Here is a 57,423-nt window from a genome sequence, read left to right on the forward strand (position 1 = left end):
GGATGACTCGAAGACTTTAGGATATAGGACTTTGTACTTTAGACTTTGTACTTTAAACTTTAAACTCGAAGACTTTAGGATATAGGACTTTGTACTTTAGACTTTGTACTTTAAACTTTAAACTCGAAGACTTTAGGATATAAGACTTTGTACTTTAGACTTTGTACTTTAAACTCGAAGACTTTAGGATATAGTACTTTGTACTTTAAACTTTAGATTTTAAGCTATAAAAAGATTCAGGATGTGAGCTTTGGTTACAAAGTTTTAATCTTGAATCTTTTTTTTATGCAGATATTGAAAAAATACGAATTATTAATTTCAGTGAATGAATAGAAAAATCAGTGAAGAATATTGTTGAAAATGTGCAAAAAATAGTTAGTTTAAAGATAAATTTAAAGTAAATAACACTTAGATTTAACTTTGTAAAATTGTGGAATCTCTTGAATTTACAATAATGCTTTCGATGAATGAATTTGAAAAACCTTTTAACATTATTGACGCTTTAAGTACCATTTTGGATAATGTTCCAGATAGTATAATATTATTGTCACCACAACATAAAATATTAGCTTTTAACAAAGGAATGAAAGAGCTTTTGATGCTGTACTTTAAAAGTGAAGTAAAAGTTGGTGACGATTATAGGATATTTGTACTTGATAGTATCATGGATTTATATGTCGATACTTTTGAGAAAGCTATCAACGGTGAAACGGTAGTCGTACAAAAAGAAACAGTATCCCAAGATGCTTCTATATGGTTTGAATATACGATGAAACCTGTTTATGATGTTGCTAATAGTTTTCTAGGTATTGTACTCATTGCTAAAAATATAGATAAACAAAAAAGAATTGAATTAGAACTTGAAAATATGGCAGAAACCTTTCAGGCCATTATCGAGAACAATACAGAATCTGTCTTACTATTGGGGCTTGATTATAAAATAATCCAGTTCAACAAGCCTGCCAGAGAAAGGATGTTAATGAATATGGACAAAGAGTTGAAGATAGGAGAAGATTTTAGAGACTTTCTTTATCCAGACCAAGAGCAAATATTTTTTAACTCCTTTGAAAGTGCTATTAAAGGTAAAAGTTATGAAATAGAAGTAGTTATCACAAATTACAACAACGAGAAATATTGGTTTCAATCTAGGATGTTTCCAGTTTATAAGCGCAATGGTGAATTACTAGGAGTGTCGCTATTTGCCTTGAATATCACAGATAGAAAAAAGGCAGAAGTCTCGTTAAAAGACAGTGAAGCAAAATTTAGAAGTATTGTTGAAGCAGCACCTACTTCCATGTTGATAGTGGATGAAAACATGAATATTATTCTTTCAAATCCTGAGGTAGAGAAAGTTTTTGGCTACACCTTTGATGAGTTGAAAAAGCAAAATATTCAGATGTTGATACCCGAAATCTTTGGGAAAGATGATACCCAGAAAGATTATTCAAAAATAGTAGCCAATAAATTTACTCCTGCAATTAAGAAAGATGGAAGTGAAATTATTGTAGATACTAGCTTGAACAGTTTTGAATTGGATGATAAAAAGCATGTACTGATTATTATTCAAGACGTAACCCAAAGAGTGAATAACGAAAAGCAAATTCTGGATCAATTAAGTCGCTTAAAAGCCATCGCTTGGCAACAGTCGCACGGTGTGAGAAGGCCAGTGGCTAATATTTTAGGAATATGCCATTTACTTAAGACAGATAAAGATATTACTCCAGAAGAAAAAGAACAATACATAGATTTACTTTTTCAATCTACGGAAGAATTAGACCAAGTGATACATAGAATAGTAAATTACACTTGTGAAAGTAATCTATTTAAACAAGAGTAAATGAGATGATAAGTACTTGGGTTTATTAAAAAGATGTATTTTGTTTTAACGTATTATATATCAGTGTTCTTAACTCACAACTATTGCGTAAGTAATATACTATGAAACTTTTGAAAATTATCGGTATTCTTCTTTTTCAATTATCAGTTTATGGACAAAAACCAAGGGCGAGAGACCTTGGGATTCCTTTTGAGGGTACTACTGGTAAGTTTAATGCTATCACAGATGTAAAGGGTGTTGAGGTTGGTTATAGTACTATCATTTCTGGGCAAGGGAAAAATATTTTAGGAAAAGGCCCTGTACGGACTGGCGTTACGGCAGTGTTGCCAAGAGGTAAAACTAATAATCCCGTTTTTGCCAATTGGTATTCATTAAACGGAAATGGTGAAATGACGGGGACTACTTGGATTACTGAATCAGGCTTTTTAGAAACACCCATTATGATAACCAATACTAATAGTGTTGGTGTGGTAAGAGATGCTGTATTAAAATGGTTTGTTGAAAAACATTGGTATAAAGAAGATTTTTGGTACACTTATCCTGTAGTAGCAGAAACGTATGATGGATTTTTGAATGATATTTATGGTTTTCATGTAAAAGAAAGTAATGCTTATGAAGCCTTGAATACTGCAAAATCTGGATTTATTAAGGAGGGAAACGTAGGGGGCGGAACAGGGATGATGTGCTTGGGTTTTAAAGGTGGCACTGGAAGTTCATCTAGAATATTTAAAATCAAGGATTCTACCTACACGCTAGGCGTATTAGTACAATCTAATTTTGGGGCAAAACGCAATCTAACTATCGCAGGGGTACCTATTGGTAAAGAACTTAAAGATACTTTAAATTATGAATTAAAATCTCCGCCGACTTCTTACAGACAAGAAGGAGATGGGTCTATCATTGTTGTGATTGCTACAGATGCTCCTTTGCTACCTCATCAATTAAAACGAATAGCGGCTAGAGTACCAATTGGTGTTGGCAAAGTTGGGGGACGCGGGGAAAATGGCTCTGGAGATATTTTTATTGCCTTTTCCACAGCGAATCAATCTGCTTTCCAGCGAGAGAACTTCACAAAGTTAGATGAATTGCCTAATGATTTAATCAATCCATTATTTGAGGCTACCGTTCAAGGTGTAGAAGAAGCCATTATTAACGCGATGATAGCCGCAGAAACCACCGAAGGAATAAATGGTAATAAAGCCTATGCTTTGCCGCATAAGTCAGTTATTGAATTGCTTAAAAAATATAATAGAATAAAGTAAAGTCTTTAAAAGTACTAACAAAGAGGCATTTTTCAAGGTTATTTTTGTTGATGGGTCTGTCCAAAATTAGCGGTTCTCTCGTAAAGCTCGCTCGGTGCTTTGCCAAATAATTTTTTGAAGGCAAATGAAAAATGAGAGAGGTCTTCAAAACCTAATTCAAGGTAAATATCAGAAGGTTTTTTGTTTTTCTTTTCAATCAAAAAGTAAGCTTCTTTAAGTCTCTTTTGTATAAGCCAACGGCTGGGTGTTTCTCTAAATATTTTTTCAAAATCACGTTTGAAGCCCGACAAGCTACGACCAGTCAGGAAAGCAAACCTATTCAAAGCGACATTGAACTTAAAATTCTTATTCATAAATGCTTCTAAATCTACTTTGCCTGGACTACGGAAATCAAACAAAATATTGGACAATTCTGGATTAATTTTAAGCAGAATCAGTAATAACTCTTCTCGTTTAATATCTTCAAAAGTTTTATCTATTTTTCCATCATGGTCATAATAAGCAGAAATAGACCGCAGGAAACTTGGAACGAGGTCATTTTTTTTAATCGTAAAAAATACATCGTCTGAATTAAAGTCTACGGTAGGAAAAGGATATTTTTGATAAAAGCTTCTTAGAAAAACTTCATCAAAGGCAAACACTACCTTTTCAAACTGATTATCCTCTTTTTGTTTATTATACCTTGCTAAGTTATTTTTTCTGACTAAACAATATTCTCCTGCTTTCAAGGTATAATGTTTGTAACCATCATAACCCTCAATTTTTCCTTTAATGAGATATAAAAAGAAATGTTCTGAAATAAATTGTTCAGGAGATATTTCAGGACCTACATAACAAGTAATAATTGAATTTACTTCCACGGCTATAATTTCGCTAATTTCTTGATGTCTGATATTTCTAAGATTGATTTTTCATAACCTTTTGTTACCGTTTTAATCATGGCTTCACCAAGTTCTTGAAGTGTTATGATCTGTTTAGGTATAAACCAATCTAGGATAGTTACAATATATTTATAAATAGCTTTCCCATTTTTTTGTCCCACCATTTCTTTCATTCCACCTGGGCGGAAATTGTACACTGCCTTAAAAGGTAGTTGTATCAAGGCATTTTCAGTTTTGCCTTTTACCCTTGCCCACATTACCTTTCCTTTTTCAGAGCTATCGGTATGGCTACCCGACACAAAATTAAAAACCATTTGAGGGTTTTGTGTAAGCAATGCTTTGGCAAAATACAAAGTAGTGTCGTAGGTAATGACGGTGTACTTTTCTTCGCTCATTCCTACAGAACTGATTCCTGCACAATAAAAACAGGCATCATAACCTTTCAACTCGTCAGTAAAGTCATCTAGTTTTAAAAAATCAGGAACGATTAATTCTGTAAGTTTAGGGTGACTCAATTCATAGTGCTTACGATTGACGATTAGCACTTTTTCTACAAGAGAGTTTTGCAGACATTCTAGTAATACACCTTCGCCTACCATGCCTGTGGCACCTGTTATGATAATTTTCATATTATATGATATTAAATTTTATTAGACTTTCTGCTGCCGATAATACAGCTTCTTCGTTGCTTCTAGGTTTCCAGTTTAACATGGCTATTGCCTTTTGGTTACTGGCATTTTTTCTTCTGCCCAACTGAGGTAATATATTTTTTGCTAAAGGGTTAAATAGTGCAAGGACTCTAATCAACCAATTCGGAGCAACTTTAGTAGTTACATTTTTGTGAGAAGTACTCAATTGTTGTTTGAGCAATTGGGCAACTTCTGGAAAAGTAAGCACACCGCCAGATAATGCTAAAAAGCGTTGTCCTTTGGCTTCTGGGCTTGTCATCGCTCGTAAATGTAAGTCGGCTACATCTCTTACATCTACAATCCCCAATGTAATTTGAGGAATTGCTTTCATTGAACCATCAAATAATTTTCTTAATAATTCATGTCCGCTAGATAATTTATTGCTTAACAATGGCCCAAAAATAGCCATTGGGTTTATCACTGCTAGTTCTAAGCCCTTTCCTTCATTATTGATGTAATCCCACGCCGCTTTTTCTGCCAATACTTTTGATTTTAAATAGGCTGAAAGGTGCTTGTCCTTAGGATTAGTCCAATCTTCTTCGGTAATCATTTTGCTATCGTCATTGTGACTATAGCCTACTGCTCCAAAAGATGAAGTAAGCACCACTCTTTTTACATGGGCATTTTTAGCTGCTTTTAATACTCGTAGTGTTCCTTCTACAGCAGGTTTTATGGTTTCGTCTTCGGTTGTAGTAATGCTTAAAGAAATAGGAGAGGCTACATGCAATACATAATCGCAATCCTTTACTGCTTTATCCCAATTTTTGTCATCTGATAATTCTGCTTCAATAAAAGTTAAATGCTCAAATGAATTAAGTCCTGCATTTTTAAGCATTTCGATTACCTCATTTTGGCGATTGATTGAACGAAGGGTAGTTCTAACTTGATAGCCTTGTGCTAAAAGCTGATGGATACAGTGTATTCCTACAAAACCTGTTCCACCCGTTACTAATACTAATTTATTATTGTGTTGATTTGTCATGGTATTTAAAATTTCTAATGCAAATTTCTCAATAAAATACCATGATTGTTTTGTTGAAAAGTCCAAAGTTACTTTGCTGAAAAGTTCAACAATTGCCTACTTGCAGTTGTATAAAAATTAAATTGATTTAAAAGTTCAATAGGCTAGATAATCAGAATAAAGCATGGACAACTAATCATCTGGGTACTATAATATGTCCCTATAATACTGAATTGGTTATGAAAAAACAACGATATAATTATTGTGCTAAACAAAAATAGTATATTCGTCATAAATCTAATGTATGTTCAATATTGTATCATCGCACTATGAAAATTGTTTTGTTCGTTATAATATGTTTTTTTTCCAATGTAGTATTGGCACAAAATCAACCCAATGTAATATTTATTATTTCAGATGACCATACATCTCAGGCAATCAGTGCGTATGGGAGTAAATTAGCCAAAACACCCAATATCGACCGCATTGCTCGCGAAGGGGCAATTTTGTACAATAATGTGGTATCAAATTCAATCTGTGGGCCTAGTAGAGCTACTTTGTTGACAGGTAAATATAGCCATATTAACGGCTATAAGTTCAATGAAAAACAATTTGATATTAGTCAGCATGTTTTTCCAGAAGAACTACAGAAAAATGGCTATCAGACTGCTTGGATTGGTAAAATGCACCTTGGAACACTTCCGCATGGATTTGATTATCTGAATATTTTACCGGGGCATGGCAGTTATTACAATTCAGATTTTGTTAATTCAAAAAACGAAACACATAGACATGAGGGTTATGTGACGGATGTAATAACCCAACTTTCAAAACAATGGCTTGAGGGTAGAGATAAGAATAAACCATTTTTATGGTAGTGGGGCATAAAGCTACGCATCGTTCGTGGTTACCTTCTTTACAAGATTTAGGAGCTTTTGATAACGTGACTTTCCCAGTGCCAAGTACTTTTTATGATACATATAAAGGACGTATTGCTGCACAAGACCAAGATATGAGTATCGAGAAAACAATGTTGCTTAAAGAAGATTTAAAAGTAGATGCTGATTATGATAGTAAGGGTGCGTGGTCGTCGTACAATCGTTTTACACCTGAACAAAAAAGTCAGTTCAAGGCATACTATGATAAAATTGGAGCTGAATTTGCAGCCAAAAAATTGACAGGCAAGGCGTTGACCGAATGGAAGTACCAACGTTATATGCGTGATTATCTTTCAACTGGCAAATCACTAGACCGTAATATTGGTGAATTACTCGATTACCTTGATAAAACTGGGTTATCTAAAAATACAGTAGTGATTTATACGTCAGACCAAGGTTTTTATTTAGGCGAACATGGCTGGTTTGATAAACGTTTTATTTATGAAGAATCCCTCAAGACGCCTTTTGTCATACGCTATCCTGGGGTAGTGAAAGCAGGAACGAAAGTAAATCAAGTGGTTTCAAATGTAGATTGGGCACCAACTTTGTTGAATATTATGAAGACGAAGATTCCTGATGAATTTCAAGGGCATTCGTTTTTACCACTTCTTACAGGTAAAACCAGTGGTTGGAAAAGCGAGTCTTATTACCATTATTATGAATATCCACAGCCACATCATGTGTATCCCCATTTTGGTCTCCGTACAGAACGCTATACATTGGCTAGATTCTATGGCGAGAAAAACTTCTGGGAACTATATGACATCAAAAATGACCCTAAGAATCTAAAAAATCTGTATAACGATAAGCAATATGCTAAAGTAATAATAGATTTAAAGAAAAATCTGAAAGACCAGATTGTCCAATTGAAAGATGATGAGGCACTTAAGATTTTCGCTGAATGAGATAGGATTGTTAAATACTATTTTTTTCTATTAGCCAGTGACTTAAGTCACTGGCTAATAGAAATTTTAGAATCTTATTTTTAATCCTCCATTGATTACAAATCCATCTACAGGTGCATAAATATCTCTAAACGTAGGATTGCTAATGGAACCTGTATAAATAGTATCAAACTTCGTTTGGCGAGTATCTAAAAAGTTTTCAAAATTCACGAAAACAGAGAAATTTTCCCAAAGCTTTTCAACCATTAAGCCAGTAATCCAATAGGCTTTCCCAGTCGTTCCATCATTCAGTTTTTGGGGACTAAAATAATATCCTTCCAACCCGATTTTCAATTTATCTTCTATCTCATACATCAATACATTGTTTAAACGATGTTGAGCCACCAATGGAAATTGAGTAGTATTCCCGTTGTAATGTTGTTTTACATCTGCTAACGTATAGCCTATAAAAAGCTTAAAATCATTATACGTCAATTTTACATTTGTTTCTATCCCTTTCGTATCGATAAAACCATTGGGCTGTTGAAATTCATAAAAGCCAGTAGCAGTTGATTCAAGTACTAACGGATTTTTTACTTGTGTGTAAAAAAACAACGTATTGATTGATAAGGACAGGTCTTCTGTAAGTGGAGTTTTGTAATTAAAATCAAAATTACCTCCGATAGATTCCTCTGCTTTTGTTTTAGAAATATCAATCGGCAACACATTTTTAAATTGTATCCGTTCAGCATCTTCTGTAAAAACAGTAGGCGTTTTATAACCCATTCCTCCGCCTAAGCGCATAGTAAACGTTGGATTGACTTTTAAAAGTGCTGAAATTCTTGGTAACAGGAAAAAGCCATATTCAGTTTGATAATCACCTCTTAGACCAGTTTCTAGGGTCAATTTTTCAGTAGTATTCCAAGTATTTTGCACAAATGCTCCTAAGGTTGTGTGCTGATAATCAACTAATTGTTGGGTGTCAAATTTATGTTGATTAAACTTGTCCGTCCAAAGGTTTAGCCCCGTAATCCATTCTTGTTTTTCTTCTCTATGACTATACGTTAGTTCACTAAATGAAGCAACCTGCACACCTGAAAATTTAAACGTTGGAATTTCTATACTTCTATCGTAGTAGCTTATGCTATTTTTGAATGAAATTTTTGATTTTTCATTTAATTGATGGTCAACTCCAAGTTGAGTACTATAACGATTGGTTTTATTGATTTCAAAAAAGCTGTTTGCTTTATTGCTGTTGTTCTTGATATAGACTATATCTCCACCGATACGGTCTTCAATGGTAGTATTTACGCCAATGTTTAAGGTTGTTTTATCGTTAAAATACACAAACAGTTTAGGGTTCACAGTATATCTTTTAAACTTTGGAATCGCTGTTAATCCAATATTGGCAGGGTCGTAAGGTGTTCCTGCATTGTAGGAAATAAACACCGTTGTTCCTACTTTTTTAAACTTTTGACTATAAAATCCACTTGCATCAAGTCCTAATGCTGATGTTCCATTTAGCAAAAAGCTCAATTCTCTTTTCTCTTGTGGTTTTTTAGCAATCAAATTTACTAAGCCTGCAATTGCTCCGCCACCATAAAGTGTTGAGGAGGCCCCTTTGATAACCTCCACTTGCGATAAGTCGAGTGGGGCTATCTGTAATAAGCCCAATCCTCCAGAAAAACCTGCGTACAAAGGGAAGCCATCTCTTAAAATCTGTGTGTATTTTCCGTCAAGTCCTTGAATCCTGATACTAGAATTATAAGAAGTAGCGGAGGTCTGTTGTGTTTGGATACCTGTCGTTTCATTGAGCATCATCCTAATGTCACCAGGCTTCATATTGCCTTTTTCCTCCAATTCTTCTCCCGAAATAGTCTCTATTCTAGTGGGAATATCTTCAATATTTTTATTAGAACGTGTTGAAGTAACGATTACTTCTTCCATTTCTTCATTTTCTGTCATTAACAAGATTTCTAAAGGCTCGGTCAGAGAATAAGGAAAATTTAACGTGTCTATTCTTTCCTGATAACCTACAAAGTAAAACCTAACTACTTGCTTGCCGTTGGGGATATTTTTGATGGTAATAAGCCCGTTTTCGTCTGAACGTGCACCGTTTGTAGTGCCTTGCAATGTGGCTGTTGCTCCAAATAAAGGTTCTTTGGTGTCAGCATCTTTTATCGTGGCTTTGAAAGTATTTTGACTAAAGGCTATATAGGGGCATAAGATTGCCAAGAAAGGCAAAATTAATTTTTGCATTTTGATGAATTTTAAGTGAATGAATGGTAAAAGAAGGATTGATTCCTTGTTTTAGTAAGGAATTCGTCTTAACGATACATTAACTTATTTTTGGCGGTTGCCAAATGGTAGAGAAGAAATAGTCTACAAAAAGGACTTTGAAAGAAGGAGTTAAGTTATTGTTTTCTATAAATTTTGTAGTAGGTTCGAAACTAAAAACCTGCGTGGAAAAAGTAAATCCAACACAAGCGCCACAAGTAAGAAAAGGAGAACAACAATTATCACAATCATCCTGATTATCCTGAGAATTGTTAGCCACTTGCTCTGATGTTACCTCGTCAACACAATTATCATCCGTACAACACGGCATGGCCGACAGTACAAGAATATAGATAGATAATATAAAACAAAGTATTTTCATCAGGACAAAGTTACTTAATGTCACTAACTTATCAAGCAGCTTAAGAATTAACTCTTTCAAACTCTCCTCAGATATGTTTGATAATAACATCTAAGGAAAGTTTGAAAGACTATTTATTCTTTTACTGGAGGAGTATCAGGTTTACTTTCAACCACTATTTTTGTTGCTCCCGCTCTTTGAATCATTACTTGCTTGCCAAGTTCTTGTAAAGACTTGCTCTCGTAAATTTTCATGGCTGTTGATACGTCGATGGCTTGGCGTGTCTGCTCGTCCAAATCAAATGTCAATGTGATAAAATTCAAATGAACGCCTAAAGGTTCTAGTACTTTATTACTCGCAATCAATAGTTGATTTTCTATTTCAGCTTGGTCAAGCTCTACAATATCTTGGTCTAAAAAAATATCCTTTGCTACATCCTTTATTCTCTTGTCAATGACCATATTTTCGGCACCTTCAAATGCTGAATTATTCAAGGCTTCATCGTCGTCAGCATCCGAATTGGCTTTCCCTAAGTATTTTGCTTGTTTGATAAATGCAAGCGGGTTAATAATAGAGTAATCATAATCAATGTGGATAGAAGCACGCACCCTGTCTTTTAAATTACTGATGAATTTGCTCTCGCCCTGCATGGGATAATTCGGAATAACTACTTTCATGTAACAAGCATTCAATCCGCCTTTTGGCACAGCGTCGCCTGCTTTAATGAGTTTCCAATTCATACCGCAGTCATCAGAAACTACTACTTGTTGGTTAGATTTCGCATAATTACAACTTTGTAAGGTAAATAATGCGCCAGTGAGAATAGTAGCAATTGGTACTATTTTTTTGAATCTTTTCATTGCTTCTCGGTTAAAGGTTTACTCTACCCCAATTTTATTGTATTTATTCTTGTATTCAACAGGACTAAGACCCGTTATTTTTTTAAAGGTAGTTCTAAAAGCTTTTGTATCAGTATAGCCAACGTCAAACATTACTTCATTAATATTCTTACGGCTACTTTCTATGCTTCTTTTGGCCGCCTCAATCTTAACCCGTTGGATGTATTCCAGTACAGAATTATTAGTAGCCAATTTAAATCTCCGTTCAAAGCTCCTTCGTCCCATGGATACTTTCTCGGCTAATTCTTCTACCGTAAGTTTTTCTTCGATATTCTGTTCGATATACTCTTGTACCGTTCTGATGGCATCATCGTTATGTCCTTTTTGTCCTTTGAACATTGCGAAGGATGATTGACTAGTGCGGTCTATGTCTATCGCAAAAAACTTAGAGGTAAGGATAGCTGTTTCACGGTCAGTATATTTTTCAATAAGGTACAGTAATAAATTCCAACAAGAATTTGCGCCCCCGCTTGAATAAATACCGTCTTCGTCCGTCACAATTTTGCCATCTTGCAAAATGACTGACGGAAACATATTCCTAAATTCCTCTGTAAAGCCCCAATGCGTAGAACACTTTTTACCATCGACCAAACCAGTAGCAGCTAATAAAAAAGCACCCACACAAAGCGAGGCTACCTCCGAGCCTTTTTGATGTTGTGCAATAATCCAATTTATCGTGTTTTTGTTAGCCGAAATACCTTCGTGTATGCTCCCTGATAGGGGTGGAATAATGATTAAGTCTGTCTCACTGACATCTTTCATGAGCAAGTCAGGATCAACCATAAAAGGTCCATCAATTAATTTCATTTGTTTGCGTTGTCCTACTAGCTTAACGTCAAACAGTTTGTCTTTGCCCGAACCGATAAGAAACTGATTTACAGTTTCAAACATAAAGCGTGAGATAGCTATCACATGAATAGCGGCATGATCAGGAACTAAAATGGCTACTTTTTTCATAACACAAATATAGAAAAATAGTTTGTCGTAAATTACCCTTCATTTGTCGTTTTTGTATACTTAATTTAGAAAAAGCTTTTGCACATTTGTATCATCAATTTTTCACATAAAAACCTCATAACATGGAAAGTACAACAAAAGCAAAAATTACCGTAGAAGTTACCGTAAATGCTCCATTAGAAAAAGTGTGGGGAGCATTTAATGACCCCAAACATGTAGTCAATTGGTGTTTTGCTTCAGACGATTGGCATGCGCCAGCTGCTGAAAGTGATTTTAGAGAAGGTGGGAAAAGCAAAACCGTGATGGCTGCAAAAGATGGTAGCTTTTCGTTTGACTTTGAATGGATTTATACCAAAATAAAAGACTTGGAAACCATAGAATATGCTATGGGAGATGGCAGAGAAGTAAGTGTAAAATTTGAAGAAACAGGAGAAGGCGTAAAAGTAACTGAGACGTTTGACCCTGAAAATGAAAATCCTGTAGAAATGCAAAAAGGTGGATGGCAAGCGATTCTTGATAACTTTAAAAAGTATGTTGAACAAAACTAAACAACATTATAATGTACACAGACGCTCTTATTTCATGCTTATGGTTTGACGGACAAGCTAAAGCCGCTGCTACCTTTTATAGTTCAATTTTTAAAAGTAGCAAAATCACGGCTGAAAATCCGATGGTGGTAACTTTTGAATTGAATGGAACAAAATTCATGGGATTGAATGGTGGCCCAATGTTTAAGATTAATCCTTCTATTTCATTTTTTGTTACGTGTACTACTATCGAAGAAGTGGATGAAGTATGGACTCAATTGATTGAAGGTGGTAAAGCCTTAATGCCTATCGATACTTATCCTTGGAGTAAACGATATGGGTGGTTACAAGACCAATACGGCGTAACATGGCAAGTGAGCATAGGTAATGAAGGACAAACTGAGCAAATAATAAGACCCTCGTTTTTATTTACTAATAAACAATTTGGTAAAGCCGAAGAAGCTATTAAGTTTTATACATCAGTTTTTGAAGGTGGTACGATTGATCTACTCTTGCCTTATGGACAGGAAGATGCAAATGCAGGAAAAGTGTTGTATTCAGAATTTACACTCGGAAAAAGCCCAATGATTGCGATGGATGGTCCGGGCGATCATCAATATACCTTTAATGAAGGAGTGTCTTTTGTGATTAACTGCGACACACAAAGTGAAATTGATTACTATTGGAATAGCCTTACCAGAGGAGGAGAAGAAAGCATGTGTGGTTGGTTGAAAGACCAGTTCGGGGTCTCGTGGCAAGTAGTGCCTTCAATGATTGGGAAATTGGTGAGTGACCCCGAAAAAGGACAAAGAGTAATGCAAGAAGTGTTCAAAATGCGAAAACTTGATATTGATGTGTTATTAAATGCTTGATATGTAGTTGATTATGTTGTGTTTTGGACTGTTTGTTATTATATTAGCACACCTTCCATTTTTTAAATGAAGTATCTTAAATGTCAACGATTAGTGTTTATTTAAGTTTTAACGGTAATTGTAGGGAAGCAATGACTTTTTATCAGCGATGTTTGGGTGGAGAACTTTTTTTTCAAACATTAGGAGAACACCCCAACGCTGAAAAAATGCCTGACCGCATGAAGGCTTGTATTCTACATGGCACGCTTACCAGAAATGGATTAGTTATTATGGGGTCTGATATGTTAGGTGAGGATGGATTAAAAAAAGGCAATGCCGTGTCATTAATGTTGCATTGTGATAGTGAAACAGAAATGAAAGAATGTTATCAAAAACTCTCTCTTGGAGGCGCACAAACTTACCCTATTGCCCAAAGTTTTTGGGGTACATTATTTGGAGATTTAACAGATAAGTTTGGTAACCAATGGTTACTACATTACAAAAAGAACTAACAATTAAACATACTAACATTATGAAAAGCACAAAAATTACCTTTTGGATTAGTACAGCAGTAATATTCTTATTTTTTGGTGTCATGCCTGCTTTGACTGGCCACACTGAAATGGCAAAAGAAGGCATAAAGCATTTAGGGTATCCACAATACTTCGGAGTGGCCTTGAATATCTTTAAAATAGTGGGTTCATTAGCATTAGTTATCCCTCAAGTGCCAAAAACGCTTAAAGAATGGGCTTATGCAGGTTTTGTGTTCGATATTATTTTTGCTACTATTAGCTTATGGGCTGTTGATGGCTTTAGTGCCATGCTTTTGATGCCAGTAGTAGTATTAGCCGTATTATTAGTGTCATATTTCAGCTACCATAAATTACAAAGTCCACAACTTTAATAGATAGTCCTATGAGCATATTGTTTATTATTCTGTATATCATTTTTGGATTAATCGCTTTATTGCTGATTATTGGCTTATTTACTAAAAAGGGTTATGCTATAAGTAGAACCATTGTTATTAATAGGCCTGTCGATGAAGTATTTTATTACTTAAGACATATCAAAAACCAAGACTATTTTAGTAAATGGGTAATGACAGACCCTAATATGAAAAAAACTTTTACAGGCACAGATGGAACCGTAGGTTTTATTTATGCTTGGGAAGGCAATAAAAAAGCTGGCATGGGTGAGCAGGAAATAACGAGTATTGAGGAAAACAAAAGTTTGGATTTAGAGGTACGCTTTAAAAAGCCATTTGAAGCAATTGCTAATACGCCCTTTGTTACAGAAGCTATATCTGATAATGAAACAAAAGTAACATGGGGAGCGAGTAGCGCAATGAAATATCCTATGAATATTTTTTTATTAATAGGCATCGAAAAGAACCTAGAGAAAGATATTGACATAAGTCTTGGGAACTTAAAAAGGATTCTTGAAAGGAAATAAAACATCCATGAAAGCCGTAAACAACATTGATGAATACATTGCGGATTTCCCTGAAGAAACGCAAGTACTTTTGAGGGAAATTCGCCAAACAATCAGCATGGCTGCTCCTGAAGCGACAGAAAAAATTAGTTATGCCATGCCTACTTTTTATTTAAAAGGAAACGTGGTACATTTTGCAGGCTATAAAAACCACATAGGGTTTTATCCAGCATCTTCTGGCATTAGCAATTTTCAAGAAGAAATTGCTGGATATAAAAGCTCTAAAGGAGCAGTGCAGTTTCCACTCGACCAACCTTTGCCTAATGACTTGATTACTAAAATCGTTCAGTTCAGAGTACAAGAGAATCTGGAAAAAGCGGCTAAGAAATGACCTCAAAGGTTTGTCATAGAGAAAACAATCTACTACGAAATGCCTTATATAAACAAGGACTAAACTTTAACCAAGACAATGGCAAAAAGACCTAAACCTTCAGAGGCTGAACTGGTAATAGCATATTTTGAAGCACTTGAGCATCCTTTAAAAGAAGTTGTTCAACTATTGAGAACAATCGTTTTGTCGACTGACAAGGAAATTGCTGAACAAATAAAATGGAACTCACCAAGCTTTTACTATTCTGGAAAGATGCAACCATTTGACCCTAAGGAATATAAGAGAGATATCGTGGTGTTTAATCTGCATAAAAATGATAGCGTATTATTAGTATTTCCGACGGGTTCGATGATTAACGACTCATCAGGATTGCTGGAAGGGAAGTTTGCTGATACTAGAAAAATTGCTAAATTCACAACAATAGAGGAAGTAAAAACAAAAGAAAACGCTTTGAAAACAGTAATAAAAGCGTGGCTAAACCAGATTGATTAATAAACTTTTATTAAGGATGACCTACGTTTCAATAGAAATATTCAAAACCAGTGTGAGCAATAAGCGAGCATCAGAGGAGATATTAAACTTATTGAAAATATCATTTCCTCATCTGAAAATTAATTTTGACCTTGACGATTGTGACAAGATTTTAAGGATTCAAGGACATAGTTTTTGTTCAACCAGTATCATAGAAATATTAAGCAATATGGGGCATCACTGCGAGCGTATTGAATAAACTTTATGAACGATGATTATCTCTGAGCTGTTACTCATATTAATTGAGTAATAGCTTTTTTTGTTAAGTGGATAGGTGAAGAGTGATTGACTGATTGAGTGAATTAGTGATTGAGTGATTTTTTAAATTAATGCGCTAGATTAAAATCACTAATTCACTCAATCACAAATCACAATTTATTAAATTAACTACAAAATGAAACTTGAATTATATCAAATAGATGCATTTACAGACCGTATTTTTGGGGGAAATCCAGCTTGTGTTGTTCCTCTAAATACTTGGTTAGCGGATGAAGTTCTGCTGAAAATAGCTAAAGAAAATGCTGTAGCAGAAACAGCTTTTTTTGTTGATATGGGAGACAGGATTCATTTACGTTGGTTCACACCCGAAATTGAAATGGATTTATGCGGACATGCTACTTTAGCCACTGCTCATGTTTTGAAAACAATACTTAATTACCGCAAAGAAAACATTGTCTTTGATACACTAAGCGGAGCATTAATAGTTACAACCCATGATGATATTTATACCTTAGATTTCCCCTCTAGAAAGCCCATACCTGCTGTTTTACCTGAAATTATTCAAAAATCTATCAGTATTCAGCCCCTTTACGTACTTAAAGCAAGAGACTATGTATTGGTTTATGAAACAGAACAAGCAATCAAAGATATGGTGATTGATAGACAAACTTTTGATACGATTAACTTAGACCCTGGCGGGGTAATTGTTACGGCTAAAGGCACTAATGCCGATTTTGTATCAAGATATTTTACATCGCAATCTTCTATTTTAGAAGACCCTGTTACAGGATCAGCACATTGTTCATTAATACCCTATTGGAGCGAGCAACTTAATAAAAAAGAGATGAAAGCACTACAGCTTTCTGAAAGACAAGGCACCTTGTATTGCGAAGATAAAGGCGATAGAGTATTGATTAGTGGCAAAGCAAAAACCTATTCAATAGGAGTATGTTGGATTGAATAATAGAGCGGATAAAATTTATTATACTGAAAATATTAGTCTTACATGATGAAAGCAGTTATTTTAAAAGGTTTTGGAAGTGTTGATAATTTTGAATTGGCTGAGGTTGATACACCAATAGTTACTTCAAATGATATCCTAGTAAAGATTAAGGCTACAGCGTTTAATCCAATTGATTATCAGATGCGTCAAGGGTCTACTGAAAGTAAATTGTTAAAATCACCTATTCTTGGTCGTGAATTATCGGGAATTGTTAGTCAAATAGGAGAGCAAGTTACTGGATTTGCTGTTGGGGATAATATAACTGCTTATGTTGGAAGTTTAGCCTCAAATGGTACTTATGCCGAGTTTATTAGTATTCCTCAACAGTTGGTTGCTAAAACTCCTGCTTCATTGTCATTTGCACAAGCGACTGCCTTACCAATGGTAGGTATGACAGCCCTGCAATGTTTTCAGCGAGCAAATATTCCCAAAGAAAAACCTATTTTCATCAGTGGAGGTGCGGGTGGAGTAGGTACGCTATTGATAAAACTTCTTTTAGCAAATGGGAATAATGAATTGATTACAACCGCAGGAAATGAAGATAGTAAAAACCAATTAATCTTATTAGGACTGAACCCTGATAATATTATCAATTATCATGAACCAGACTTTTTTGAAAAGATACAATCAAAGGGTGTTAATGGTAAATTTGAGTATTGTATTGATTTAGTAGGAGGCAAAATGTCGGAAGTATGTGCTAACCTTTTGCAAGTTCATGGAGTATACGTTGATGTGACATTTTTAGCTACTGAACAAGCCAGAGAAACACTATTCGACAAAGCCACCACCATCATTAATGTTGCTAATTTTGCGTATAGCTTAACAGGGAATAGCAATGATACGGCATTTTATGGTAGCGCATTAAATGAAATTTTTAATAAAATAAACGATAGCATTATTTCCCCCATAGATATTAATATCATAGGCAATTTGAGTGTAGAAACTGTTCAAAAAGGACACCAAATGATGGAGAGGAATAAAACTAGAGGAAAGAAATTAGTGATGATTAATGAGTAGGATACTTTCAGTAAAACTATATAAAGTTTATAACAATGGAGAATCAAATTCAGGAGATTTGGATAGACTTCCATCAAGAATTAAAACGTTTTATTCAAGGCAAAGTAAAAGACCTTGATACCAGCAACGATATTCTTCAGGATGTTTTTTTGAAAATACACGTTAATATACATACGCTTGTAGATACTTCTAAACTTACTTCTTGGGTATATCAAATAACGAGGAATACTATTACAGACCATTTCCGAAAACATCATGCAGCCGTTGAAATAAATGATATTGATTTAGCCGAACAGGACTATGACGAACCGCTATATGCATCATTAAGCAATTGCATTAACCTTAAAATAAGTAAATTACCCGAGAAATATAAGCAAGTAATCTTACTAACAGCTTTTCAAGATTATTCCCAAATCGCCCTTGCAGATGAATTAGGCATCTCTTATTCTGGTGCAAAAACGCGTGTGCAAAGAGCCAAAGAGAAATTGAAAGAACAAATTTTAGATTGTAGTAATGTAGAGCTTGATAGCAAAGGGAATATTCTATCCTATCAATCTCCGCGAAAATAATTATAATTTTTTGCGTCTTTTAAATGACCTCCTCGTCCATTGATTGTAAAACGTAACAATCATAATAAATTTCAACATGGACAATTTTCAAAACATCACCGTAAAAATCCTAAACGCCTTTGTGGATAATGAAAAAGGAGGGAACCCTGCGGGAGTAGTATTAGAGGCAGATAACCTTAACAATGAACAAAAGCTAAAGATTGCTAGCAAAGTTGGGTTATCAGAAACAGCCTTCGTTTCAAACTCAAATTCAGCTGATTTTAAACTTGACTTCTTTACCCCTACTCGACAAATTGCTCATTGTGGGCATGCTACCATCGCTACTTTTTCTTATTTATCTCAATTAGGCAAGATTAATAACCCCCATTCATCTAAAGAAACGATTGATGGTAAAAGAGAAATTCTTATACAAGGCGATTTGGCATTTATGGAACAACGCTCGCCGATATATACTGACGTCGAGTACCTTAAAGTCGATATATTAAAATCCTTGGGTTTAAATGAAAATGATTTATTAACGAATGCTTCCATCTTAAAAGTTAATACGGGCAATTCTTTTATCATCGTACCTGTGGCCAATCAGACCATTCTAAAAAACATTCAACCAAACTTTGATTTAATCAGCCAGATAAGTGATGAGCTTGACTTAATAGGATTTTATGTTTTTTGTACAGAAGCCAGCAATACTGAAAGAGATGCCACTACAAGAATGTTTGCACCAAGATATGGGATAGAGGAGGAGGCAGGAACAGGAATGGCAGCAGGGCCATTAGCGTGTTATTTATACGACGTAATAGGAATTAAAAAAACATACATGTTGATTGAACAAGGGTGGTTTATGAATGAACCCTCAAGAAGCTTAATTATAGCAGATGTATCAATACTACACGATAAGATTACAAAAATTATGGTGGGTGGTAAAGGTATAGCTGTTAAATCAATAACTGTTTGTTTGTGAGTTGCTAGATGATTCAAGAATCTCCGCAAGCGTTTTAAACGCTTGTGGAGGTAATTTTCCTGTATCAACAGCAAAAACACAAACCTTTACTCAAACCTTAAATGTTTTACTGATTCGCCAGAGACTGCTAATTCTACCAAAGAATCTATGCCAATTTGTAAGTGTTTTTCTACAAAATTGGTAGTTACTTTTTTATCGCTTTCTTCTGTTTTTACACCTTCGGGTGTCATTGGATTATCAGAAACCAATAGTAAAGCTCCATGAGGAATTTTGTTGGCAAAACCAGCTGTAAAAATAGTAGCCGTTTCCATATCAATCGCCATAGCACGAATATCAGTGAGGTACTGTTTGAAAGCCTCATCATGTTCCCATACTCGTCTGTTGGTAGTATACACTAAGCCAGTCCAGTAATCTAATTCATGTTTTTTAATCATGGATGAAACTGAACGTTGCAAACGGAAAGATGGTAAAGCAGGTACTTCTTTAGGCATGTATTCGTCAGAGGTTCCTTCTCCACGTACGGCAGCAATCGGTAAAATCAAATCTCCTAAGCCAAGGTTTTTCTTTAAACCGCCACATTTGCCTAAAAACAAAACGGCTTTAGGCTCAATAGCTGACAGTAAATCCATTACGGTAGCGGCCATCGGTGAACCCATTCCAAAATTGATAATTGTAATGTTGTTGGCAGTAGCAGTTAACATTGGTCTATCTTTCCCTTTGATTTCTACAGAGAATTGCTCCGAAAACATCGTTACATAATTACTGAAATTAGTCAATAAAATATACTGACCAAATTCATTCAGTTTCATTCCCGTATACCGAGGAAGCCAATTTTCTACTATTTCTTGTTTTGTTTTCATAAATTTGGTTTTAATTTGTGATTAAAAATGAGCGGTTAGTCAATTTATTTGTAGCGTTGTATTATCCTTAATTTTTTCAAATAAAAACTCAATCAACAATCTTGGAAAATCTAAACATCCCATCATACGATTACAAATTAAGGAAAGTTGATGAAAAAATCTATATATATGATATCCTCAGACGCAAATATATTATGCTAACACCCGAAGAATGGGTTCGCCAGCACTTCGTTCATTTTTTAATCAACCATTATCACTATCCTAAAAGTTTAATCAAATTAGAAAGTTCTTTAAAATATAATACACTACTTAAACGAACAGATATCCAAGTGTTTGGGAGAGACGGTAAATTAAAGATGATTATCGAGTGTAAGGCTCCCTATATTCCACTTAGTCAACAGGTTTTTAGTCAGGTAGCGGAGTATAACCAAGTATTAAAGGCAGAATTCCTGACCATTACCAACGGAATGGTATATCATTGTTGTAAAACAGATTGGGAAAATATGAATCTTGAGTTTCTAAAAGATTTACCCTTATTTGTCTAAAATTTCATGTTTCTATAATTTCATTCATCATTCACATCACTACCTTTGTGAAAAAAACCTTCATCATGGTCTCAAAAAATATCTTGTCCATTGTACTTTTCTTCGCTCTGACAGCTTCTTTTGCTCAGAAACCAAAAACTCAAACAACGTCAACAACCTTAGCAAAACCTAAATTAGTAGTAGGTATTGTAGTAGACCAGATGCGTTATGATTATTTATATCGCTATTATGATAAATATAGTGCTGGTGGTTTCAAAAGACTAATGAATGAAGGGTTTAACTGTCGAAACAACCACTACGACTATGCTCCAACGGTTACAGCGGCTGGGCATGCAGCTATTTTTACAGGTTCTGTTCCTGCAATTGACGGTATCGTAGGGAACGAATGGTTTGACCAAAAATATAATCGTTCAGTATATTGCGTGGAGGACTCTACTGTAAAAACAGTAGGGGCAGACTCTAAAGCAGGATTGATGTCTCCTAAAAACTTATTAGTTTCTACCATTACTGACCAACTAAAGATTGCGAATGCATACCAATCAAAAACGATAGGTATTTCATTGAAAGACAGAGGGGCGATTTTACCAGCAGGACATACAGCCAATGCTGCTTATTGGTTTGATTCTAAAGACGGTTCATGGATTACCTCAACCTTCTATATGAACGAATTACCACAATGGGTAAAAGATTTTAATGCTAAAAAAATGCCATTGAAATACATGGCTGAGGGCTGGAAAACACTTTTGCCAATTGAGCAGTATACAGAGAGTTCAATGGATAATCAACCCTTTGAAAGTAAATTGGCGGGTGAAACTAGTCCAGTTTTTCCGCATGAATTAGTAGGTAGAGCAGGCGTAAATTTACTAGAAGTACTAAGAACAACGCCTTTTGGAAATACCTTGACGAAAGATTTTGCTTTGGCAGCTTTAGCAAATGAGAATCTAGGGAAAGGTCCTAAAACCGACTTCTTAACAGTTAGTTTTTCATCAACAGATTACGTAGGGCATTCATTTGGACCAAATTCAATAGAAGCAGAAGATACCTATTTGAGATTAGACAAGGATATTGCTGAAATCTTAACGACTTTAGATAAAACACTCGGCAAGAACAATTATTTAGTATTTTTAAGTGCAGATCATGGCGTAGCGGATATTCCAGGATTCTGGCAAGCAAATAAATTACCTGCTGGGATATATGAACGTTCAAAAGCAACTGCTGAAATAAAAGCGGCGTTGAAAGCAGCTTTTGGCGAAGGTGATTTTATAAAAGCAGAGGACAATTCTCAATTATATTTGAATTATGCTTTGTTAAGTGAAAAGAAATTGTCATTTTCACAAGTATATGAGGTAGTTAGAGAAACTTTGTTGAAACATGATGAAGTAGCCGACGTTGTTGACTTTCATAATATCGGGAATAGTACTTTACCAGATTATCAGTTGAAATTTCTCAAAAATGGCTATAATACTAAACGTAGTGGTGATATTTCTGTGGTGTTAAACCCAAGTTGGTTTAGTGGATATAAAACTGGGACAACGCATGGTACTCCCTATAGATATGATACGCACGTACCATTATTGTTTTTTGGTTGGGGCGTGAAAGCTGGAGAAACCACTACAAGAACTAATATTTCCGATATTGCACCAACCGTTGCAGATATATTAAGTATCCTCGAGCCTAACGGCAGTGTTGGAGGAGTAATTGCAGGGGTAAAACAATGAAAAAGGTTTTTGAAATAACAAAATGGCATACTTTTAGTTAGTTTATTTTGTAGAATTTGATTAAAATAAACTAAATTACCAATCTAAATAAAAAATACAAAAACGTATGAAGATAGCAGTAGTCGGAACTGGATATGTAGGCTTAGTAACAGGTACTTGTTTTGCAGAGACAGGAAATCAGGTAGTTTGCGTAGACATCGATGCAAAGAAAGTTGAAAAGATGAAAAATGGCATCATTCCTATTTATGAGCCAGGTCTTGATGTTTTATTTAATAGAAATACAGCAGAAGGGCGTTTGAAATTCACGACAGATTTAGCCGAAGGAATCAAAGATGCCAAAGTGATTTTCTTAGCATTACCAACACCTCCAGGTGAAGATGGTTCAGCTGATTTAAAGTATATTTTAAAGGTTGCTAATGATTTAGGTCCTATTTTAGACCAATATGTAGTAGTAATTGATAAAAGTACAGTACCAGTAGGAACAGCAGAGAAAGTACATGCAGCTATTGCTAAAAATGCTTCAACAGATTTGTTTGATGTAGTATCAAATCCAGAATTCTTACGAGAAGGTGTTGCTGTAGAAGACTTTATGAAACCCGACCGTGTGGTAATCGGAACGAGTTCAGAAAAGGCAAAAGGAGTAATGACAAAATTATATGCTCCGTTAGTACGTCAAGGTAACCCTGTTATTTTCATGGACGAACGTTCGGCAGAGATGACTAAATATGCAGCCAATGCATTCTTGGCAACTAAGATTACGTTTATGAACGAAATTGCTAACCTATGCGAAATGGTAGGAGCAAACGTAGATGATATCCGTAGAGGAATCGGTACGGATTCAAGAATTGGTAAGCGTTTCTTATTCGCAGGAATTGGTTATGGCGGAAGCTGTTTTCCTAAAGACGTTCAGGCTTTAGAGAAAACTTCAAAAGACTCTGGTTATGACTTCCAAATATTGAAAGCCGTAATGACAGTAAATGAAGACCAAAAGACGAGATTAATACCGCATATCAAAGCACATTTTGGTGGAGATTTGAAAGGGAAAGTATTTGGGATGTGGGGCTTAGCCTTTAAACCATATACTGATGATATTCGTGAAGCACCAGCGTTGTATAATATCAAAGAATTGCTAGCAGAAGGAGCCATCATCAAAGCCTTTGACCCAGAAGCAATGGAGAACGTGAAGGGAGTAATTGGTGATACGATTACTTACACAAAAGGTCCTTATGAAGCTATCAAAGATGTGGATGCGTTATTGATTATGACAGAGTGGCCACAGTTCCGTACACCAGAATTTGAGGTAATGGAAGTGTTGTTGAAGAATAAAGTAATCTTCGATGGTCGTAATTTATACGAATTAGATCAAATGAAAGAACTAGGATATACTTATTATTCAATTGGTAGAGATACAGTCAAATAATTGTGATTGAGTGAGTTGTGATTGAGTGATTTTATACAAAGCATTAATTTTCTAAAAAATCACTCAATCACTAATTCACAAATCACTAACTATATAAAAATATGAAACGAGTATTAATAACAGGTGGAGCAGGATTTTTGGGGTCTCACCTTTGTGATAGATTTATCAAAGAAGGATTCCATGTTATAGCCATGGATAATTTGATTACAGGTGATTTGAAGAATATCGAACACTTATTCAAACTACCTAATTTTGAATTTTATCATCATGATGTTTCTAAATTTATCCACGTTCCGGGTGAATTAGATTATATCCTTCACTTTGCCTCACCAGCCTCTCCGATTGACTATTTGAAAATTCCAATTCAAACCTTAAAGGTAGGTTCATTGGGAATTCATAATTGTTTAGGATTAGCCAGAGTAAAGAATGCAAGAGTATTGATTGCTTCAACTTCTGAAGTATACGGTGACCCAACAGTTCACCCACAACCGGAAGAATACTGGGGTAATGTGAATCCAGTTGGCCCTCGTGGTGTTTATGACGAAGCCAAACGTTTCCAAGAAGCAATGACGATGGCATATCATACTTTCCACGGTTTAGAGACAAGAATTGTACGTATATTCAATACTTATGGCCCAAGAATGCGTCTGAATGATGGTCGTGTATTGCCTGCATTCATCGGTCAAGCTTTAAGAGGCGAAGATTTAACGATGTTTGGAGATGGTTCACAGACAAGAGCATTCTGTTATGTAGATGACTTGGTTGAAGGTATCTATCGTTTGTTATTGAGTGATTATGCACAACCAGTAAATATTGGTAATCCAGATGAAATCACTATCAAAGAATTCGGAGAAGAAATCATCAAATTGACAGGAACAGAGCAAAAGCTAATCTCATTACCATTACCAACAGATGACCCTAAGCAACGTAAACCAGATATTACAAAAGCGAAGGCTATTTTAGGTTGGGAACCGAAAGTGAGTCGTTCAGAAGGCTTGAAGATTACCTATGAATATTTCAAATCTTTATCAAAAGATGATTTATTCAAAATGGCAAATCATAGAGAGTTTGAAAAGAAATAAACACAAAAAAGCCTCAAATGTTAGTTTGAGGCTTTTTTATTACCATCTAATTAAAGCTGAACCCCAAGTAAAGCCACTACCAAAAGCAGCCAGACAAATTAAATCTCCATCCTTTACTCGCCCAGTTTCCCATGCTTCGCAAAGGGCTATTGGAATAGAAGCAGCGGTAGTATTGCCATATTTTTGAATATTGTTCATTACTTTATCTTCCGAAAGCCCCATCTGTTGACGAACATATTCTGAAATTCTTAGATTAGCTTGATGTGGTACTAATAAATCTATCTCGTTTGGTTGAAGTCCATTTTTATCTAGTGCCTCGCGTATTACTTCTGGAAAACGCACAATAGCATGCTTGAAAACGGCATTACCATTCATGATAACATCACCAGAATTTTTGTCTTTCACTAGATTATCAAAGAATCTGCCCCCACTGCTACTACTACTTGGTTCTTTAACATATAAATCCTCTGCATATCTGCCATCAGCGTGCAAATGCGTTGAAAGTATTCTATGGTTTTCATCCTCAGTGGCTTGTAATACTACCGCACCCGCACCATCACCAAAAATTACGGCAACGCCTCGGCCTTCGTTAGTAGGATTTAGGAAAGTAGATTGCACCTCAGCACCAATCACCAAGATATTTTTATACATTCCCGAGCGAATGAATTGGTCAGCAGTCGATAACGCATAAATAAAACCAGAACATTGGTCACGGATGTCTAATACCCCCACACTTTGTATCCCTAATTCTCTTTGCATCACAAACCCAGGACCTGGGAAATAATAATCGGGTGTGATGGTCGCATATACAATAAAGTCAATCTCTTGTGGTGTAATACCAGCGCGTTCTATCGCTATTTTGGCTGCTTCGGTGGCCATTGAAGCATTGGTATCTTTGCCAGCTGTAAAATATCTACGTTCTTTAATACCAGTTCGTTCGGTAATCCAAGCGTCGGAGGTGTCCATTAAAGTTTCTAAATATTGATTGCTGATAATATTTTCAGGTACGTAATGTCCGATACCTACGATTCTCGAGTAAAGCATAAAGAAATTTTTAAATACAAAACAAAATTATGAATTTTCGTGAAAATATTAGATTATTTCCAGAAAATGAATTGATGTTTTAATAAAAGCAAATATGATGCCCAATAAAAAAGTGTCACCTAAGTTTTGCTTAAATGACACTCTGTTATAAAAGTCTAAACAAGAATTAAACTGAAAAGCTTTCGCCACATCCGCAAGTACGGGTAGCATTAGGGTTTTTGAATTGAAAACCTTTACCGTTCAAGCCATCTGAAAAGTCAAGTTCTGTCCCTGCTAAGTATAAAATCGATTTTTTATCAACCATGATTTTTACTCCTTTGTCTTCAAACACCATATCAGTAGTTTGCGGTTGAGAAGCAAAATCAAGATTATACATTAATCCAGAACATCCTCCGCCTTCCACAGCAACTCTAACGTTAAAGTCGCTCGTAAGTCCTTCTTTCTGACGCAATTCTATGATTTTGTTAGCTGCTATTTCTGTGATGGTTACCATATCTTTATGAAAATTATTTCCTATTTTAATCTTTATAACGGCAAAGTTAATCGGAAAGTTCATAGAAAGCACGCTGTATTGAATCCAATATTGAGATAAAATACAATTTATTTCAAAGGCAAATGCACTTCTGCCATCATACAACGAGCAGACCCTCCGCCATTTCCTTCTATCATCGATAAGTCAAAATGGTGAATAGTGGTATAATCTTCAAGCGTAGCAATTTGCTTAGGCGTTAATGAATAATAAGCTGCATCAGACATTACTAAAATTTTATCACCTTGCAAACTCCTTATTTCTAACATATTACCAGCAAAGTTGTTCATCTGCTCCAACGATATTTCTATGATTCTTTTACCATGTTGTTCTAAGGCATTTCGTAAGGTAAGTCGCTCATCTAAATTTTTGATAGCATCTAAACATACCACCGAAAACATATCCCCTACACACATCAATACATTGGTATGATAAATCTGCTTTCCATTGCCATCTACCGCTTCAAAAGACACTATTGTATAATTCGTTTTAGCACTAAATTCTGACAATACATCCTGATTAGTTCTAGGCGAAATACAGGCATAAGCAATCTTATTCTTGCGGTCAAGTACCATTGAACCTGTTCCTTCCAAGAATTTATCATCCTCTTCAAAAGAAGATAAATCGATTCTTTTGTTCACATAAAATCTCTCTTGAAGGCTATTGATAATATCCTGTCTACGTTCTAAGCGTCTGTTTTCAGCCTGCATTGGATAGAGGATAACTGTTCCATCACTATGAAATGAAATCCAATTATTAGGGAAAATAGAATCAGGTGTGTGTGGGTTTGGGGTATCCTCCACAACAATGATATCTACACCAGCTTTTCGAAGCTGTGCCACCATTTCATCAAATTCTTTCAAGGCAATTTCTTGTGAAGTTGCTTGTGTTTCTTTGCCAAAAGCTTGGTTTTGAAAAGCATTGGAAGTGGCAGTTTGTTCATTAAAACCAAAACGAACAGGACGAATCATTAAAATATGAGCAGTAGTCTGATTTTGCATGGCTTAATCAATTTACGATGATAGTTCACTTCTTAAAATGGGCATCGACATACAATGCGAGCCACCTCTTGCTCTGGATAGCTCAGCAGATGGAAGCATAATAAATGTATTTTGAACCGTTTCAGGCAAACGCCTTCCTGATTCAAAATCATTTAATAAATCTTCCATTTTGATGGTTTCAAACCCCATTTCTCTAAAAGCCTCAAGGGTTTTATCATTCCTATCATAGCCAATCACAACCCCTTCTTTTACAGCCAGTAAATTACAAGAGTCTGTCCATTGTTCTCGGGCACCAAAAGGAAATTCGTTATTACCAGAATAGATAAATTTCACATCTAATGGTTGAACGCCAAGGTCATAAATAGAAATTTCGGTTAATAATTCCTCTAAGCTAGCTATTTCACGAGGCTCATGTGCCTCTCCACGACGGAACTGAACGATATGTACTTGTTCTGCTTTTTTGGAAGGTAACAAGCCAGCTTTAATCAACACCTCATCTTCTGCTTGTAGTTGTGGTTTAGCCAACGAACCCAACAATACCCACATATTACGTTTTACTTGCGTAAAAACGGTATCAATATGCATATAATCACGTTTGTTCGGGATTTTGACCAATGTAATTTTATCTACTATCTTCTTTTCAAACAGAATCTTAATGACTTGCTTAGCCGCATTTACGGTGGTTCTTTCAGAAATGCCAATCAATAAATGGTTTTTGGCTACCATCATTACATCGCCCCCTTCCAACGTCGTTTGTGCTTCGTTAGCTTCGTATTCTGGTAACAAGAAAAGCGTTTCGTTATCAGGTATTTCGATAAGATTTTTGCGAACATCTTCAAAAATGGGATGATTGAAGAAGATATACTGAACCAATAAAGCCTCACGTGTACGGGCTTGTTTTTTGGGACGATTCAGTAAAATATGGTTGTTAATCGTAATGCCAATATCACGCGTAAAAATAAAATTAGGAATAGGCGGGAAAAGCATTTCTCCGGAAGGCGTACTACCCGAAATCAAGGTTTTTGCTAGTTCTATAGGAGGAAGGTTGTATAGCTCATCATGCGTACTATACCATTCTTTCTCTATCGCACAGGCCGCCGCTACTAGCTTCATCCTCACTAAATTATCCTCTAAAATATCAGATAATAATTTTTGAAGTTCTATTACTTTATCTGAATTGAAATATTCAGGATGGTCGGGTTTAAAGAAGTTACGGTCTTTATCAGCATCAATAGCAGCTAATTTACCTTTAATTTTATCAGGGTCAAGAAAATAGAGCAAGGTTTTTACATAAAAATCATACTCTTGGCGGCGCATCGTATCTAAATGCACAATGTCCTCAAAAAGCCAGTCTTGTGCTTTTGAAGGCACTACTTTCCCTAAACCGCTATCTGGACTATGAATGAGCAATCGCCTAAGTGTGCCTACTTCAGAAGAAACTTGGATGAGATTTTCCATAAACAATGATTAATAAAATCTGATTTCTCGCAAGTACTCATAATTTTTTAGCAATGTCAAGCCTGTTTTGAAAGGTAATTTTGAAAACATACCCTATTGAATTTAAACCCTGTTTTTAATGAATAATTTTTTTAGAAAATAATATGAGTTTTGAACAGTTCATCTTGATTTTAAACTTCATCTTGAGATTTTATTCTTAATAAAGGGCTAAAAATATAGTAATAAGCAAACTTTTTTCAATTACTTAGAGTTGTTCTAAATAAAGTGTAGTATTTAAAAAATACAATATTTAATTTTGTATCATGATTGGGAAAATTGTGTTTGATTTCTCCATTTGGGAATTATTAAACTAACTAAACAATTGTACCCCATAAATCAAGGTTTAGAAATTAATAGATAAAATGCTCAAAATAGACAATTTACAGGCAAAAATTGGGGAGAAGCAAATCCTCAGAGGAATTAATCTTGAAGTTAAAGCGGGTGAAGTACACGCAATCATGGGACCAAATGGTTCTGGTAAAAGTACTTTAGCTTCAGTATTAGCAGGACGCGAAGATTACGAAGTAACTGCTGGAAGTGTAGATTTTAACGGAACAGATTTATTAGAATTAGCAGCTGAAGAACGTGCAGCAGAAGGTGTTTTCTTAGCTTTCCAATATCCAGTTGAAATCCCTGGGGTTTCAACAACCAACTTTTTGAAAACGGCTGTTAACGAGATTCGTAAATATCGTGGTGAAGAACCAATGGATGCTGTGCAGTTTTTAAAGATGTTCAAACAGAAAATGGCTTATGTAAATATTGACCAATCTTTGTTGAACCGTGCTTTGAACGAAGGTTTTTCTGGTGGTGAGAAAAAGAAAAATGAAATTTTCCAAATGGCGGTACTTGAACCTAAATTAGCCATTTTGGATGAAACAGATTCAGGTCTTGATATTGATGCACTTCGTATCGTAGCTGAGGGAGTAAACAAATTGAAATCTCCGGACAATGCTGTGATTGTAGTGACTCACTATCAGCGTTTGTTAGATTATATCGTTCCTGATTTTGTTCACGTATTATACAAAGGACGTATCGTAAAATCTGGTACTAAAGAATTAGCTTTAGAATTAGAAGAAAGAGGTTACGACTGGATTAAGGCAGAAGTAGATGCTGAAGAATTGGGTGAAACAATCGCTTAATTGAATAGAGATTTTTATTGCGTATTGGGCAACTGATACTGCATCAATATCAATTATTAACATGGATAATAAAGATTCATTAAAGGCTCAATTGATTTCAGACTTTCAAGCCATTGAAGGACGCATGAACGGAGAAGCAAAATCTCCTGTTCATCAAGTTCGTAAAGAAGCCTTGAAAACGTTTGAAACCTTGGGTTTTCCGACGATAAAACACGAAGAATGGAAGTATTCTAATGTCAAAAACTTGATTAATCAAGCATTTGAATTTAATGCTCCTTCTGATTTTTCAGCACAAGATGTAGCGGATTCTTCTATTCCTAATCTTGAAGGTAATATACTTTACTTTGTAAATGGTGTTTACAATGCCGAGCTTTCTTCTATTGTAAGTCCAAGTTCAGAATTACAAATTTTAACTTTTGCAGATGCTGTTAAACAAGAGCCTGCATTAGTTGAACAGTATTTTAATAAATATTCTGATTCAGCAAGCAATGCTTTCACGGCATTGAATACTGCCTTTGCTCACAACGGAATTTTTGTGCATGTTCCTGCTAATAAAATAGTAGAACAACCAGTTATTTTAAGATTCATCGCTGATGCCCGTAATGTAAATGTAGCATCACAACCAAGAAATTTGATTGTTGTAGGCAAACGTTCACAAGTACAAATTGCAGAAGCTTATCGTTCATTGGGTGATAATTCTTCGTTTACCAATGCTGTAACTGAATTTGTGGTAGAAGAAGAAGCAAACGTTCACTACTACAAAGTTCAGAACGAATCTGATAAAGCTTATCACATTGGTACAACATCGGTACTTCAAGCTGGTAAATCAGTTTTTACTGCCAATACAGTAACTGCCAATGGTGGTTTTGTACGTAACAATTTGAATATCAAAATTGATGGTGAATACGCTGAAGCAAATATGTTTGGCTTATACATTCCAAACAAAAAACAGCATATTGATAATCATACTGTTGTAGACCACGCTAAGCCAAATTCAGAATCGCACGAGTTGTATAAAGGAATTTTGAAAGACAATTCAGTGGGAGTTTTCAATGGTAAAATTTTTGTTCGTCAGGACGCTCAGAAAACAAACGCTTTTCAATCTTGCAAAAACGTTTTGATGTCTGAAAATGCTTCGATGAATACTAAGCCACAATTGGAAATCTGGGCAGATGATGTAAAATGTTCACATGGTACTACTACTGGTCAATTGAATGAAGATGCTTTGTTTTATATGCAAGCACGTGGTATTTCAAAAGATTCAGCAAGAGCATTATTGATGTTAGCTTTTGCTCAGGAAGTGATTGATAAAATGCAAATTCCTGCGATTAAAGAATATTTACAGGAATTGATTATTGATAAGATTTATCAGGGATAATATACGCAGGAGAGTAGTGTTTTACCATAACCTTTGTTGAGGTAAAATGCTGGAAAGATGATTTGCTAAAGCAAAAAAAGCACCATTGAAACCATGATAACGACCGATATTTTAGATATACAAAAAATAAGAGCTGATTTCCCTATTCTTGAACAAGAAATTAATGGAAAGAAATTGGTTTATTTTGATAACGCCGCTACTACGCAAAAGCCAACAGCCGTTATTGATGCCATTGCTCATTATTATAATTTTGATAATGCCAATATTCACAGAGGGATTCACACATTAGCGGAAAGAGCCACGCGTGACTTTGAAGCTTCAAGAGAAGCCGTTCGTGAATTTTTGGGTGCGTCTTCTACGGAAGAAATTATCTTTACTTCAGGAACTACCCAAGGAATTAACTTGGTAGCAAGCACTTTCGGTAGGAAATTTATCAAAGAAGGCGATGAAATTATTGTGTCGGGCATGGAACACCATTCCAATATTGTGCCTTGGCAAATGCTTTGTGAAGAAAAAGGAATAACACTAAAAGTGATTCCTGTCACTGAACAAGGAGAATTGGATATGGAAGCGTATGAAAACTTACTTTCTGAGAAAGTAAAATTAGTAGCGGTAAACCATGTGTCTAATTCATTGGGAACAATCAATCCTGTAAAAGAAATTATTGCTTTAGCCCACGAATATGGTGCTAAAGTATTAATTGATGGCGCTCAGGCTACCTCACACTTTAACATAGATGTGCAGGATTTGGATGCTGATTTTTATGCGTTTTCTGCGCATAAATTATACGGTCCAACAGGTATGGGTGCTTTGTATGGCAAAAAAGAACTCTTGAATGCTATGCCTCCATACATGGGTGGTGGTGAAATGATTAAGGATGTTACCTTCGAGAAAACCACTTATAACGAATTGCCTTATAAGTTTGAAGCTGGTACGCCTAATATTGCGGATGTAGTAGCGCTAAAAACAGCGTTAGAATATGCTGATGCACTTGGAAGAGAGAATATCGCAGCACATGAAGATATGCTGTTGAGCTATGCAACTGAGCAATTATCTGAGATTGAAGGATTGAGAATTATCGGTCAAGCTAAGAAAAAAGTGTCTGTATTGAGCTTTGTGATTGATGGAATACATCACCAAGATATTGGCGTATTGCTTGATAACCAAGGAATAGCCGTAAGAACGGGGCATCACTGTACACAGCCTTTGATGCAAAGATTTAATTTACTTGGAACTTCAAGAGCCTCTTTTGCGGTTTATAACACGATAGAGGAGATTGATAGATTAGTGGCAGGTATTCATCGAGTAAAGAAAATGTTATTATAATTTGTAAATGGGCATCAACTTGTTTACAAATTATTCAAAATAATTTATGACTATCAACGAAACACAAGACGAAATCATTGATGAGTTTGCACTTTTTGACGATTGGGCAGATAAATACGAATACATCATTGATTTGGGTAAAAAGTTAAAAGGTTTACCAGAAGAGCAAAAAACAGAAGATAATATCATCAAGGGTTGCCAAAGTAGAGTTTGGCTGAATGCTAAATTTGAAGATAATAAATTATTGTTTGAAGCAGATTCTGAAGCAATCATCGTAAAAGGTTTGGTGAATATGTTAATCAGAGTATTATCTGGTCATACTCCCGAAGAAATTACTGCTGCTGACTTGTATTTTATTGATAAAATTGGAATGACTTCGCATTTAGCTCAAACCCGTTCAAATGGGTTGGCTTCAATGGTAAAGCAAATGAAAAATTATGCTATTGCTTACGGGTTGAAGGCTTAGTTTTTCAGAAAATAAATAGTAAGAATTCATAATCATTGATAGAAATCATGTCGGAAGTAGATTTAAAAGAAGAGGTAATCAGAGCATTAAAGGGCGTATATGACCCAGAAATTCCTGTGGATGTATATGAACTAGGATTGATTTACGATATTAAAATTTTTCCAGTAAACAATATTTACATTTTGATGACTTTAACATCACCTTCATGCCCATCGGCTGAGGCTATTCCTGTTGAAATCGAGCAGAAAATTCGTGAGATTGAAGGTGTAACAGATGTAAGTGTTGAATTAACTTTTGATCCACCGTATTCACAAGACATGATGTCTGAGTCGGCCAAATTGGAACTCGGTTTTATGTAATTGTGTTTTTAATCAGATTGCCGCACTAATGATTGCGTGTCATTAGGTATATTTTTTATTACAAGACAAAATCATATTTGAAGTGTTTCTTTGAAGGACAATTTTCAAATTGACTATTTTTCAAATTTTCAAACTTTATATTATGTACCCAGAACATTTAGTAGCTCCAATGCGTGCTGACATCGTAGAAGGAGGATTTACAGAATTAAAATCAGCTACAGAAGTTGATCAAGTATTGGCTGAAAAAGGAACAACGTTGGTATTTATCAACTCTGTTTGTGGTTGTTCAGCTCGTACTGCTCGTCCAGGTGTAAAAGAAGCTGTTTGGAACTCTGCTAAAAAACCAGAACATTTAGTGACAGTTTTTGCAGGTGTTGACCAAGAAGCGACTCAAAAAGTTCGTGAATATCATTTACCTTATCCACCATCTTCTCCATCAGTAGCATTGTTTAAAGATGGTGAATTGGTTCATTTTGTAGAACGTCACCACATCGAAGGTCGTTCGGCTGAAATGATTGCAGGACATTTGGAAATGGTTTTTGACGAATTCTGTGCATAGTATCAAATACTTTCCAACAAAAAAGCAGGCTTTCAATTATTGAAAGCCTGCTTTTTTGTAATTAGCCTTTTATTTTTTGTACTGTTCAATAATCCTGAATATTGTTTTTTGCGTTTCTAAGCTTTTGAAATATTCAAACATTAATTCATGTCCTTCATAGCTAAGCACCAAAGCTGTTTCTAAATAATTAAAGGCTTCTTGATATTTTCCTGCTTTAATTAAATAAATGGATGCTCTATAATACAATTCAGCTTCTTCGGGCATAATATCAATAGCAGATACCATTAATTCAGCCGCTAAATCAAAATCACCTTGTTCATGAACGAGTGCCGACCATTTAATCCATGCTTCTGGATTAATAGGCTCTAATTCAGCTGATTTTTGATAGGCTTCCATGCCAGAAGTTATATTCCCTAAGTTTGTTTCAGCATCAGCCAAAGCTAACCAGTAATAAGCATTTTGATCATCAAGGCTCAATGCTTTTTTGATAAAATGAATAGCCTCTATCCATCTTTTCATTTCGCACAAACAAATGCCTACGCCAAAATAACCGTCATCCCATTCAGCATCAAGTTGAATAGCATATTTGTAATAGTGGATGGCTTCTGAAAATCGTTCCTGACGTTCGATACTAGCCCCTAAACAACAATACACTTCGGGACTGATGTCTTCGTGTTCCAAACAATAACGATAATTCTCTTCCGCTTTTTGCCAATTGCTCAAATTCATGTACGAATTTCCTAGATTGAAATAAGCAGATGAAAATTTGTCATTAATGGCAATAGCATATTCATAAGCATCGGCAGCCTCTTCAAACTTTGCAAGTTTAGAATAAGCGATTCCGATATTGTACCAAGCATTTTCAGAGAATGGGTCAGTATCAATAAACTGCTGATAGTAAGGCAGAGATTCTTCCAATTTACCAATCTCGTCCAAACTGTTGGCTAGTTCATATAGCGCATTTTCATTCTTGATGTTGGCTTCAATCGCTTGTTTAAAAGCGGCCACAGCATTGTGGTGTTTACCCCAGCTTTGATAAGCCAAACCGATATGGAAATATACTTCGTCACGCTCTTCGGCAATGTCCAAAATCTCTGTTAAGAGTTCTATGGCAGTTTGGTAATCACCTTTCAGGTTATAAATAGTACTCTTCAGGTAAATGGTATCGCTATCCGAAGGATTGAAAATCTCAGCTTGCGTTACTACTTCCAAGGCCTCATCATGCTTGCCTTGGTTGGCTAGTAGTTCTGCCTTACAGAGCATCAATTCTAAAGAATATGGATATTGTTCAAGGGCAATGTCACAGGCTTGCATGGCATCTTCTATCTTACCTTCTTCCATATAATGCTCAACGATTTGCTCGTAAGTATCAAGGTCAAAGAAAGAATTCTCCCTACGTTTGAGCATAGACTCAAAACGCCTCACTGAATGCAGTGTCTCTTCTTGGCGGTCTTCAAAATCTTGTTCCATCATTTGATTGCAGGGGGTGAGGTGATGTTTATCAGTGGCTGGAAAAATATTTATCAACATTATTGATAAATGTTTTAGGTTATGCCAAACTCTCTTTATTGCTAAGATAATAAAAAAACTTTTAATTTACCAAAATTGGAATAGTAACATTCATCTTAGTTTCTATATTTAACTAACATATATCATAGGATAATTTTAGCTTTTTATGAAACATTTTTACGATACTTTCTAGCATTGTTACTACACTATTAATTTAAAAACTATTTAGTATTATCTATGTATTTAGCTTTTAAAACAAAACAAATACGGTTTAAGGTTTCATCCAAGTCCTTGAATTTCAAACCTAATTGGTTTTTTACTTTATCATTGGCATAATAAAAGTGATGACTTGATGTCAAAACCGTTTCTTTGGTAATTAACGGAGCCTTTCCTGTGAAATAACTTCTTACTGCTTCTACCCGCCAAATAATAGCAGTTAAAAATTTACTTATTAACTTTCTAGGAGGCTTTTTATTGAGTAAGGTGGCTACTTTTTCAAAGAAATCTTTGTAAGAAACATAACCACTATTTAAAATAAACCTTTCTCCAGAAACATCTGAAGTCATTAACTGAAAAATACTCTCGGTTACATCTACGATATCTACGTAATTTAGGGTGCCTTTAGGATAGAAAGAGTGTTCTTCATTCGCATATTTGAATAATTGAGTACTACTCTTACCCCAGTCGGCTTCTCCTAAAATCAATGAAGGATTTACAATCACTGATGCCAAACCTTCCGAAAAGCCTCGCCAGACTTCCATTTCAGCCAAGTATTTAGATTTAGCATAATTAGAATTCAACGGACTTTCTTCCCAAGTTGCTTTTTCATCAATCGTAATGATAGACTCATGCTTGGCTTCAATAGGAATTTTTCTGCCTATAGCCGCTACTGAACTAACGAAACATATTTTTTCTACACCATGCGAAATACAACTATTCACAATATTGGCTGTACCTTCAATGTTGGTTTTAAACATAATGTCGCGGTCTTTGGGTGCAAAAGATACAATTGCCGCAGCATGTACAACCAAATCAACCTCCCTCATTAATTCATCTAAAAACATTACATCCAAAATATCACCATCTTTCCAAGTGATTTCAGAAGCTATTTCTTTGATGAGTGATAAGTCGCTTGTACTTCTTTTTAAGCCAATTACTTGATAGCCAGCCTTTAAGAATCGCTTAGCTACAAAACTACCCACCAAGCCAGTAATGCCAGTGATTAGGATATTTTTAGGTTCTTGAATCACAATAATTTTAACATAAAAACATTCATGTACATTTGTGTTACAAAGGTAAATCCAAATCATCAGAATCAATTACAAAGTGATAAAGAAAGCGTTTATAGATTTAGGGACAAATACTTTTCAGCTACTGATTGTAGCCCAAGAAGGCAGTTCATACCAAAAGATACATGAGGATAGTTATGCCGCCAAAATTGGATTAGGAGGGATTTCATCGGGAGTAATTACGCCAGAAGGTATACAAAGAGCCATTGTAGCATTAAAGTACTTTCAAGAAAAACTAACTCATGAAGAAGTAGCTACTGAAAATATTTTTGCTACTGCCACTAGCGCTGTTCGTAATGCAAGGAATGGAGAAGAATTTTGTAATGAAATATTTACAGAAACTGGCATCAGCATCAATGTGATTTCTGGTGAAGAAGAGGCCGCATTGATTTATGAAGGCGTAAAGTTAGGGACACAGATTGGAAAAGAAACGTCGTTGATTATTGATATTGGTGGAGGTTCGGTTGAATTTATCATCTGTAATCATGATAGAGTTTTTTGGAAACAAAGTTTTGAAATAGGCGGACAAAGATTGATGGATAAGTTTTTTCATTCAGACCCTATCACACCGCGTTCAGTACAATTATTGAAGCAATATTTAGAAGAAAAATTGCTACCATTAACTAATGCTGTGCATCAATACGCACCAATTTGTGTCATTGGTTCAGCTGGTTCGTTCGAAACCCTCGTTGATTTATATTTCATGAAGAACTTTGGATATTTGCCACCCACAGAACAGGTTTCTTTTGACTTGCCCATTGCCGAATTTTATGATTCATTTTTGAAAATAGTTTCGGCTAATCATGATGAAAGAATGGCGCTGGCTGGAATGATAGAACTTCGGGTAGATATGATTGTAGTAGCAGTTTGTTTGATAGAGTTTGTATTAAAACGTTATGATATTCATCAAATAAAAGTATCGAACTTTGCGTTAAAGGAGGGAATACTGAGCAAACAGCTTGCACTTCACTCATTTTAAAGAAAAAAACAGACCTATATACCTGCTAAAATACAGTTGTATAATGTTTTAATACTCAGAATTTTAAGGTTTTATAAGCTATTGAATAACCAATAATTTTCAGATAAGGCATATCACATAAGTCATTTTTTTTCGTTAAACTTGTTAAAAATTAATTAATCTCCAACATTTTTTTTCAACGATTCAAGCTCAAATTTTAAACTTGACTCTTCGTAATCCGTAAAAGCTATGCAGATCTTTCTAAGTATCCTATTACAAACTAACGTTATTTCTCCAGACTCTGTAACTACTTCGCTTGCTAATGGAGCGACAAAAGCTGACCAAGAAATGAATATTTTGAACCTCTTGGAAAAAGGAGGTTGGGTAATGATTCCAATTTTTATATTGTTTGCTATTGCCTTATTTTTATTCTTGGAAAGATATTTTTATATCCGTAAAACTGCCAAACTTGATAATAACTTTTTGTTTTCAATCCGTGAAATGTTGTATGTAGGCAATGTACAAGGGGCTATTGCTTATTGTAAAAACTCACAATTCCCGATTGCAAGACTATTAGAAAAAGGATTGAACCGTTTAGGGTCGCCTATTCGTGATATAGAAACAGCCATCGAAAATACGGCAAGAGTAGAGATTTATAACATGGAAAAAAACCTTGGTTTTCTTTCAGCCATTGCTAAAATTGCTCCTATGTTTGGTTTCTTGGGTACTGTTTCAGGGATGATTCGTACTTTCCATAATATTTCAGTAGCCAACAAAATTGATATTAGCACGATTGCAAGTGGTATTTACGAGAAAATGGTTACTTCGGCTACAGGTTTGATGGTGGGTATTATTGCTTACTTTTTCTATACCATTCTTACTACGATGATTGATCGTGCTGTGAATAAAATGGAAGTTACTGCGATTGATTTCTTAGACATTTTGCATAAACCAGCATCAACTAAATAATTTTTAATGGCTGATTGCAAAAATTAAGCATTCATTCTTCATTGTTGAAAATATATGAATATAAGAAAACGTACTCGTGAACAATCTGAAGTAGAAACTGGCGCATTAGCAGATATACTTTTTTTCTTGATGATGTTCTTCTTGATGATTTCAACCTTGGCTAGTCCAGATGCCATCAAGTTGTTATTACCAGAATCGTCAACAGCCCAACAAACGGCAACGAAAGAAAATATCAGATTGACAGTTGATGAAAACAACAATTATTTTGTAGATGATAATCCAGTTCCTTTTGAAGAATTGGAAACATACCTTGGTGATGAAGCCAAAAAGAAAGGCTCTGAAACCGTAATTTTGAGAATAGCCAAAGATAGAACAGTTCAGGATTTGACAAAAATTCATGATATTGTAGCTCGATTAAACCTTGGAATGGTAATGGCAACCGATAAGTTATAAATAAGCCAGTTTATTAAAGGACATTTATTGTACTAGATGATATTAATTAAAGGCTCAAAGCTGATGGCTTGCCGTATTTCACAATGAATTTTCTTATTATTTCTTTAAAATCAATAGCCGTTTACGTATTTATCGTAGCGGCTATTCGTTTGTTTGGCAAAAAAGAACTTTCTCAATTATCTGTAATTGATTTAGTCTTTATCTTGCTAATTTCTAATGCCGTTCAAAATGCGATGGTCGGAGACGATACCTCGCTTTTAGGAGGCTTTGCCGCCGCAGGCAGTTTGTTTGTCATGAACTTTGTCTTGAAAAAGGTAATGTTCAAACACGAGTCTATTAGCAAATTAATTCAAGGTGAACCCCTCATGTTGGTTTATCAAGGGGAAATAAAAGAGAAAGCCTTAGAAAAATCTGGATTAACTTTGGACGAACTTCATGCCGCTATTCGTGAACACGGCGTTGAAAAAGTAGAAAAAGTAGATTTAGCGATTTTAGAAGTAGATGGTAATATTAGTGTGTTATCAAACGACTATAAACACCGTACTTCTAAAAAGAGAAAAGCACATAAAATGTTATCTAAAAATGGATGATATAGAAATTCTATTCCAACATATTTTTTATAATGATGATTTCATCAAAATATTAGCATCTACAGGTGTAGGGGCTTTGATTGGTCTTGAACGAGAATATAGAAGTAAATCAGCGGGTTTACGAACTTTTACCTTGATTTCGGTAGGTTGTACCATTTATACAATTTTATCAGAGAAAATGGGTGTCAATACTTCTCCAGACCGTATTGCTGCCAATGTGGTAACTGGTATAGGTTTTTTGGGAGCGGGCGTGATTTTCAAAATGGATGACCGAGTAAAAGGGCTTACTACCGCGACAATTATTTGGGTGACAGCCTCTTTAGGAATGGCTATTGGCGACGGACATATCCTGTTGTCTTTCTTAGGAACGAGTGTGGTATATGTAGTACTTGGACTTTTCGTGAAGTTAGAAGTTATCATGGAAAGATATGGTCGCACGCATGCTTATCGAATCATTTGCGATTATACCCCTGATGCTTTTATTAAATTAGAAGCTATTTTTGAAGACTGTGACCTGATTGCTAAAAGAGAAAAACAAATTATCCGAAACAATATTTTAGTTAGTAATTGGTCTGTTAGAGGGCGTTCCACTAAGCATGCTAAGTTGGTAAAGAGGTTGATGGCAGATGCTTCAATTAAAGAATTAGAATTTTAATTTTACTGGTATTAGCAATGTTTTATTGCTAATACCAGTATGGAAATTATTAGATAACAGCATTCAGAATTAATACACCAGCCAAGCCTACAACGGCAACAATACTTTCCATCATCGACCAAGACTTAATTGTATTTTTGATACTCAAATTAAAATATTCTTTAAATAACCAGAAGCCTGGGTCATTTACGTGCGAGAACATTAAACTACCAACACCAATTGATAATACCATTAGATTAGGGTTTACACCAGATTGAGCCACCAATGGTGCCATAATCCCAGCAGTTGTTAGTCCCGCTACAGTTGCGGAACCCAAACAAACCCTAATGATAGCTGCTACTAACCAACCTAAAATCAATGGGTTTAAAGGTAATGTTTTTAGAATAATGGCAATTTCATTACTTACCCCGCCATCTATCAAAATTTGCTTTAAAGCACCAGCCCCACCAATAATCAAGACAATCATCGATACATCTTTTACAGCTTCGGTGTAGATAGACATAATAGTCTTCATAGAAGTCCCCATGTTTCTACCCAAAGTAAAAGTGGCTACAATTACCGAAATAAGCATGACGATAGAAGGGTCGGCAATGAATACGCCGAATGATTTCATTGATTCACTTCCTTTCCAGAAGGTAGACAACAATGTTGTAGAGGCTAATAAGATTACAGGTAAAAGTGACGTTAAAAAGCTATTTAAAGTACTAGGTAATTGGTCTTCCGGAAGGGTTTTGCTTTGGAAAGTCTCTAAAGGTGTTGAAGGGATTTTTTTCAATGTCAAAGAGAAAATAGGCCCCGCAATGATAATCGTTGGAATAGCGATGATGATACCGTAAACCAATGTAAGTCCCATATCAGCATTAAACTGAGCAACCAAGGCAGCAGGAGAGGGGTGGGGAGGTAAAAAACCATGAGCAACCGATAAAGAAGCCAGCATTGGTAAACCAATATATACGGCAGGTAACTTATATTGATTAACTACTGAAAAAATTAATGGTATCATCAATACGAAACCTACATTATAAAATAATGGAATCCCGATAATGAAACCAGTACACACCAACCCCCATTGAATATATTTTCTGCCGAAAATTTTCATCATTACAGAAGCAATTTTCTGGGCTGCGCCACTTTCAGCAACAATTTTTCCTAACATTGCCCCTAAAGCAATGACGATAATCAAAGAGCCTAGCATATCGCCCACACCTTTTTGCAAAGATTTCCCGATACTGCTTAGTGGAATGCCAGTTGTGATACCTGCAACGATAGAAACAATTAAGAAAGCGAGAAAGGGATTGAGTTTTCCCCAAGTAATGAGAAGTACCAAAAGACCGATACACAAGAAAATAATAAATAATGTCATAGTTTGATTAATTGGATAAGATAAATAATAAGATAAACCTAACCATTTGCCATGTATGGTTTATCCTTTTTTGAGATAAATTTTTTAAAATCAGTATTTGGTTATATTCTCACTTAGAAAATTAAAACTAAGACTCTTTTTTCCTTAAACGCCCTATGTAAGTAGGCTAAAACATTTTCATCAAAAGGATATTTATGGTTTTCTATACTTAGTATTTTAAAGATATAACCTTTATGAATCAGGTAAATATAATTAAAACAAAATAATCAATTGTGAAAATTTGAAGATTGAGTAGTATTTTGAGTACAAAATGAGTATTCAACTATTCGTCAATCAGGCAATTATTGCTTAAATAACTTGACATTTAAAGAAGTAAGTTTTATCTTTGCACCTCTATTACAAAAAAAGATTTTAAACAAACAAATAATATGCTGATTATCAATATTAAAGAAAACGAGTCAATCGACAAAGCGTTAAAAAGATTCAAGAAAAAATTTGAAAAAACTGGCGTTGTAAAGCAACTTCGTAAACGTGCGGCATTCGAAAAACCATCAGTTGGTCGTCGTACCGAAATCATTCGTGCTTCATACAAACAAAGAATGTACGGTAACGAAGAAGCATAGTTCATAGATTGATTTATTTCCAAATAACAGAAGTATTTTGTTATCAATTTAATCGTGAATTAAGCCGATAACCGTCAGCATTATAAAAAAGCGTCTGAATAAACAATGTTTGTTCAGACGCTTTTGTTTTTAGACTAGCTTTGTTGTAAATTATTCACTCAAAGCGATTACTAACAAAGGATTGTTGTTAAATCTATTAACCTCCAAGAAAATCGATGCCAGAAATTATAGATTTTTTCATTAAATACATTCAGTTTGAAAAACGCAGTAGCGAACATACAGTTACGGCTTACCGAACAGATATGAAGCAGTTTACTGAATATTTAAGTAAATCTTATGATTTTCAACATCCTCAATTGGCAGATTTTCAGATGATTCGTTCGTGGATAGTTTCATTGGCGGAGGCTAAAGTAGAGAATCGTTCAATCAATAGAAAGATAGCTACGCTCAGAACCTTCTACAAATTTCTTTTGCAGAAGAAAATCATTGAAAAAGACCCGATGTTTAAGGTTTCAGCTATGAAAACCCAGAAAACAATTCCTTCTTTTGTCCGTGAAACAGAATTAGATACGCTATTGGATGATGTGGAATTTACAGAAGATTTTGCTGGTGTACGTGATAAACTCGTTTTAGAGCTACTGTATGGAACAGGAATGCGTTTGTCAGAAATGATAGATTTAAAAGAGCGAGATATTGATTTCTATAACCGAACCCTAACAGTATTGGGAAAACGGAATAAGCAAAGGATAATACCGATTAATCAGCAATTGGTATCATTAATACAAGCTTATCAATCGTATAAAAATTCGGAATGTTTAGGCAATGATTTTTTGATTGTGACCGACAAGGGGGAACAGAGTTATCCCGTGATGATTCAACGGATTACTAAAAAGTATTTATCATTAGTAACAACACTTGCTAAGAAATCACCACACATTTTACGACATTCTTATGCTACACACCTGTTGAATAATGGTGCCGATTTGAATGCAATCAAGGATTTATTGGGTCATTCATCGCTTTCAGCTACACAAGTTTATACACATAATTCAATGGAGAAAATCAAGAAGATTTATGAACAGGCACATCCAAAGGCATAATGGAGGGATTAGATAATAAGTGATTAGTAAAAATCAATCTTTTATACTGTTACCCCTTGTTCTTTAAGGTAATTTCCGATATTAAAAAGGTGTCCATCCAATAATTCAACATCTTTATTCCAGTCTCTAACAATCCAATCTTCATCTTTGGTAGCAATAACTACTTTCTGGGTTTTGGTAAAAATCCAAATTACTTTTTCTGTTCCGAATGCTAAGAGTTTATTGGTTTTGGTAAAAGTATAATCAAAATCTTTCTCATCAGAAAGATCAATTCTGATGTCAACTTCAATCGCAATTTTAGGAGGAACATCAATATAATGATTATTGATTTTAGTAGGAGGAAGGTTTTTCTTTTCAATGATATAAATATCACCCGATAAATTAGTCTTGTGTTCTATATGAGTACCAATCTCATTTGTAAGAAAATAATATTGATTTAAACTGATATTTCTGTAAAGGATTCCCAGTAAATATTGGATTATAAATGATTGTAAACCACTCGTTCCCATAATATCTTCAATTTTTTTCTTTTTGGATAGAACTTCTTTATAACCTTTATAATACAGCTTTCGTCCGTCTATAATTTCATAAACGAGAGCGTCTGGAATCTCTTTGGGCTTGCGTACGCGCGCTATTTTCTGAGGTATTTTATCTGCTATGACCATAAATAGCAATTTGTTTAGCTAATGCAAGATAAAAAGACTTGGCAATTTTGCCAAGTCTTTTTAACGTTACTTACTTATAATCTTCTTCGTCATCATCAAATTTGAATTTGTCCAAATCGAACAGTGAATCTGTCAAATCTTTAAATTGAAGCCCTTTTTCAAGATTCTTTTTAGAGATAATAGAAAATTCAGATAGTCCGTGTAGTACAAATTCCATCATGAACAGCTTTTCTCTGCCTTGCATGGCTGGATAAACTTTTTCGATGAGTTCATCCAAGCCCTCTATCGTGCGCAAACGTGCTGAATAGTCTTTGTCAGAACAATCATTTAAAATATCCATGACATTGCCATCCATAAACCAATCAATAATTGGTTTATAAGGGTTTTTGCCAGCTTTATCCTTAGCAGCTTTCTTGATTTTCTCAGGGTCTGGGAAGAAATTCAAAAATTGTGCTCTAATGGCTTTCCCAATCAGGTTTTGTGCTACAATTACTGGGCCTTCTACTTCGCCTTCATATACCAATTCTACTTTGCCACAAACTGCTGGAATAACACCAACCAAATCGGCTACACGTACATACGTTTTGTCTTCATCATTCAATAATGCACGTCTTTCAGCAGCAGAAATCAAGTTTTCATAAGCAGAAATAGTCATACGTGCTGAAACCCCAGATTTAGCATCAACAAATTCAGATGAACGCGCTTCAATAGCAATTTGCTCAATCAAATCGTCCATGATATGGTTGGTCGTTACTAATTCTTCTTGCTCGCCTTTTAATTTTGCTTCTTGTAACGTAATCTTTTTCCCAATTTCCAATGTTTTTGGATAATGGGTAACAATCTGAGAGTCAATACGGTCTTTCAGTGGCGTTACAATTGAACCACGATTAGTATAGTCTTCTGGATTGGCCGTGAATACAAATTGCAAATCAAGCGGTAAACGAATCTTGAAACCACGAATTTGAATATCGCCTTCTTGTAAAATATTGAAAAGTGATACCTGAATACGCGCTTGTAAATCAGGCAATTCGTTAATTACAAAAATACAACGGTGCGAGCGTGGAATTAGCCCAAAATGAACTACTCTTTCATCCGAATAAGGCAAACGCAATGTTGCAGCCTTAATTGGGTCGGCATCTCCAATCAAATCGGCCACCGATACATCTGGCGTAGCTAATTTTTCAGTATAACGGTCACTTCTGTGCATCCAAGTAACAGGCGTTAAATCACCGTGTTCTTCGATTAAATCTTTCGCAAAACGCGAAAGAGGCTGTAAAGGGTCGTCATTCAGTTCTGAACCTTTTACTACAGGAATGTATTCGTCTAATAAATTTACCATCAATCTGGCAATACGTGTTTTGGCTTGTCCACGTAAACCCAACAAATTAATATGGTGTTGCGAAAGTATTGCTCTTTCAATATCAGGAATCACGGTGTCTTCATAGCCCCAAATTCCTTCAAAAACATTCTCTTTATTTTTAATTTTAACGATTAAGTTATCCCTTAATTCATCCTTTATTGATTTTGGTTGGTAGCCTGATGCTTTTAATTGACCGAGTGTGTGAATATTTAACAGTTCTGTTGAATCGATTGTTTTGTATGACATTATGCTGTTGTATCTTATGAAAAATGAGATTTATTTTAAGTGAGAGAGGTTCTTTTTATTTAAAATTGCTGAACCATAACTGCGATTAGCAATAAAACCTAGAACATCTCTATTTTGTATATTTTGTCCTTTCAATTTCAATTTAATTACTTCCGAATATGCTTCTGCATAAGTCTCGTCATCATAGGATTTTACTACAGACGATTCTCTTGAAAATGCCTCTCCTTGTGCTCTATATGGCAAAATTTTAGCTTTTGCCTCATGGTCTATGCATTGAAGATACGATTCGTGCTTTTCAGCGGCTATATAAATTGGTTTTAAATTCATGATTTCTGAAATTTTGGGGTTTAAGGACGTGTTAGTGATTTGAAAATTTGAAGATGTGTTAATTTGAAAACATTTCTCTTCCAAACTAATTAACAACAAATCTCAAAGCTTACCGCTCAAAGCTAATAGCTAAATTACCTCACATCTTTCTTTCTGTTTTTTTCATAATCTTCAAAAATAAACTCTCCGAGTCCTTTTAATGAAGAATAATATGCTCGTCCGTTATTAATCTTAGTGAATTCTTGTACAAATTCCTTTAGATATTGGTCACGAGCAATCATAAAAGTTGTTACTGGAATTTTTAAACGACGACACTGCGCCGCTAAGGTTAACGTTTTGTTTAGTATTTTTTTATCTAAGCCAAATGAATTTTTATAATAACGAATCCCTTCTTTTAAGCAAGTAGGTTTGCCGTCGGTTATCATAAAAATTTGTTTGTTTTTATTCTTTCTTCTTCTCAATAAATCCATGGCTAGTTCTAACCCTGCCACAGTATTAGTATGATATGGACCAACTTCTAAATAAGGTAAATCTCTTACTTGAATCTGCCAAGCATCGTTCCCAAAAACAATAACATCCAAAGTGTCTTTTGGATATTTTGTCATAATCAACTCCGCCATTGCCATCGCAACTTTTTTAGCAGGAGTAATTCTATCTTCGCCATACAAAATCATCGAGTGTGAAATGTCAATCATCAAAACGGTAGAAGTCTGGGCTTTATATTCCTTATCAACGATTTCTAGGTCGTTTTCAGTCAACATAAAATTTTCTACACCATTATTGATTTGTGCATTTCTGATAGATTCCGTCATTGCGATTTGGTCCATCGCATCTCCAAATTGAAACTCTCGGCGGTCGGTATTGTTTTCGTCTCCAGTGCCTTGATAGGGCGTTCTATGGTTCCCGTTTGAGCCTGTTTTCTTTAATTTACCAAAAATTTCATCCAACGACTGCTTTCTGATACTTTGCTCACCTTTTGAAGTAAGGATTGGTTCTTCCTCACCTTCTTCATTTTTTTCTTCTTTGATATAGCCCTTTGATTTCAAGTCATCAATAAAATCGGCTATTCCGTATGAATTATCAGTAAGGTTATATTGTTTATCTAACGAAGTCAACCATGTTAAAGCCTCTGAAACATTGCCGGCAGTCATGGTAACTAGTTGATTAAAAATGTCTAAGAGCTGGTCGAATTTGGCTTTTTTGCCGTCTTCGGCTTCCTGAGGAATATATTCTGAAAAACGATAGCCAATCATATTTAAGTTGGAATTGATGAAAATTGAGTGCTATTTTTTTTGCACAGTATAAATATAAAACAAAAACTTTATCGAATGGGTTTAATTATGGGCGATATTAATTACAATAAATAAAAAAAACCATACTTTTAGCCTTAACTAAACGTATGGTTTTAATAAAAAATATTTAGAGACTCAGTAAAATTATAGGGTATTTGGCTTATAAACCTTGATTACACCATCGTTTTCGCTACTAACTACTAGCAAACTTTTTTGGGTAGGGCTATTTTTCGCAGGAATAAATAATACGCCCTCTGGAGCATCTCCGCATTTCAAAATTTGTAAAAATATAGGGCTTGTCGGGATTGTTACATCATAAACTGCTACCGCATCAACACGTTCCATGCCAATAAAGGCTACTTTTTTGTTACCAACAGTGCCTACTGTAATGCCCTCTGGTTCTACAGATTTATCGTCACTTCTTGTATCATCATAAAGATTAGGGACAGCAATTACTTTGGTATCAAGCTCATTTTTGCTATCAAATACCAATGCTCCGTCATTACCATTCCAAACACTGAAGGAACGAGCGCCTAAAGAATAAAGAAAATCATAGTCGCCATCGCCATCTGTATCACCTAAAGTAGTTGTTACGTTTAATCTACCTGCTTTTTCAGCCTTAATAAGGTCAGCGGCATTTGGGAAAGCAGTAGCATCCAATTTCAAAGCACTTACTCTTTTGATTTCAGAAAAAGCATCATATTCTCTAGCATCACCTTCGTTAGCAGTAAATAAATAAGGAATACCTGCATGTTGCATAAAAGCGATAGCATCAGGTTGATACATTCCTTTAATGTTAGTCCATTTGCTAAGTGCGATAACATTATCTTTATCACTAATATCAACAGCATTCGCATCCACACCATAATCTTTGAAACCTAAAGGAAGAATAGCCGTAATCGTTTTAGTTTCAAGATTCAATTTTGCGATAGCATTATTTTCTTGAAGCGTCACCCACGCAGTTTTTGAATCATCAGCTACTGCGATATATTCAGGTTCGATGTCTTTCGCAAAAGTAGCATTTAAGCCAAATATTCTAAGTCCTTTAGCCATTAAAGCTGTTTGCTGACTTGCAAAACCAGAAAAATCTAACGTTGTTACCGAATAATTATCATTTACTGAAATAATTGAAATAGAACCAACAGGGTCATTTTTATAAGTAGCATCTGGTTCTCCTTCGTTGGCCGTCAGAATCAAGTTCCCATCTGGTGAATAAGTAATCATATCAGGCAAAGCACCTACCGTAATTACTTTTACTTCCTTGTAGTCAGCTGTATTAAATACTGCTACTTTACCATTTTCTTGCTTATTCAGTGATTCAATCGCTGCTGCTAATTTACCGTTTGAAACCGCAACACTATTTACTGCTCCACCATACGGTGCCATGCTAATCGAACTGATGACTTTCATGTTGGTTGGGTCAGCAAAATCAATTACATCGATTTTATTGACTGTGCCATTATTCACCACAAATAAACGTTTGGTTTGAGGGTCATAGGCCGAAATCTCTGCTGCACCAACATCACCAATATCAATGCTTCCTATTTCTGCAAAAGTAGCAGCATCTTCATTTACAAAAAACTCTGCTTCATCTTTATTGCAACTTATTAATAGGGTTGTTAGTAAGAGGGAAAGGGATAGGAATGTTCTTTTCATTTCTTTTTTTTCTGCAAAACTAGGTTCGACAAAAAATAAGCTTGTTAACTGTAGGTTAATTTTGGGTTAATTAATCTCCCGACAACACTAAAATTGTAAGGATTATATCATTATTTATAATTCATTTTGATATTAAATGATTGATTTAAAGTACGTTATTGCTTATTGTTTAAATTAAGTCTAAATAAATTATTTCGTTTGTTTGTATTTAGTCTAAATAGGCTATAATTTTGCGTCAGTAAATAATCACAAATCAATTGAGCGCTGAAGAAAGCGATATGCTCATTAGAAGAAAATATCTTAAATAGCCTCTAAACCTACTCTTATAATTCATAACCGATAAAAAAGGATTTTCTTAGTCAATTTTTTTTGTTGGCCAAAACCCCTTATCACAAATATATTTTTTGATTAAATGCTTAGAATTAGTCCAAATAAAATAATAAACATGAAAAACTCTATTAAATCTTTCTACTTAGTAATTCTTTTTTTAGTTGCTGGAAGTGCTGTTTCTTTTGCTCAGACTGGAAGTATTAAAGGAAAAGTAACTGATAAAAGCGGCGAACCCATTCAATTTGTAAATATTAGTATTAAGGAAACAAAACAAGGAGCCGTCTCTAACGAAGATGGCGAGTTTCTCATTAAAAATATAAATGCTGGACAAGTAACATTAGTGATGCAATTTGTAGGGCTTAAAACCCTAGAAAGTAAAGTAAATGTTAAAGCCGGTGCAGTAAGTGAAACCAATTTCTCTTTAGAAGAAGGGTCAAATGAACTATCTGAGGTAACTGTAATGGGTGTCCAATCGGCAAATGAGAAAGTCGTAACTATTGGTAAAATTGCTATTAAACCAATGGATTTACCGCAAGCAGTGGCCACAATTGATAGAACTGTATTGGAACGCCAACAAGTATTACGTTTAAGTGACGCCTTAATGAATGCCAACGGCGTGTATATCATGGGGAATACGGGTGGTTATCAAGAAGAAATTGCAGGACGTGGTTTTGCTTTTGGAAGTTCAAATACTTTTAAAAATGGAGCTAGATATTTTAATGGAACTTTACCTGAAATGTCTTCAATAGAAAAAATTGAAATCATGAAAGGAAGTACTGCCATCTTGTTCGGAAACGTTGCAGCAGGTGGTATTTTAAACTTAGTAACTAAAAAACCAAAATTTGAATCGGGTGGGTCGGTTTCAATGCGTTTAGGTTCTTATGAATTTTATAAACCCACTGTCGACTTATACGGTTCTATACTTGGAAGTAAAAATGTAGCTTATCGTATCAATGGTACTTATGAAAAAGGGAATAGTTTCCGTGAAAATGTAAATTCAGAAAGAGTATATGTTAATCCTTCTTTATTGTTCAAATTGAGTGATAAAACTGAAATTATCGTAGAGGGAGACTATATGAAAGACCGTAGAACTGCTGATTTTGGTGTTGGGGCTATTAATTATGTTATTACAGATTTACCTCGTGAAAAATTCATCGGTGTAAAATGGTCTTATTTCGACATTAAACAACAATCTGCTAACGTTACCATCAATCATCAAATTAATAATAACTGGAAAATTTCAGGAACTGGTGCTTATAGAGCTTATCAAAGTGAATTATTTGCTACAACTCGCCCAACTACCATTGCAGCAAATGGTAACTTGGTAAGAAGTATCCAACGCTCAGAAGTTGATGAAAAATATTTCATGGGGCAAGTTGATTTAACAGGGCAGTTCAAAACAGGGAAAATTGAACATAATGTTTTGATAGGTACTGATGTTGATAGCTATAATACTAAAACTACATCATTTACTTCAGCAGTTTATGACACCATCAATGTATTTAGTGCTGAAATTATCGACAAACGTAGCGATAGACCAAACTTGGCAACTACTACAATTACTACTGCACCTGTGAATCGTGCTGGTGTTTATGCTCAAGATTTGATAAGTTTTTCAGATAAATTCAAATTCTTAGCTGGGTTACGTTATAGCTATCAAGAAACAAAAAGTTCTGTACTAACTGTAAAAACAAATGCAACGGTAGAGTCTTCTGCTTATGATGATGCCCTTTCTCCACGTTTAGGTTTGGTTTATCAACCGAACAAGCGTATGGCTTTCTTCAGTAGTTACTCAAATTCGTTTACCTTGAATACTGGTGTTGATATTTATGGAACAGCTTTGAAACCATCATTGATTGACCAAGTAGAATTGGGTATGAAAAATGAATTGTTCAATGGTTTAGTTTCTGCAAACGTTACGGTTTATCAAATCAAAAACAGTAATTTGGCTCAAACAGCATTGTTTGATAAAGACGGTAAAGCTAATAGCAATACTAATATCAAAGAGCTAGCAGGTGAAGTAACTAGCCAAGGAGTTGAAGTTGATTTGAAAAGTAAGCCATTTTTAGGGTTTTCATTAATGGCTGGTTACAGTTATAACGAAACAAAATATACTAAAAGTAATATTTACATCGTAGGCAGTTTATTAAGATACAATCCAAATCATACAGCCAATTCGAGTATCTATTATACCTTCTCGGGCACTAAATTAAAAGGATTGAATCTTGGATTAACAGCAATGTATTTTGGAGAAAGAGTTGCTGGTCGCTCAACAAGATTAACTGTTGCGAACGATGCTTTTAAATTGATTGCAGTAAATGCTTATACACAAATAGATGCAAGTATCGGATACAATTTCAAAAAGTATTCAGTGAGAGGGAAAGTATCCAATATTCTAAATGAAATGAGCTATAATATTCATGACGATAACTCTGTGAATCCGATAGCACCAAGAATGTTATCACTTACTGTAGCGTATAAGTGGTAGTAATGTGTAAAAATAAAATTTTCAGAAAAGCTTCACATTCAATGTGGAGCTTTTTTCTTTTTTATAACCATTACAACCTCCTAATAAATGAAAATGGCTTTGGAAAATGATCAGAAGGAATCAATTGGTTAGAAATTTTCTAAGATTACACCAAAACAATATTCAAGTCAACAATGACTTTGAATGAATTTTATCAAGAATCGCGATAAATCTAAGTAAGATTCTGCCCTTTATTCTTTAAAACTAGTAGAGTATTGGTATATTTGTCGCTCATAAAATTATCAAATAAAAAACCTGCTGTTGTAAAGCAGTCGGAGTGAATATAGGAGGAAAATATTCATCCCATACCACTCAATCAATTAAATCATTATGAAAGTTTTAAAATTTGGAGGAACTTCTTGTGGTACTACTGAAAGTATCAAAGCAGTATTAGGGATTATTAAAAGCAAGCAAGCTAAAGAGGAAAGAATTGCAGCCGTATTTTCGGCAATGGGAGGGGTAACCAACCAATTGTTGAAAGCAGGAGACTTAGCTTCTACGAATGATACATCTTACTTCGACATTGTAAAGGGAATTGAAGACCGTCATTTCACAGTTGTACGTGCATTAATTGACGTAAAATCTCAGTCGAAAGTATTTGCTAATATTCGTACCATTATTAATGAATTAGAAGACCTACTGAAAGGTGTTTCTTTGATTCGTGAAATCTCTGCCCGAACATCCGACTTGATTGTAAGTTTTGGAGAGCGACTTTCAACCACATTAATTCATGAAATTCTTCATGCTCAAGGTGTTGACTGTCAGTTTTTAGATGCCCGTAAGGTAATAAGAACTGATGCCAATTTTGGCATGGCAGCAGTGAATTTTGAAGTGACCAATCGCCTGATTCAGGAACATTTTTCAAAAACAAGGTCTCTTCAGTTGATTACAGGCTTTATTGGTTCAACCGAAAAAGGAGAAACAACAACATTGGGGCGTGGAGGTTCTGATTATACAGGTTCTATCTTCGGGGCGGCTTTGAATGCTTCAGAAATTGAAATTTGGACGGATGTAGATGGAATGATGACTGCTGACCCTAGAAAGGTGAAAAATGCCTTTACCATTCCAACGATTACTTATGCGGAGGCAATGGAATTGACCCACTTTGGGGCAAAGGTGATTTATCCACCATCATTACAACCTGCTTTTACAAAAAATATCCCAATCAGGGTTTTAAATACATTTAATACAGACTTTATCGGAACGGTTGTTAACCGTACTGCCGAATCGTCTGAATACATCATTACAGGTATCAGCTCGATTGATAATCTGGCTTTGGTCAACTTACAAGGCTCGGGAATGATTGGTGTTGCAGGTGTCTCTGCTAAACTATTTACAGTATTAGCAAAACACAAAATTTCGGTTATCCTGATTTCTCAAGCATCTTCTGAACACTCTATTTGTTTTGCTATAGAACCTTCTGCATCAGTAGCAGTAAAGGCGTTATTAGAAAATGAGTTCAAAACTGAAATTGCTGATGGAGATGTAGAAGGTATTGACATTCAAGAAAACCTTTCGGTAATAGCCGTAGTAGGAGAGGGAATGCGTCGTCATACGGGTGTCAGTGGTAAATTGTTTTCGGTATTAGGAAAGAACGGTATTAATATCGTGGCGACAGCCCAAGGGTCTTCAGAATTAAATATTTCAGTAGTAATTGAGAAGAAAGACATTTCAAAAGCATTGAATGTTATCCATGATTCTTTCTTCTTCTCGCAAGCAAAAACATTGAACCTTTTCTTAGTAGGAACAGGTTTGATAGGAAAAGCACTCTTGGAACAAATACAAGGACAAGAAAATTATCTTTCTAAATACAAAGCCTTGAAGGTTAATTTAGTAGGAGTAATGAACTCTAAGAAAATGCTGATTGATGCACAAGGAATTCCGATGGAAAATTGGGAAGAAGAACGTGATGGAAAAGGAAAACCTGCTGAGATATGGGCATTTGTAGAAGAAGCAAAAAGATTAAATTTACCTAATTCAATCTTTGCAGATTGTACAGCCAATAAAGAGATTCATAATTACTACTTAGGCTTATTCGAAGCCAATATTTCGGTAGTAACACCTAATAAAGTAGCCAATTCTGGTCGTTATGACGACTATGCTCTATTGCATAGAACAGCCTTGAAAAAAGGAGTGAAGTTCTTGTATGAAACCAACGTAGGAGCAGGCTTACCTGTTATTAATACTTTACAAGGGTTGATTGCGTCGGGAGATAGGTTTGAAAAGATAGAAGGTGTATTATCTGGTACTTTATCTTATATCTTCAATAATTTCAAAGCAGGCGTAAAATTTGCCGACATCGTTCGTGAAGCGAAAGTTAAAGGCTATACAGAACCAGACCCACGTGAAGATTTAAGTGGTATGGACGTAGCTCGTAAGATTTTGATTTTAGGCAGAGAAATTGGTTTACGTCTTGAACCAGAAGATGTAGAAATCTTGAAATTATTGCCAGAGAATTGTGAAACAGCACCTACGGTAGAAGATTTCTTCAAGGAGTTAGAAGTATCTAATAGTTATTTTGAAGGAATGGTAAACGAAGCCGAAGCAAAAGGAGAAGTATTGAGATTCATTGCTACGTTGGAAAACAATAAGATTACGATAGGTGTAAGAAGTATTGGAAAAACACATCCATTTTATATGATGGATGGTGCTGACAATGTGATTTCATTCACCACAAAACGTTATCATGACCGCCCCTTGGTGATTAAAGGGCCAGGAGCAGGAGCAGAAGTAACGGCATCAGGCGTATTTGCAGATATTGTTGCGATTGGGAGTTATTTGGCTTAATTACAGTTAAAATCTTACGATTATGAACCTTATTTTAGAAAATGTTCAGCCCAAACATATTACGTTAATTCAGGAATTAGCGAAGACTTTGCACTTCCAAGTAAAGGAAGACAGCAGTACTAAGAAGACTAAAAAGCGACTTACTTCTGAACAAAGAGAATTTGTTAAGGACTTAAAAGAAGCGTTAGTACAAGTTGATTTGCATCAGCAGGGTAAGATTGAGTTGCAGTCTGCGCGAGATTTTTTAACTGAAATTAGAAATGAGGCCTAATGAAAGTTGTTATTCTACCCTCGTTTAAAAAAGCATTTAAGCCTCTTTTCAAAAAGTACAAATCAATTGATATGGACTTTGAAAAACTGTTAGACTCTTTAGAAGAGAATGCTTTTCAAGGTGTTTCAATAGGTAAAGATTGCCATAAAGTAAGAATGGCAATTACAGTTAAAGGAAAAGGCAAATCAGGTGGCGCAAGAGTAATTACTTGTGTGAAAATTGTAAATGAAACGATTTATCTCTTGACGATTTATGACAAAAGTGAGCAAGAGAATATTCATGAAAAAGAATTAGATCAACTTTTAACACAAGTAGGTCTTTGATTATATGACAAATTCAATAAAAGTTTTTGCCCCTGCTACGGTGGCGAATGTGGCTTGTGGTTTTGATATTTTCGGTTTTGCCGTAGATAACCCGGGCGACGAAATCATATTAAGAAAATCTGATACAAAGGGTGTCAAAATTTTAAAGATTGAAGGCGATGAAGGGCGTTTGCCTTTGGCGGCTGAAAAAAATACGGCTGGTATTGCTATTATTAAATTTTTAGAAGCGATTGGTGAAGAAGGGCAAGGGTTTGAAATGGAGCTTAAAAAGTTAATGCCTCTTGGTTCTGGCTTAGGCTCTTCGGCGGCTTCGGCTGTAGCTGGCGTTTTTGCAGCAAACGAATTACTTGGTAAGCCTTTAGCTCAAAAAGATTTACTTCCTTTTGCGATGGAAGGCGAATTCATTGCCTGTGGCTCTGCTCATGCTGATAATGTCGGCCCAAGTTTGATGGGTGGTTTTGTTGTCATTCGCTCGTATGACCCACTTGATATTATTCAGTTGCGTACTCCAAAAGAATTGTATGCGACCATTGTTCATCCACATATAGAAGTTAATACTAAGGATGCCCGTAATATTTTGAAGCGTGAAATTTCTTTGAAAAATACGATTACTCAAATGGGAAATGTAGCGGGTTTGGTTGCAGGTTTTATGCTGCCAGATTATGATTTGATTTCGAGAAGTTTGGTGGATGTTATCATTGAACCAATTCGTTCTATCTTGATTCCTCAGTTTGACGACGTGAAGAATGCTGCTTTAGATAATGGAGCTTTAGGCTGTTCTATTTCTGGTTCAGGGCCATCAATGTTTGCATTGTCGAAGGATTTATTTACGGCAAACAGAGTTGGAAAAGCCATGCAAGACGGATTTGCTAAAGTAGGTATTGGCTCTGAATGTTATGTGTCTGGTATCAATCAAGCTGGTCCAGTGGTTTTAGGTTGATATTGACTTTATAGATAAAAAGTATTAATTTAGTTTATGAGCGATAAGTTTTTGAGGTAATGTCTCTCATTCTTATTATTCATAAACTTTTTATGTTTTTAAAAACATTAATTAACATCTACAATGAGCGATTTAATAGAAGTTTCAGCACGAATATATAGCGTTGAGGAGTATTTCGAAATTGAGAATCACTCAGAAATCCGTCATGAGTATGAAGACGGGATATTAATACCTATGCCTGGAGAAACGTTAGATGCCAATGAAATTGCCCAAAATTTCGTTGTAGCCTTGCAAAAAACTTTGAGAAAAAAAGGATTCAGAATGTTTGGACACGATGTTCGTACTATTGTTCGAGAAAGAAGAATTTATCGGTATCCGGATGTTGTTGTTTCAGCTTCTGATACTATCAAAGATATTCGACATGTAACAGAACCTGTACTGATTGTTGAAGTACTTTCTGAAAGTACACAGGAGGTAGATAGAAATAAAAAATTTAGGCAATATACTGCTTTACCTTCGCTACAATATTATTTGATGGTGCATCAAAATACAGCTTTGGTAGAATTTTATCAGCGAAAAGAAAATTCTCAAACGTTTGAATTTAACTTTTTTGATAAATTGGCAGACGTAATTCAATTACCAGCCTTAGAAACATCAATTACTTTAGGTGATATATACGAAGGGATTCAATTTGTTACTGAGGAAGAGAATGTCCCTCAAGCATAGATAGGCTTTCCTTTAATGTTGTAAATATTTAATTATCAATATATTACAAAAAAACAACCCCGAAAAAGTGTCAATACTGGCAATTTTCGGGGTTTTTC

The 57,423-nt window shown here is 35.2% G+C and carries 56 protein-coding genes and 1 pseudogene; 37 read left to right on the forward strand and 20 right to left on the reverse strand.

Features of this window, described 5'->3' with window-relative positions:
- Window positions 1-430: 430 nt before the first annotated feature.
- The gene (locus tag J2Y60_RS09340; protein ID WP_309920342.1) at window positions 431-1,837 is read left to right on the forward strand and encodes a PAS domain S-box protein; all 1,407 of its coding nucleotides are present in this window, start codon (window positions 431-433) and stop codon (window positions 1,835-1,837) included.
- Window positions 1,838-1,938: 101 nt separating this feature from the next.
- The gene (locus J2Y60_RS09345; RefSeq protein WP_309920339.1) at window positions 1,939-3,099 is read left to right on the forward strand and encodes a P1 family peptidase; all 1,161 of its coding nucleotides are present in this window, start codon (window positions 1,939-1,941) and stop codon (window positions 3,097-3,099) included.
- 38 nt (window positions 3,100-3,137) lie between these two features.
- Here the strand turns inward: J2Y60_RS09345 and J2Y60_RS09350 are convergent, their stop codons facing one another.
- Genes J2Y60_RS09350 through J2Y60_RS09360 form a run of 3 tightly spaced genes read right to left on the reverse strand, consistent with a single transcriptional unit; the run spans window position 3,138 to window position 5,651 of the window.
- The gene (locus J2Y60_RS09350) at window positions 3,138-3,959 is read right to left on the reverse strand and encodes an AraC family transcriptional regulator (protein WP_309920335.1); all 822 of its coding nucleotides are present in this window, start codon (window positions 3,957-3,959) and stop codon (window positions 3,138-3,140) included.
- Window positions 3,960-3,961: 2 nt separating this feature from the next.
- A complete protein-coding gene (locus J2Y60_RS09355) occupies window positions 3,962-4,609 on the reverse strand; it encodes an NAD-dependent epimerase/dehydratase family protein (protein WP_309920333.1) in 648 nt (215 codons plus the stop codon).
- Between the two features lies 1 nt (window position 4,610).
- Window positions 4,611-5,651, reverse strand: a complete 1,041-nt coding sequence (locus J2Y60_RS09360; RefSeq protein WP_309920330.1) for an aldehyde reductase — start codon at window positions 5,649-5,651, stop codon at window positions 4,611-4,613.
- Window positions 5,652-5,959: 308 nt separating this feature from the next.
- On the opposite strand from J2Y60_RS09360, the pseudogene J2Y60_RS09365 reads away from it, so the two are divergent.
- Window positions 5,960-7,473 (forward strand): annotated as a pseudogene (locus tag J2Y60_RS09365) (sulfatase).
- A gap of 66 nt (window positions 7,474-7,539) precedes the next feature.
- Here the strand turns inward: J2Y60_RS09365 and J2Y60_RS09370 are convergent.
- The 4 genes from J2Y60_RS09370 to J2Y60_RS09385 form a co-directional block, all read right to left on the reverse strand.
- A complete protein-coding gene (locus J2Y60_RS09370; protein ID WP_309920328.1) occupies window positions 7,540-9,711 on the reverse strand; it encodes a TonB-dependent receptor in 2,172 nt (723 codons plus the stop codon).
- 79 nt (window positions 9,712-9,790) lie between these two features.
- On the reverse strand, window positions 9,791-10,111 hold the full coding sequence (locus tag J2Y60_RS09375; RefSeq protein ID WP_309920327.1) for a DUF6660 family protein: 321 nt from the start codon (window positions 10,109-10,111) through the stop codon (window positions 9,791-9,793).
- Between the two features lie 113 nt (window positions 10,112-10,224).
- Window positions 10,225-10,950, reverse strand: a complete 726-nt coding sequence (locus J2Y60_RS09380) for a hypothetical protein (protein ID WP_309920324.1) — start codon at window positions 10,948-10,950, stop codon at window positions 10,225-10,227.
- Window positions 10,951-10,968: 18 nt separating this feature from the next.
- On the reverse strand, window positions 10,969-11,946 hold the full coding sequence (locus tag J2Y60_RS09385; protein ID WP_309920320.1) for a helix-turn-helix domain-containing protein: 978 nt from the start codon (window positions 11,944-11,946) through the stop codon (window positions 10,969-10,971).
- A 122-nt stretch (window positions 11,947-12,068) separates the two neighbouring features.
- On the opposite strand from J2Y60_RS09385, the gene J2Y60_RS09390 reads away from it, so the two are divergent.
- The 11 genes from J2Y60_RS09390 to J2Y60_RS09440 all read left to right on the forward strand — a co-directional run bounded on the left by J2Y60_RS09390 (window position 12,069) and on the right by J2Y60_RS09440 (window position 19,443).
- Entirely contained in the window at window positions 12,069-12,494 is a 426-nt protein-coding gene (locus J2Y60_RS09390; RefSeq protein WP_309920319.1) for an SRPBCC family protein, read from the forward strand.
- Between the two features lie 11 nt (window positions 12,495-12,505).
- On the forward strand, window positions 12,506-13,345 hold the full coding sequence (locus J2Y60_RS09395) for a VOC family protein (protein WP_309920316.1): 840 nt from the start codon (window positions 12,506-12,508) through the stop codon (window positions 13,343-13,345).
- 80 nt (window positions 13,346-13,425) lie between these two features.
- The gene (locus tag J2Y60_RS09400; protein ID WP_309920313.1) at window positions 13,426-13,836 is read left to right on the forward strand and encodes a VOC family protein; all 411 of its coding nucleotides are present in this window, start codon (window positions 13,426-13,428) and stop codon (window positions 13,834-13,836) included.
- A 20-nt stretch (window positions 13,837-13,856) separates the two neighbouring features.
- Window positions 13,857-14,228: a DoxX family protein gene (locus tag J2Y60_RS09405; RefSeq protein ID WP_309920311.1), complete on the forward strand. Its 372-nt coding sequence runs from the start codon at window positions 13,857-13,859 to the stop codon at window positions 14,226-14,228.
- Window positions 14,229-14,239: 11 nt separating this feature from the next.
- Complete coding sequence (locus J2Y60_RS09410; protein WP_309920308.1) at window positions 14,240-14,776, forward strand: SRPBCC family protein; 537 nt, start codon at window positions 14,240-14,242, stop codon at window positions 14,774-14,776.
- Between the two features lie 7 nt (window positions 14,777-14,783).
- Window positions 14,784-15,146, forward strand: coding sequence for a DUF1801 domain-containing protein (locus J2Y60_RS09415; RefSeq protein WP_309994605.1), 363 nt, complete (start codon window positions 14,784-14,786; stop codon window positions 15,144-15,146).
- Between the two features lie 78 nt (window positions 15,147-15,224).
- Window positions 15,225-15,638: a DUF1801 domain-containing protein gene (locus tag J2Y60_RS09420; RefSeq protein ID WP_309920303.1), complete on the forward strand. Its 414-nt coding sequence runs from the start codon at window positions 15,225-15,227 to the stop codon at window positions 15,636-15,638.
- A 433-nt stretch (window positions 15,639-16,071) separates the two neighbouring features.
- Window positions 16,072-16,860, forward strand: a complete 789-nt coding sequence (locus J2Y60_RS09425) for a PhzF family phenazine biosynthesis protein (RefSeq protein ID WP_309920300.1) — start codon at window positions 16,072-16,074, stop codon at window positions 16,858-16,860.
- A 42-nt stretch (window positions 16,861-16,902) separates the two neighbouring features.
- A complete protein-coding gene (locus J2Y60_RS09430; RefSeq protein ID WP_309920298.1) occupies window positions 16,903-17,916 on the forward strand; it encodes an NADP-dependent oxidoreductase in 1,014 nt (337 codons plus the stop codon).
- 35 nt (window positions 17,917-17,951) lie between these two features.
- Entirely contained in the window at window positions 17,952-18,485 is a 534-nt protein-coding gene (sigZ, locus tag J2Y60_RS09435; RefSeq protein ID WP_309920295.1) for an RNA polymerase sigma factor SigZ, read from the forward strand.
- Window positions 18,486-18,561: 76 nt separating this feature from the next.
- Complete coding sequence (locus J2Y60_RS09440; protein ID WP_309920292.1) at window positions 18,562-19,443, forward strand: PhzF family phenazine biosynthesis protein; 882 nt, start codon at window positions 18,562-18,564, stop codon at window positions 19,441-19,443.
- 86 nt (window positions 19,444-19,529) lie between these two features.
- Here J2Y60_RS09440 and J2Y60_RS09445 read toward each other — a convergent pair whose 3' ends face one another.
- Window positions 19,530-20,303: an AMP nucleosidase gene (locus J2Y60_RS09445; RefSeq protein ID WP_309920289.1), complete on the reverse strand. Its 774-nt coding sequence runs from the start codon at window positions 20,301-20,303 to the stop codon at window positions 19,530-19,532.
- Between the two features lie 101 nt (window positions 20,304-20,404).
- On the opposite strand from J2Y60_RS09445, the gene J2Y60_RS09450 reads away from it, so the two are divergent.
- From J2Y60_RS09450 to J2Y60_RS09465, 4 genes are all read left to right on the forward strand, one after another.
- On the forward strand, window positions 20,405-20,848 hold the full coding sequence (locus tag J2Y60_RS09450) for a type I restriction enzyme HsdR N-terminal domain-containing protein (RefSeq protein WP_309994607.1): 444 nt from the start codon (window positions 20,405-20,407) through the stop codon (window positions 20,846-20,848).
- Between the two features lie 65 nt (window positions 20,849-20,913).
- Window positions 20,914-22,566: an alkaline phosphatase PafA gene (gene pafA / locus J2Y60_RS09455; protein ID WP_309920284.1), complete on the forward strand. Its 1,653-nt coding sequence runs from the start codon at window positions 20,914-20,916 to the stop codon at window positions 22,564-22,566.
- Window positions 22,567-22,672: 106 nt separating this feature from the next.
- Complete coding sequence (locus J2Y60_RS09460; protein ID WP_309920283.1) at window positions 22,673-23,986, forward strand: UDP-glucose/GDP-mannose dehydrogenase family protein; 1,314 nt, start codon at window positions 22,673-22,675, stop codon at window positions 23,984-23,986.
- Between the two features lie 101 nt (window positions 23,987-24,087).
- Window positions 24,088-25,068 (forward strand): SDR family oxidoreductase, encoded by a 981-nt coding sequence (locus J2Y60_RS09465; protein ID WP_309920280.1) that lies wholly within the window; start codon window positions 24,088-24,090, stop codon window positions 25,066-25,068.
- A gap of 39 nt (window positions 25,069-25,107) precedes the next feature.
- Here J2Y60_RS09465 and J2Y60_RS09470 read toward each other — a convergent pair whose 3' ends face one another.
- From J2Y60_RS09470 to J2Y60_RS09485, 4 genes are all read right to left on the reverse strand, one after another.
- Complete coding sequence (locus J2Y60_RS09470; RefSeq protein ID WP_309920277.1) at window positions 25,108-26,112, reverse strand: beta-ketoacyl-ACP synthase III; 1,005 nt, start codon at window positions 26,110-26,112, stop codon at window positions 25,108-25,110.
- A gap of 166 nt (window positions 26,113-26,278) precedes the next feature.
- Window positions 26,279-26,605, reverse strand: coding sequence for an iron-sulfur cluster assembly accessory protein (locus J2Y60_RS09475; protein WP_184131079.1), 327 nt, complete (start codon window positions 26,603-26,605; stop codon window positions 26,279-26,281).
- 107 nt (window positions 26,606-26,712) lie between these two features.
- Window positions 26,713-27,642 (reverse strand): citrulline utilization hydrolase CtlX, encoded by a 930-nt coding sequence (gene ctlX, locus J2Y60_RS09480; protein WP_309920275.1) that lies wholly within the window; start codon window positions 27,640-27,642, stop codon window positions 26,713-26,715.
- A 12-nt stretch (window positions 27,643-27,654) separates the two neighbouring features.
- Window positions 27,655-29,100 carry an arginine deiminase family protein gene (locus tag J2Y60_RS09485; RefSeq protein WP_309920272.1) on the reverse strand — a complete coding sequence of 482 codons (1,446 nt, stop codon included), beginning with the start codon at window positions 29,098-29,100 and terminating at the stop codon, window positions 27,655-27,657.
- A 401-nt stretch (window positions 29,101-29,501) separates the two neighbouring features.
- Here J2Y60_RS09485 and sufC point away from each other — a divergent pair, with 401 nt between their 5' ends.
- From sufC to J2Y60_RS09515, 6 genes are all read left to right on the forward strand, one after another.
- Window positions 29,502-30,278 (forward strand): Fe-S cluster assembly ATPase SufC, encoded by a 777-nt coding sequence (gene sufC, locus J2Y60_RS09490; protein ID WP_309920269.1) that lies wholly within the window; start codon window positions 29,502-29,504, stop codon window positions 30,276-30,278.
- A gap of 61 nt (window positions 30,279-30,339) precedes the next feature.
- Window positions 30,340-31,656: a Fe-S cluster assembly protein SufD gene (gene sufD, locus J2Y60_RS09495; RefSeq protein ID WP_309920266.1), complete on the forward strand. Its 1,317-nt coding sequence runs from the start codon at window positions 30,340-30,342 to the stop codon at window positions 31,654-31,656.
- Between the two features lie 93 nt (window positions 31,657-31,749).
- Window positions 31,750-32,982: a cysteine desulfurase gene (locus J2Y60_RS09500; protein ID WP_309920263.1), complete on the forward strand. Its 1,233-nt coding sequence runs from the start codon at window positions 31,750-31,752 to the stop codon at window positions 32,980-32,982.
- 46 nt (window positions 32,983-33,028) lie between these two features.
- Entirely contained in the window at window positions 33,029-33,448 is a 420-nt protein-coding gene (locus J2Y60_RS09505) for a SufE family protein (RefSeq protein ID WP_309920260.1), read from the forward strand.
- Window positions 33,449-33,495: 47 nt separating this feature from the next.
- The gene (locus J2Y60_RS09510; RefSeq protein WP_309920258.1) at window positions 33,496-33,807 is read left to right on the forward strand and encodes a DUF59 domain-containing protein; all 312 of its coding nucleotides are present in this window, start codon (window positions 33,496-33,498) and stop codon (window positions 33,805-33,807) included.
- Between the two features lie 142 nt (window positions 33,808-33,949).
- Window positions 33,950-34,366, forward strand: coding sequence for a BrxA/BrxB family bacilliredoxin (locus J2Y60_RS09515; RefSeq protein ID WP_309920256.1), 417 nt, complete (start codon window positions 33,950-33,952; stop codon window positions 34,364-34,366).
- A 69-nt stretch (window positions 34,367-34,435) separates the two neighbouring features.
- Here the strand turns inward: J2Y60_RS09515 and J2Y60_RS09520 are convergent, their stop codons facing one another.
- Both J2Y60_RS09520 and J2Y60_RS09525 read right to left on the reverse strand, forming a co-directional pair.
- Entirely contained in the window at window positions 34,436-35,839 is a 1,404-nt protein-coding gene (locus J2Y60_RS09520) for a tetratricopeptide repeat protein (RefSeq protein WP_309994609.1), read from the reverse strand.
- Between the two features lie 257 nt (window positions 35,840-36,096).
- Entirely contained in the window at window positions 36,097-37,185 is a 1,089-nt protein-coding gene (locus tag J2Y60_RS09525) for an SDR family NAD(P)-dependent oxidoreductase (protein WP_309994612.1), read from the reverse strand.
- 16 nt (window positions 37,186-37,201) lie between these two features.
- Here J2Y60_RS09525 and J2Y60_RS09530 point away from each other — a divergent pair, with 16 nt between their 5' ends.
- From J2Y60_RS09530 to J2Y60_RS09550, 5 genes are all read left to right on the forward strand, one after another.
- Window positions 37,202-38,143 carry a phosphatase gene (locus J2Y60_RS09530; RefSeq protein WP_309920249.1) on the forward strand — a complete coding sequence of 314 codons (942 nt, stop codon included), beginning with the start codon at window positions 37,202-37,204 and terminating at the stop codon, window positions 38,141-38,143.
- Window positions 38,144-38,371: 228 nt separating this feature from the next.
- On the forward strand, window positions 38,372-39,091 hold the full coding sequence (locus tag J2Y60_RS09535) for a MotA/TolQ/ExbB proton channel family protein (RefSeq protein WP_309920246.1): 720 nt from the start codon (window positions 38,372-38,374) through the stop codon (window positions 39,089-39,091).
- Window positions 39,092-39,145: 54 nt separating this feature from the next.
- The gene (locus J2Y60_RS09540; protein ID WP_309920244.1) at window positions 39,146-39,544 is read left to right on the forward strand and encodes a biopolymer transporter ExbD; all 399 of its coding nucleotides are present in this window, start codon (window positions 39,146-39,148) and stop codon (window positions 39,542-39,544) included.
- Between the two features lie 83 nt (window positions 39,545-39,627).
- Entirely contained in the window at window positions 39,628-40,134 is a 507-nt protein-coding gene (locus J2Y60_RS09545) for a YetF domain-containing protein (protein WP_309920241.1), read from the forward strand.
- Complete coding sequence (locus J2Y60_RS09550) at window positions 40,127-40,789, forward strand: MgtC/SapB family protein (RefSeq protein WP_309920238.1); 663 nt, start codon at window positions 40,127-40,129, stop codon at window positions 40,787-40,789. Before J2Y60_RS09545 ends, J2Y60_RS09550 begins: the two co-directional genes overlap by 8 nt.
- Before the next feature lie 49 nt (window positions 40,790-40,838).
- Here the strand turns inward: J2Y60_RS09550 and J2Y60_RS09555 are convergent, their stop codons facing one another.
- Window positions 40,839-42,152, reverse strand: a complete 1,314-nt coding sequence (locus tag J2Y60_RS09555) for a gluconate:H+ symporter (protein WP_309920235.1) — start codon at window positions 42,150-42,152, stop codon at window positions 40,839-40,841.
- A gap of 428 nt (window positions 42,153-42,580) precedes the next feature.
- Between J2Y60_RS09555 and rpsU the strand changes: the two genes are divergently transcribed.
- Window positions 42,581-42,775: a 30S ribosomal protein S21 gene (rpsU, locus tag J2Y60_RS09560; protein WP_309920232.1), complete on the forward strand. Its 195-nt coding sequence runs from the start codon at window positions 42,581-42,583 to the stop codon at window positions 42,773-42,775.
- A gap of 215 nt (window positions 42,776-42,990) precedes the next feature.
- A complete protein-coding gene (locus J2Y60_RS09565) occupies window positions 42,991-43,875 on the forward strand; it encodes a tyrosine-type recombinase/integrase (protein ID WP_309920230.1) in 885 nt (294 codons plus the stop codon).
- A gap of 41 nt (window positions 43,876-43,916) precedes the next feature.
- Here the strand turns inward: J2Y60_RS09565 and J2Y60_RS09570 are convergent, their stop codons facing one another.
- The 5 genes from J2Y60_RS09570 to J2Y60_RS09590 all read right to left on the reverse strand — a co-directional run bounded on the left by J2Y60_RS09570 (window position 43,917) and on the right by J2Y60_RS09590 (window position 49,421).
- The gene (locus J2Y60_RS09570; RefSeq protein WP_309920227.1) at window positions 43,917-44,540 is read right to left on the reverse strand and encodes a Uma2 family endonuclease; all 624 of its coding nucleotides are present in this window, start codon (window positions 44,538-44,540) and stop codon (window positions 43,917-43,919) included.
- Window positions 44,541-44,610: 70 nt separating this feature from the next.
- Window positions 44,611-46,146 carry a magnesium chelatase gene (locus J2Y60_RS09575; RefSeq protein ID WP_309920226.1) on the reverse strand — a complete coding sequence of 512 codons (1,536 nt, stop codon included), beginning with the start codon at window positions 46,144-46,146 and terminating at the stop codon, window positions 44,611-44,613.
- A gap of 30 nt (window positions 46,147-46,176) precedes the next feature.
- Complete coding sequence (locus tag J2Y60_RS09580; protein WP_309920222.1) at window positions 46,177-46,473, reverse strand: hypothetical protein; 297 nt, start codon at window positions 46,471-46,473, stop codon at window positions 46,177-46,179.
- A 134-nt stretch (window positions 46,474-46,607) separates the two neighbouring features.
- Window positions 46,608-47,726 carry a VWA domain-containing protein gene (locus tag J2Y60_RS09585; RefSeq protein ID WP_309920219.1) on the reverse strand — a complete coding sequence of 373 codons (1,119 nt, stop codon included), beginning with the start codon at window positions 47,724-47,726 and terminating at the stop codon, window positions 46,608-46,610.
- A 183-nt stretch (window positions 47,727-47,909) separates the two neighbouring features.
- Complete coding sequence (locus J2Y60_RS09590) at window positions 47,910-49,421, reverse strand: choice-of-anchor I family protein (RefSeq protein ID WP_309920216.1); 1,512 nt, start codon at window positions 49,419-49,421, stop codon at window positions 47,910-47,912.
- Between the two features lie 445 nt (window positions 49,422-49,866).
- Between J2Y60_RS09590 and J2Y60_RS09595 the strand changes: the two genes are divergently transcribed.
- The 6 genes from J2Y60_RS09595 to J2Y60_RS09620 all read left to right on the forward strand — a co-directional run bounded on the left by J2Y60_RS09595 (window position 49,867) and on the right by J2Y60_RS09620 (window position 57,325).
- Window positions 49,867-52,239, forward strand: coding sequence for a TonB-dependent receptor (locus J2Y60_RS09595; protein ID WP_309920213.1), 2,373 nt, complete (start codon window positions 49,867-49,869; stop codon window positions 52,237-52,239).
- A gap of 369 nt (window positions 52,240-52,608) precedes the next feature.
- Window positions 52,609-55,065: a bifunctional aspartate kinase/homoserine dehydrogenase I gene (gene thrA / locus J2Y60_RS09600; RefSeq protein WP_309920211.1), complete on the forward strand. Its 2,457-nt coding sequence runs from the start codon at window positions 52,609-52,611 to the stop codon at window positions 55,063-55,065.
- Window positions 55,066-55,087: 22 nt separating this feature from the next.
- Complete coding sequence (locus J2Y60_RS09605; RefSeq protein WP_309920208.1) at window positions 55,088-55,336, forward strand: hypothetical protein; 249 nt, start codon at window positions 55,088-55,090, stop codon at window positions 55,334-55,336.
- Window positions 55,336-55,659: a type II toxin-antitoxin system RelE/ParE family toxin gene (locus J2Y60_RS09610; RefSeq protein ID WP_309920206.1), complete on the forward strand. Its 324-nt coding sequence runs from the start codon at window positions 55,336-55,338 to the stop codon at window positions 55,657-55,659. The genes J2Y60_RS09605 and J2Y60_RS09610 overlap by 1 nt, the downstream gene beginning before the upstream one ends.
- Window positions 55,660-55,663: 4 nt before the next feature.
- The gene (locus J2Y60_RS09615) at window positions 55,664-56,599 is read left to right on the forward strand and encodes a homoserine kinase (RefSeq protein WP_309920202.1); all 936 of its coding nucleotides are present in this window, start codon (window positions 55,664-55,666) and stop codon (window positions 56,597-56,599) included.
- 123 nt (window positions 56,600-56,722) lie between these two features.
- Window positions 56,723-57,325, forward strand: coding sequence for a Uma2 family endonuclease (locus J2Y60_RS09620; RefSeq protein WP_309920199.1), 603 nt, complete (start codon window positions 56,723-56,725; stop codon window positions 57,323-57,325).
- Window positions 57,326-57,423: the final 98 nt, after the last annotated feature.

It is taken from the genome of Arcicella sp. BE140, from assembly GCF_031456255.1.
GTDB lineage: Bacteria > Bacteroidota > Bacteroidia > Cytophagales > Spirosomataceae > Arcicella > Arcicella aquatica.

What these genes read in the sequence shown, in the direction of transcription:
- J2Y60_RS09345 (WP_309920339.1), top strand. Translation starts at nt 1,939, where the DNA reads ATGAAACTTTTGAAAATTATCGGTATTCTTCTTTTTCAATTATCAGTT.
- J2Y60_RS09355 (WP_309920333.1), bottom strand. Translation starts at nt 4,609, where the DNA reads ATGAAAATTATCATAACAGGTGCCACAGGCATGGTAGGCGAAGGTGTA.
- J2Y60_RS09360 (WP_309920330.1), bottom strand. Translation starts at nt 5,651, where the DNA reads ATGACAAATCAACACAATAATAAATTAGTATTAGTAACGGGTGGAACA.
- J2Y60_RS09370 (WP_309920328.1), bottom strand. Translation starts at nt 9,711, where the DNA reads ATGCAAAAATTAATTTTGCCTTTCTTGGCAATCTTATGCCCCTATATA.
- J2Y60_RS09375 (WP_309920327.1), bottom strand. Translation starts at nt 10,111, where the DNA reads ATGAAAATACTTTGTTTTATATTATCTATCTATATTCTTGTACTGTCG.
- J2Y60_RS09380 (WP_309920324.1), bottom strand. Translation starts at nt 10,950, where the DNA reads ATGAAAAGATTCAAAAAAATAGTACCAATTGCTACTATTCTCACTGGC.
- J2Y60_RS09385 (WP_309920320.1), bottom strand. Translation starts at nt 11,946, where the DNA reads ATGAAAAAAGTAGCCATTTTAGTTCCTGATCATGCCGCTATTCATGTG.
- J2Y60_RS09390 (WP_309920319.1), top strand. Translation starts at nt 12,069, where the DNA reads ATGGAAAGTACAACAAAAGCAAAAATTACCGTAGAAGTTACCGTAAAT.
- J2Y60_RS09395 (WP_309920316.1), top strand. Translation starts at nt 12,506, where the DNA reads ATGTACACAGACGCTCTTATTTCATGCTTATGGTTTGACGGACAAGCT.
- J2Y60_RS09400 (WP_309920313.1), top strand. Translation starts at nt 13,426, where the DNA reads ATGTCAACGATTAGTGTTTATTTAAGTTTTAACGGTAATTGTAGGGAA.
- J2Y60_RS09405 (WP_309920311.1), top strand. Translation starts at nt 13,857, where the DNA reads ATGAAAAGCACAAAAATTACCTTTTGGATTAGTACAGCAGTAATATTC.
- J2Y60_RS09410 (WP_309920308.1), top strand. Translation starts at nt 14,240, where the DNA reads ATGAGCATATTGTTTATTATTCTGTATATCATTTTTGGATTAATCGCT.
- J2Y60_RS09415 (WP_309994605.1), top strand. Translation starts at nt 14,784, where the DNA reads ATGAAAGCCGTAAACAACATTGATGAATACATTGCGGATTTCCCTGAA.
- J2Y60_RS09420 (WP_309920303.1), top strand. Translation starts at nt 15,225, where the DNA reads ATGGCAAAAAGACCTAAACCTTCAGAGGCTGAACTGGTAATAGCATAT.
- J2Y60_RS09425 (WP_309920300.1), top strand. Translation starts at nt 16,072, where the DNA reads ATGAAACTTGAATTATATCAAATAGATGCATTTACAGACCGTATTTTT.
- J2Y60_RS09430 (WP_309920298.1), top strand. Translation starts at nt 16,903, where the DNA reads ATGATGAAAGCAGTTATTTTAAAAGGTTTTGGAAGTGTTGATAATTTT.
- sigZ (WP_309920295.1), top strand. Translation starts at nt 17,952, where the DNA reads ATGGAGAATCAAATTCAGGAGATTTGGATAGACTTCCATCAAGAATTA.
- J2Y60_RS09440 (WP_309920292.1), top strand. Translation starts at nt 18,562, where the DNA reads ATGGACAATTTTCAAAACATCACCGTAAAAATCCTAAACGCCTTTGTG.
- J2Y60_RS09445 (WP_309920289.1), bottom strand. Translation starts at nt 20,303, where the DNA reads ATGAAAACAAAACAAGAAATAGTAGAAAATTGGCTTCCTCGGTATACG.
- pafA (WP_309920284.1), top strand. Translation starts at nt 20,914, where the DNA reads ATGGTCTCAAAAAATATCTTGTCCATTGTACTTTTCTTCGCTCTGACA.
- J2Y60_RS09460 (WP_309920283.1), top strand. Translation starts at nt 22,673, where the DNA reads ATGAAGATAGCAGTAGTCGGAACTGGATATGTAGGCTTAGTAACAGGT.
- J2Y60_RS09465 (WP_309920280.1), top strand. Translation starts at nt 24,088, where the DNA reads ATGAAACGAGTATTAATAACAGGTGGAGCAGGATTTTTGGGGTCTCAC.
- J2Y60_RS09470 (WP_309920277.1), bottom strand. Translation starts at nt 26,112, where the DNA reads ATGCTTTACTCGAGAATCGTAGGTATCGGACATTACGTACCTGAAAAT.
- J2Y60_RS09475 (WP_184131079.1), bottom strand. Translation starts at nt 26,605, where the DNA reads ATGGTAACCATCACAGAAATAGCAGCTAACAAAATCATAGAATTGCGT.
- ctlX (WP_309920275.1), bottom strand. Translation starts at nt 27,642, where the DNA reads ATGCAAAATCAGACTACTGCTCATATTTTAATGATTCGTCCTGTTCGT.
- J2Y60_RS09485 (WP_309920272.1), bottom strand. Translation starts at nt 29,100, where the DNA reads ATGGAAAATCTCATCCAAGTTTCTTCTGAAGTAGGCACACTTAGGCGA.
- sufC (WP_309920269.1), top strand. Translation starts at nt 29,502, where the DNA reads ATGCTCAAAATAGACAATTTACAGGCAAAAATTGGGGAGAAGCAAATC.
- sufD (WP_309920266.1), top strand. Translation starts at nt 30,340, where the DNA reads ATGGATAATAAAGATTCATTAAAGGCTCAATTGATTTCAGACTTTCAA.
- J2Y60_RS09500 (WP_309920263.1), top strand. Translation starts at nt 31,750, where the DNA reads ATGATAACGACCGATATTTTAGATATACAAAAAATAAGAGCTGATTTC.
- J2Y60_RS09505 (WP_309920260.1), top strand. Translation starts at nt 33,029, where the DNA reads ATGACTATCAACGAAACACAAGACGAAATCATTGATGAGTTTGCACTT.
- J2Y60_RS09510 (WP_309920258.1), top strand. Translation starts at nt 33,496, where the DNA reads ATGTCGGAAGTAGATTTAAAAGAAGAGGTAATCAGAGCATTAAAGGGC.
- J2Y60_RS09515 (WP_309920256.1), top strand. Translation starts at nt 33,950, where the DNA reads ATGTACCCAGAACATTTAGTAGCTCCAATGCGTGCTGACATCGTAGAA.
- J2Y60_RS09520 (WP_309994609.1), bottom strand. Translation starts at nt 35,839, where the DNA reads ATGATGGAACAAGATTTTGAAGACCGCCAAGAAGAGACACTGCATTCA.
- J2Y60_RS09525 (WP_309994612.1), bottom strand. Translation starts at nt 37,185, where the DNA reads ATGATTTGGATTTACCTTTGTAACACAAATGTACATGAATGTTTTTAT.
- J2Y60_RS09535 (WP_309920246.1), top strand. Translation starts at nt 38,372, where the DNA reads ATGCAGATCTTTCTAAGTATCCTATTACAAACTAACGTTATTTCTCCA.
- J2Y60_RS09540 (WP_309920244.1), top strand. Translation starts at nt 39,146, where the DNA reads ATGAATATAAGAAAACGTACTCGTGAACAATCTGAAGTAGAAACTGGC.
- J2Y60_RS09545 (WP_309920241.1), top strand. Translation starts at nt 39,628, where the DNA reads ATGAATTTTCTTATTATTTCTTTAAAATCAATAGCCGTTTACGTATTT.
- J2Y60_RS09550 (WP_309920238.1), top strand. Translation starts at nt 40,127, where the DNA reads ATGGATGATATAGAAATTCTATTCCAACATATTTTTTATAATGATGAT.
- J2Y60_RS09555 (WP_309920235.1), bottom strand. Translation starts at nt 42,152, where the DNA reads ATGACATTATTTATTATTTTCTTGTGTATCGGTCTTTTGGTACTTCTC.
- rpsU (WP_309920232.1), top strand. Translation starts at nt 42,581, where the DNA reads ATGCTGATTATCAATATTAAAGAAAACGAGTCAATCGACAAAGCGTTA.
- J2Y60_RS09565 (WP_309920230.1), top strand. Translation starts at nt 42,991, where the DNA reads ATGCCAGAAATTATAGATTTTTTCATTAAATACATTCAGTTTGAAAAA.
- J2Y60_RS09570 (WP_309920227.1), bottom strand. Translation starts at nt 44,540, where the DNA reads ATGGTCATAGCAGATAAAATACCTCAGAAAATAGCGCGCGTACGCAAG.
- J2Y60_RS09575 (WP_309920226.1), bottom strand. Translation starts at nt 46,146, where the DNA reads ATGTCATACAAAACAATCGATTCAACAGAACTGTTAAATATTCACACA.
- J2Y60_RS09580 (WP_309920222.1), bottom strand. Translation starts at nt 46,473, where the DNA reads ATGAATTTAAAACCAATTTATATAGCCGCTGAAAAGCACGAATCGTAT.
- J2Y60_RS09585 (WP_309920219.1), bottom strand. Translation starts at nt 47,726, where the DNA reads ATGATTGGCTATCGTTTTTCAGAATATATTCCTCAGGAAGCCGAAGAC.
- J2Y60_RS09590 (WP_309920216.1), bottom strand. Translation starts at nt 49,421, where the DNA reads ATGAAAAGAACATTCCTATCCCTTTCCCTCTTACTAACAACCCTATTA.
- J2Y60_RS09595 (WP_309920213.1), top strand. Translation starts at nt 49,867, where the DNA reads ATGAAAAACTCTATTAAATCTTTCTACTTAGTAATTCTTTTTTTAGTT.
- thrA (WP_309920211.1), top strand. Translation starts at nt 52,609, where the DNA reads ATGAAAGTTTTAAAATTTGGAGGAACTTCTTGTGGTACTACTGAAAGT.
- J2Y60_RS09605 (WP_309920208.1), top strand. Translation starts at nt 55,088, where the DNA reads ATGAACCTTATTTTAGAAAATGTTCAGCCCAAACATATTACGTTAATT.
- J2Y60_RS09610 (WP_309920206.1), top strand. Translation starts at nt 55,336, where the DNA reads ATGAAAGTTGTTATTCTACCCTCGTTTAAAAAAGCATTTAAGCCTCTT.
- J2Y60_RS09615 (WP_309920202.1), top strand. Translation starts at nt 55,664, where the DNA reads ATGACAAATTCAATAAAAGTTTTTGCCCCTGCTACGGTGGCGAATGTG.
- J2Y60_RS09620 (WP_309920199.1), top strand. Translation starts at nt 56,723, where the DNA reads ATGAGCGATTTAATAGAAGTTTCAGCACGAATATATAGCGTTGAGGAG.